General features: G+C 62.6%; 52 protein-coding genes and 1 pseudogene (1 of these 53 running past the window's edge). 25 read left to right on the forward strand and 28 right to left on the reverse strand.

What is annotated here, in order from left to right:
• From CH294_RS27765 to CH294_RS06385, 3 genes and pseudogenes are all read left to right on the forward strand, one after another.
• Positions 1-151, forward strand: a pseudogene (locus CH294_RS27765) (dTDP-glucose 4,6-dehydratase); the annotation flags it as partial.
• 110 nt (positions 152-261) lie between these two features.
• Positions 262-1,512 (forward strand): hypothetical protein, encoded by a 1,251-nt coding sequence (locus CH294_RS06380; RefSeq protein WP_094737386.1) that lies wholly within the window; start codon positions 262-264, stop codon positions 1,510-1,512.
• Between the two features lie 290 nt (positions 1,513-1,802).
• Complete coding sequence (locus CH294_RS06385; protein ID WP_170944613.1) at positions 1,803-2,846, forward strand: glycosyltransferase; 1,044 nt, start codon at positions 1,803-1,805, stop codon at positions 2,844-2,846.
• Between the two features lies 1 nt (position 2,847).
• Here CH294_RS06385 and CH294_RS06390 read toward each other — a convergent pair whose 3' ends face one another.
• From CH294_RS06390 to CH294_RS06460, 14 genes are all read right to left on the reverse strand, one after another.
• Complete coding sequence (locus tag CH294_RS06390; protein WP_170944614.1) at positions 2,848-3,555, reverse strand: glycosyltransferase; 708 nt, start codon at positions 3,553-3,555, stop codon at positions 2,848-2,850.
• A 251-nt stretch (positions 3,556-3,806) separates the two neighbouring features.
• Complete coding sequence (locus CH294_RS06395; protein WP_094737389.1) at positions 3,807-5,654, reverse strand: glycosyltransferase family 2 protein; 1,848 nt, start codon at positions 5,652-5,654, stop codon at positions 3,807-3,809.
• A 1,149-nt stretch (positions 5,655-6,803) separates the two neighbouring features.
• A complete protein-coding gene (locus CH294_RS06405; protein WP_094737391.1) occupies positions 6,804-7,949 on the reverse strand; it encodes a glycosyltransferase in 1,146 nt (381 codons plus the stop codon).
• A gap of 57 nt (positions 7,950-8,006) precedes the next feature.
• The gene (locus CH294_RS06410; RefSeq protein ID WP_249305138.1) at positions 8,007-9,464 is read right to left on the reverse strand and encodes a sugar transferase; all 1,458 of its coding nucleotides are present in this window, start codon (positions 9,462-9,464) and stop codon (positions 8,007-8,009) included.
• 555 nt (positions 9,465-10,019) lie between these two features.
• Positions 10,020-11,339 (reverse strand): UDP-glucose/GDP-mannose dehydrogenase family protein, encoded by a 1,320-nt coding sequence (locus tag CH294_RS06415; RefSeq protein WP_094737392.1) that lies wholly within the window; start codon positions 11,337-11,339, stop codon positions 10,020-10,022.
• A 200-nt stretch (positions 11,340-11,539) separates the two neighbouring features.
• Positions 11,540-11,839 carry a hypothetical protein gene (locus CH294_RS06420; RefSeq protein ID WP_141216464.1) on the reverse strand — a complete coding sequence of 100 codons (300 nt, stop codon included), beginning with the start codon at positions 11,837-11,839 and terminating at the stop codon, positions 11,540-11,542.
• A 63-nt stretch (positions 11,840-11,902) separates the two neighbouring features.
• Positions 11,903-13,348 (reverse strand): sugar transferase, encoded by a 1,446-nt coding sequence (locus tag CH294_RS06425; protein WP_052078019.1) that lies wholly within the window; start codon positions 13,346-13,348, stop codon positions 11,903-11,905.
• 311 nt (positions 13,349-13,659) lie between these two features.
• A complete protein-coding gene (locus tag CH294_RS06430) occupies positions 13,660-14,511 on the reverse strand; it encodes a sialate O-acetylesterase (protein WP_094737394.1) in 852 nt (283 codons plus the stop codon).
• A gap of 10 nt (positions 14,512-14,521) precedes the next feature.
• Positions 14,522-15,742 carry a lipase family protein gene (locus CH294_RS06435; RefSeq protein ID WP_094737395.1) on the reverse strand — a complete coding sequence of 407 codons (1,221 nt, stop codon included), beginning with the start codon at positions 15,740-15,742 and terminating at the stop codon, positions 14,522-14,524.
• A gap of 4 nt (positions 15,743-15,746) precedes the next feature.
• Positions 15,747-17,018, reverse strand: a complete 1,272-nt coding sequence (locus CH294_RS06440) for an acyltransferase (protein ID WP_032405373.1) — start codon at positions 17,016-17,018, stop codon at positions 15,747-15,749.
• Positions 17,019-17,034: 16 nt separating this feature from the next.
• A complete protein-coding gene (locus CH294_RS06445) occupies positions 17,035-18,282 on the reverse strand; it encodes a lipase family protein (protein WP_249305108.1) in 1,248 nt (415 codons plus the stop codon).
• A complete protein-coding gene (locus CH294_RS06450; protein WP_094737396.1) occupies positions 18,279-18,956 on the reverse strand; it encodes a GNVR domain-containing protein in 678 nt (225 codons plus the stop codon). The genes CH294_RS06445 and CH294_RS06450 overlap by 4 nt, the downstream gene beginning before the upstream one ends.
• Entirely contained in the window at positions 18,953-20,197 is a 1,245-nt protein-coding gene (locus CH294_RS06455) for a lipase family protein (protein WP_037173079.1), read from the reverse strand. The genes CH294_RS06450 and CH294_RS06455 overlap by 4 nt, the downstream gene beginning before the upstream one ends.
• A gap of 5 nt (positions 20,198-20,202) precedes the next feature.
• Positions 20,203-21,663: a polysaccharide biosynthesis tyrosine autokinase gene (locus CH294_RS06460; RefSeq protein ID WP_094737397.1), complete on the reverse strand. Its 1,461-nt coding sequence runs from the start codon at positions 21,661-21,663 to the stop codon at positions 20,203-20,205.
• Between the two features lie 110 nt (positions 21,664-21,773).
• On the opposite strand from CH294_RS06460, the gene CH294_RS06465 reads away from it, so the two are divergent.
• From CH294_RS06465 to CH294_RS06510, 10 genes are all read left to right on the forward strand, one after another.
• On the forward strand, positions 21,774-23,195 hold the full coding sequence (locus CH294_RS06465; RefSeq protein WP_037147145.1) for a hypothetical protein: 1,422 nt from the start codon (positions 21,774-21,776) through the stop codon (positions 23,193-23,195).
• Between the two features lie 109 nt (positions 23,196-23,304).
• Positions 23,305-24,792 carry a cellulase family glycosylhydrolase gene (locus CH294_RS06470; RefSeq protein ID WP_094737542.1) on the forward strand — a complete coding sequence of 496 codons (1,488 nt, stop codon included), beginning with the start codon at positions 23,305-23,307 and terminating at the stop codon, positions 24,790-24,792.
• A gap of 426 nt (positions 24,793-25,218) precedes the next feature.
• Positions 25,219-26,355 carry a glycosyltransferase gene (locus CH294_RS06475; protein WP_032405369.1) on the forward strand — a complete coding sequence of 379 codons (1,137 nt, stop codon included), beginning with the start codon at positions 25,219-25,221 and terminating at the stop codon, positions 26,353-26,355.
• A complete protein-coding gene (locus CH294_RS06480) occupies positions 26,355-27,350 on the forward strand; it encodes a GDP-mannose 4,6-dehydratase (protein WP_032405368.1) in 996 nt (331 codons plus the stop codon). The genes CH294_RS06475 and CH294_RS06480 overlap by 1 nt, the downstream gene beginning before the upstream one ends.
• Positions 27,347-28,321, forward strand: coding sequence for a GDP-mannose 4,6-dehydratase (locus CH294_RS06485; RefSeq protein WP_037147150.1), 975 nt, complete (start codon positions 27,347-27,349; stop codon positions 28,319-28,321). Before CH294_RS06480 ends, CH294_RS06485 begins: the two co-directional genes overlap by 4 nt.
• Positions 28,318-28,935, forward strand: coding sequence for an acyltransferase (locus CH294_RS06490; RefSeq protein WP_094737398.1), 618 nt, complete (start codon positions 28,318-28,320; stop codon positions 28,933-28,935). Before CH294_RS06485 ends, CH294_RS06490 begins: the two co-directional genes overlap by 4 nt.
• Positions 28,935-30,002, forward strand: a complete 1,068-nt coding sequence (locus CH294_RS06495; RefSeq protein ID WP_249305109.1) for a glycosyltransferase — start codon at positions 28,935-28,937, stop codon at positions 30,000-30,002. The genes CH294_RS06490 and CH294_RS06495 overlap by 1 nt, the downstream gene beginning before the upstream one ends.
• A complete protein-coding gene (locus tag CH294_RS06500; protein WP_094737399.1) occupies positions 29,999-31,144 on the forward strand; it encodes a polysaccharide biosynthesis C-terminal domain-containing protein in 1,146 nt (381 codons plus the stop codon). The genes CH294_RS06495 and CH294_RS06500 overlap by 4 nt, the downstream gene beginning before the upstream one ends.
• Positions 31,141-32,256, forward strand: a complete 1,116-nt coding sequence (locus CH294_RS06505; RefSeq protein ID WP_094737400.1) for a glycosyltransferase — start codon at positions 31,141-31,143, stop codon at positions 32,254-32,256. Before CH294_RS06500 ends, CH294_RS06505 begins: the two co-directional genes overlap by 4 nt.
• Before the next feature lie 5 nt (positions 32,257-32,261).
• On the forward strand, positions 32,262-33,290 hold the full coding sequence (locus tag CH294_RS06510; RefSeq protein ID WP_094737544.1) for a hypothetical protein: 1,029 nt from the start codon (positions 32,262-32,264) through the stop codon (positions 33,288-33,290).
• Positions 33,291-33,603: 313 nt separating this feature from the next.
• Here the strand turns inward: CH294_RS06510 and CH294_RS27395 are convergent, their stop codons facing one another.
• The gene (locus CH294_RS27395) at positions 33,604-33,780 is read right to left on the reverse strand and encodes a hypothetical protein (protein ID WP_170944616.1); all 177 of its coding nucleotides are present in this window, start codon (positions 33,778-33,780) and stop codon (positions 33,604-33,606) included.
• Between the two features lie 67 nt (positions 33,781-33,847).
• Between CH294_RS27395 and CH294_RS06520 the strand changes: the two genes are divergently transcribed.
• Entirely contained in the window at positions 33,848-34,510 is a 663-nt protein-coding gene (locus CH294_RS06520; protein WP_141216465.1) for a TetR/AcrR family transcriptional regulator, read from the forward strand.
• Between the two features lie 122 nt (positions 34,511-34,632).
• Entirely contained in the window at positions 34,633-37,725 is a 3,093-nt protein-coding gene (locus tag CH294_RS06525) for an MMPL family transporter (protein ID WP_094737402.1), read from the forward strand.
• Positions 37,726-37,747: 22 nt separating this feature from the next.
• Here CH294_RS06525 and CH294_RS06530 read toward each other — a convergent pair whose 3' ends face one another.
• Positions 37,748-38,650, reverse strand: a complete 903-nt coding sequence (locus CH294_RS06530) for a zinc-binding dehydrogenase (protein WP_249305111.1) — start codon at positions 38,648-38,650, stop codon at positions 37,748-37,750.
• A 114-nt stretch (positions 38,651-38,764) separates the two neighbouring features.
• On the opposite strand from CH294_RS06530, the gene CH294_RS06535 reads away from it, so the two are divergent.
• The 3 genes from CH294_RS06535 to CH294_RS06545 all read left to right on the forward strand — a co-directional run bounded on the left by CH294_RS06535 (position 38,765) and on the right by CH294_RS06545 (position 41,319).
• Positions 38,765-39,385 (forward strand): TetR/AcrR family transcriptional regulator, encoded by a 621-nt coding sequence (locus CH294_RS06535; RefSeq protein ID WP_032405363.1) that lies wholly within the window; start codon positions 38,765-38,767, stop codon positions 39,383-39,385.
• 37 nt (positions 39,386-39,422) lie between these two features.
• The gene (locus CH294_RS06540) at positions 39,423-40,085 is read left to right on the forward strand and encodes a TetR/AcrR family transcriptional regulator (protein WP_094737404.1); all 663 of its coding nucleotides are present in this window, start codon (positions 39,423-39,425) and stop codon (positions 40,083-40,085) included.
• A 100-nt stretch (positions 40,086-40,185) separates the two neighbouring features.
• Positions 40,186-41,319: an NAD(P)/FAD-dependent oxidoreductase gene (locus CH294_RS06545; RefSeq protein WP_094737405.1), complete on the forward strand. Its 1,134-nt coding sequence runs from the start codon at positions 40,186-40,188 to the stop codon at positions 41,317-41,319.
• Here the strand turns inward: CH294_RS06545 and CH294_RS06550 are convergent, their stop codons facing one another.
• Positions 41,320-41,889, reverse strand: coding sequence for a CGNR zinc finger domain-containing protein (locus CH294_RS06550; RefSeq protein ID WP_094737406.1), 570 nt, complete (start codon positions 41,887-41,889; stop codon positions 41,320-41,322). It lies immediately after the preceding gene.
• A 66-nt stretch (positions 41,890-41,955) separates the two neighbouring features.
• On the opposite strand from CH294_RS06550, the gene CH294_RS06555 reads away from it, so the two are divergent.
• Positions 41,956-42,372: a hypothetical protein gene (locus tag CH294_RS06555; RefSeq protein ID WP_249305113.1), complete on the forward strand. Its 417-nt coding sequence runs from the start codon at positions 41,956-41,958 to the stop codon at positions 42,370-42,372.
• Positions 42,373-42,522: 150 nt separating this feature from the next.
• On the opposite strand, the gene CH294_RS06560 is transcribed toward CH294_RS06555, so the two are convergent.
• The 4 genes from CH294_RS06560 to CH294_RS06575 all read right to left on the reverse strand — a co-directional run bounded on the left by CH294_RS06560 (position 42,523) and on the right by CH294_RS06575 (position 46,093).
• Positions 42,523-42,867, reverse strand: coding sequence for a hypothetical protein (locus CH294_RS06560; RefSeq protein ID WP_094737407.1), 345 nt, complete (start codon positions 42,865-42,867; stop codon positions 42,523-42,525).
• A 125-nt stretch (positions 42,868-42,992) separates the two neighbouring features.
• A complete protein-coding gene (locus CH294_RS06565; RefSeq protein ID WP_094737408.1) occupies positions 42,993-43,946 on the reverse strand; it encodes an alpha/beta fold hydrolase in 954 nt (317 codons plus the stop codon).
• Between the two features lie 144 nt (positions 43,947-44,090).
• A complete protein-coding gene (locus CH294_RS06570; protein ID WP_094737409.1) occupies positions 44,091-44,303 on the reverse strand; it encodes a DUF3263 domain-containing protein in 213 nt (70 codons plus the stop codon).
• Positions 44,304-44,722: 419 nt separating this feature from the next.
• On the reverse strand, positions 44,723-46,093 hold the full coding sequence (locus CH294_RS06575; protein WP_141216466.1) for a hypothetical protein: 1,371 nt from the start codon (positions 46,091-46,093) through the stop codon (positions 44,723-44,725).
• Positions 46,094-46,506: 413 nt separating this feature from the next.
• Here CH294_RS06575 and CH294_RS06580 point away from each other — a divergent pair, with 413 nt between their 5' ends.
• Positions 46,507-48,672, forward strand: a complete 2,166-nt coding sequence (locus tag CH294_RS06580) for a hypothetical protein (protein ID WP_094737411.1) — start codon at positions 46,507-46,509, stop codon at positions 48,670-48,672.
• 85 nt (positions 48,673-48,757) lie between these two features.
• On the opposite strand, the gene CH294_RS06585 is transcribed toward CH294_RS06580, so the two are convergent.
• The 4 genes from CH294_RS06585 to CH294_RS06600 all read right to left on the reverse strand — a co-directional run bounded on the left by CH294_RS06585 (position 48,758) and on the right by CH294_RS06600 (position 51,707).
• Entirely contained in the window at positions 48,758-49,360 is a 603-nt protein-coding gene (locus CH294_RS06585; protein WP_094737412.1) for a LysE family translocator, read from the reverse strand.
• Complete coding sequence (locus CH294_RS06590) at positions 49,357-50,373, reverse strand: redoxin family protein (RefSeq protein ID WP_094737413.1); 1,017 nt, start codon at positions 50,371-50,373, stop codon at positions 49,357-49,359. Before CH294_RS06590 ends, CH294_RS06585 begins: the two co-directional genes overlap by 4 nt.
• Before the next feature lie 94 nt (positions 50,374-50,467).
• Positions 50,468-51,289, reverse strand: a complete 822-nt coding sequence (locus CH294_RS06595) for a helix-turn-helix transcriptional regulator (protein WP_094703062.1) — start codon at positions 51,287-51,289, stop codon at positions 50,468-50,470.
• A 43-nt stretch (positions 51,290-51,332) separates the two neighbouring features.
• Positions 51,333-51,707 (reverse strand): nuclear transport factor 2 family protein, encoded by a 375-nt coding sequence (locus CH294_RS06600; protein ID WP_212709770.1) that lies wholly within the window; start codon positions 51,705-51,707, stop codon positions 51,333-51,335.
• A gap of 137 nt (positions 51,708-51,844) precedes the next feature.
• Between CH294_RS06600 and CH294_RS06605 the strand changes: the two genes are divergently transcribed.
• Together CH294_RS06605 and CH294_RS06610 are read left to right on the forward strand one after the other, a co-directional pair.
• Positions 51,845-52,588: an SDR family oxidoreductase gene (locus CH294_RS06605; protein ID WP_094737415.1), complete on the forward strand. Its 744-nt coding sequence runs from the start codon at positions 51,845-51,847 to the stop codon at positions 52,586-52,588.
• 138 nt (positions 52,589-52,726) lie between these two features.
• Complete coding sequence (locus CH294_RS06610; protein ID WP_170944617.1) at positions 52,727-53,560, forward strand: hydrolase; 834 nt, start codon at positions 52,727-52,729, stop codon at positions 53,558-53,560.
• Between the two features lie 49 nt (positions 53,561-53,609).
• Here the strand turns inward: CH294_RS06610 and CH294_RS06615 are convergent, their stop codons facing one another.
• Positions 53,610-53,978 (reverse strand): hypothetical protein, encoded by a 369-nt coding sequence (locus CH294_RS06615; RefSeq protein WP_094737546.1) that lies wholly within the window; start codon positions 53,976-53,978, stop codon positions 53,610-53,612.
• Between the two features lie 79 nt (positions 53,979-54,057).
• On the opposite strand from CH294_RS06615, the gene CH294_RS06620 reads away from it, so the two are divergent.
• Both CH294_RS06620 and CH294_RS06625 read left to right on the forward strand, forming a co-directional pair.
• Positions 54,058-54,342, forward strand: a complete 285-nt coding sequence (locus tag CH294_RS06620; RefSeq protein WP_094737416.1) for a hypothetical protein — start codon at positions 54,058-54,060, stop codon at positions 54,340-54,342.
• 89 nt (positions 54,343-54,431) lie between these two features.
• Positions 54,432-55,217, forward strand: a complete 786-nt coding sequence (locus tag CH294_RS06625) for a hypothetical protein (protein WP_094737417.1) — start codon at positions 54,432-54,434, stop codon at positions 55,215-55,217.
• Positions 55,218-55,219: 2 nt separating this feature from the next.
• Here the strand turns inward: CH294_RS06625 and CH294_RS06630 are convergent, their stop codons facing one another.
• Positions 55,220-55,627, reverse strand: coding sequence for a hypothetical protein (locus tag CH294_RS06630; protein ID WP_094703066.1), 408 nt, complete (start codon positions 55,625-55,627; stop codon positions 55,220-55,222).
• A 124-nt stretch (positions 55,628-55,751) separates the two neighbouring features.
• On the opposite strand from CH294_RS06630, the gene CH294_RS06635 reads away from it, so the two are divergent.
• A complete protein-coding gene (locus tag CH294_RS06635) occupies positions 55,752-56,195 on the forward strand; it encodes a VOC family protein (RefSeq protein ID WP_094618985.1) in 444 nt (147 codons plus the stop codon).
• Here CH294_RS06635 and CH294_RS06640 read toward each other — a convergent pair.
• Positions 56,192-57,671, reverse strand: partial view of a 2-isopropylmalate synthase gene (locus CH294_RS06640; protein ID WP_094737418.1) — the 3' portion only. Its footprint extends 281 nt past the window's final position; 1,480 of the gene's 1,761 nt are visible here — the last part of the coding sequence; its start codon lies beyond the right edge, outside the window — the gene reads right to left on this strand; it ends in the stop codon at positions 56,192-56,194. The genes CH294_RS06635 and CH294_RS06640 overlap by 4 nt on opposite strands.

Genomic DNA, 57,671 nt, shown 5'->3' on the forward strand with positions numbered 1-57,671 from the left:
CGAATTGGGTTGGACACCAACCTATGTCGACTTCCGGGCCGGCTTGAAGGCAACCGTCGACTGGTACCGCGACAACGAGCAGTGGTGGCGACCGCAGAAAGACGCCACCGAAGCCGTCTACGCGACGAAGGAATCCGTGGTCGCGAAGTAGGTCGCGGGCGAAGGTCTGCCGGCCGCGTCTTCCAGAAGCAGAATCGAATGCGTGCGGCAGCATTGACTGCTCGTGTTGTCCATACGTCGAACGGCAGCCATAGTTGGAAGGTGACATCGATCGTAAAACCGAAAGCGCGGCAGCATCTCGCTCTGCTTCGTGGACCGATCCTGTCCCTCGCGTCCCAAGGAACCGGGGTTGTTCAACTAGCGCTTTTGATTTGGCAAAACGGTGCCAACACCTCGACTGACGCGTACTTCTATCTCTGGAACCTCGGGTTACTGCCAACTTCGACTCTCCTCGTCGGGGTGTTGTACCCGATGCTGCTCAGCGAGCGTCGGATTTCCAGGGGAGGGGTGAATATCCTTCGTTGGTCAACGCCGGTCTTAGGTCTTGCCTTCGTAGGAATAGGGGCCGTCTGGCTCGAGTGGAACGGCAAGCTTGGCAGTGCACTCCTGCCAATCGTTGTCTGCAGTGCCGCGAACGCGTTTGTGCAAGCGTTGGTCTGGTCTCGTGCAGTGCTTTCCGAGGCTGAGGGTGACCCTCGTTGGATGTCCGGCATTGCGCTTCCCGCCAACATCTTGGCGGTCGCGACACTGATCGCACCATGGAGTGACCCCGTTCATGCAGTCACTGCCATGCTCTGCGCGCTGATCGTAGGCAATGTTGGACTTCTGATGGTCATGCGCATGATGGAAGTCGGACAACACATCCTCGACACGGTCCCCAACCAGACGTCTGGGTCGAAGTCAGGTGCTGGGTGGTTCTTCGCCCGTTCAAGTGTCGGGCAGGTAGCCCTAGTTCTGATCCAGTCGACGGCGGTACTACTTCCAGCATCTAGCCTGACGATCTTGAGTGTCGCTACAAAAATTGTTGGTGCCGCGTCGGCCACCCTCGTGAACGCAGTAGTTCCGACCCTAGTCCATCAGTCCACTGACTCACCCAAAGCCGGACACAAATTCCTGACTGTCCTATGGATCGGATTAGCACCGATCGGAATTGTCGGCGGTGTCATTGCCGCTGTCTGGTTCCGGGAATTTTTGATACCGGTCGTCATCGTCGGCGTTTGGCTCGTCAGTGCCACCACTGCCGCGGTGGCTCAGCGAATGACATTTCGCTTCCTACCTCCGAGCGCTTCCCGCCTGACCATGGTGTCAGTCTCGGCTGTTGCCCTGGCCGTCATTGCTTCATCCCGCATGGCAACTTTCGACCTCAATGTCCTACTCGCCGCATATGCAGCGGTGGATGCCGCCGGTGCCGTACTTCTCTTGCTTGCTCTGAAGAACAATTGGATTGGGCTTTGGACTTTGTTGTGCACCGCCTTCTTGGCTGGTACATGGATCGGCAGCCTTACCTCTTAGAACGCCAAAATGGCTACGCCACCCCGGCGGTGCGCTGTCGTGCGTTTGAATACAATTCGGTCCCCGTGCCGCAAAATCAGAGCAAAACGGGGTAGTCTCCTGTTTTAGCGGAGACCAGCGGATCCTGGGACTGAAATTCAGGAGTTGACATGCTCGCAAACCGGTATGCCCATCAAACACGCCAAGATTGGGCGGACCGCCATTCTCGCAGAACGGACAAAGTTCCCAATTTCCCCGTTCTCAGGATCTACGAATCCATCCGCAGTACTCACCTATCGGATCTTCGAACGATGACCACCGGCCATCTCTTGTATCGCGAGCGAATGTACGACTTCGAGGAGCGACTCACCGAGCACGTCAGCCTCGAGCGGGCGAGCCGACTCCAGACAGTCAGGCGCATACTGGCCGCGAACGAGCAGTTCATCGAGATCAACGAGCCGTTCATGGTGAGGGCTTGGCCATCGCTTGTTCTCTACACGACTGCCGCAAGGGTTTCTCGCAGCGTACTTCGCAAGCGGTTTCAACTGACTACATACGCAATCGAAAAAAACTCACCGATACTGCCGATCCGCGATCTTTTTCCAATTCCTCCAAGTTGGGTGAAATTCTTCGTTCGATCGATCTGCGCGTACCTCATAAAACCAGTGGACCGAATCGCATTCGGCACCCCCGGTGCCGCAAGCAATTACCGACTGCTGGTACCGAAACTACTGTCGCACATGGATGTCACTGAGGCCCTGGAGTTACCTACGCCATGCACCTGCCACGGTCCCGCAAAGAAAGCGAACCTACTTTTTGTGGGTGAGTTTTCGGATCGTAAAGGAATCAGACAGGCGATGCGTCTCTGGGACGAAGTATGGGATCGCGCGGACATCACATTCACAATAATCGGTCAGGGACCGCTTCTTGACTTTGTAGTTGCCTGGAGCAAATCTCACTCCAACGTCCAAGTGGTCGTCGACCCTCCACGTGACGAAATACATACCCATCTGCGTCGGGCATCAACGCTCGTTCTACTCTCCCAATCGACTCCGCGGTGGCGCGAACAGATCGGTCTGCCGATAATGGAGGGGCTGGCACATGGCTGCGAGATAATTGCCACCGATCAAACTGGCTACGCCGAATGGCTCAGCGAAAACGGTCACACGGTTGTCCCTCAAGACGTCGACTACAAACGACTTGCCGAGGTGATGCTGGACAAGATTCGAACACCACGACCGGCAGCCCAGATCGTGGGTACGCTTCCACTCACCAGCTCGCGACACGACTTCGACCGATGGATGAACTCAGCTCGCACTCACAACGACCCCGAAGCGACGGCTGCTGGACGTTGACCTAACGACCTGTCAGATGGTCCACGGCCGTCAGCACCCGTCCGATGTACGCGTCCAGGCTGAAGTTTTCCGTCCAGTACGCCCTGACCTGCTCGCTATCCAGCGGCCCATCAGCGCACGCGATCAATTGATCGAGAATCGATGCCTCCGGATCCAAGTGTGTCACGAACTTTCCGTCGACGTACCCGTCCATTCCAGTGCATTCCGATGACACCACCGGCAGCCCGCACTCCAATGCGCCGACACACACCATGTGCCCCGAAGCTCTGGGCTTGTTCAAGATCGGCAAAAACACAACGTCACTCGTACTCATGATTCTGCCGAACTCTTCCGAACTCACGCGCCCGAAGTGTTCGATCTCGGCGCGTTCTCCCCGCCACGTTCGGGAACCTGAGCCATCAGCGACGATAAGTCGCACGCTCCGGGTGTCGGTCCGGACTTCATCGATGAGTGAGCTAATCAGATCCGGATCCCGATCCGAGGTACCACCGATGAAAATTGTCGGAACCGTCGTCGAGGTCGACGCTTCGGGGTACCCGAATGTGTTGCCGTACAGAACTGCGGTCGCTTTACCGCCCTCATTCACCCACTGTTCGGCTTCGATTTCTGCGGTCGTCACAATCGGGATGTCTTTCAGCGACCGCTGAAGAAGCTTCCAGCTGTTGGTGCCAGGCACCGCATAGAGGCCGGTCACCGCGAAAGCGGACACACCAACGGCTCTGAGGGCCACAGCGATCCACGGATTGGCACACAGAAAGCTCTCGCTACCGTGTCGAGGCCTCGCCTTGGCCGCGAGAACAAGCGAGTCCACAGCGATTCCGAAGACCCGTTTCCCGAAGCGCACTCCAGAGGGTGCCGCATGCTCGAAACGAACTACCGACGTCACGCGCCCGGAACGGGCCCATGCCTCGTCCACACGGTCGGTACGTCGGCCCAGGGCAAGCATTGTCAACTCGCTACTCATGACACCGACCCCAGCCAGTGGTTCCAGCCGGCCAGGCTGGCCATCCGTACTGCGTTCGACTCTGGCTGATCGCCGACTTCTTTGCGCTCGAGCGCATACTTCACGGCCTCGGACCATGTTGACGAATATGACGGACCGACAAGAAGCTTGCGGTCAACGCCGACCAACTCGTCGAGGCTGGTTCCGCCTACACCGACGACCGGTGTCCCACGCTCGAAGCACCTTATGGCTACACCGCTTTGGAAGAACTTCCGATAGGGAATCACGACTACGCTCGCTGAGTCCACGGCATCGTCGAAGTCCTGCTCTGACAAGAAATCGTCAGTGACAGTCCAGCCCTTCACTTCAGGCCAGCCTCGGCCCAGTATCTCCAGTTCGACGTCCTTGTCGCAGATCGAGACCGCAATCTCCTCGAGCGCCACCAAATCCCTGTCTGGCTTGTATTGCCCGAGCACCCGAACAACTCGCCGGCCGGACGAATCACCTTGGCGTTGTATCGGTGCGAGCACTGGATGTGGCAGCACAGTGCTTTCGACGTTCGAAGACTTGGTGACTCTTTCCGCCGCTTCACTGTGGATGATGAATCTATCGCCAGCGAGTACCCTAGCGAGCCGGATCGAGACTCCGTCGTATCCGACGGACCGCACGAGGGGACTTGGATCATGAAGTACCACAAAAGCTCTGGATCCTGCTAGAAGGCGAACCAGCACAGCGTCGAGATAGCCCAAGGCCGGCCACACCACTAGAGTGGTATGGCGTTTCTTGGTCAACCGCGACCGGATCAAGAGACGGAAATAGGCCGAGAGCCACCCCAACCGCGAGCCCCCATTATGGGAGGGCTCGAACGCCGACAACGTAATAGTGCTGTGACCCACTGCATGAATCACGTCTGTCAATTCGCGTTCGTAATGAGCAAGTGCTCCGCCGAGTGGATTGACGATGACGACCGGGCCGCCTTCTACGTCGCGCACTCCTCTGGCATCTTTCCAGCCCCTGATCATTGCGGAGACGCTGTTGAGGCCCTTCCTGTGCCGTACGTCGGACAATGCTCGATGCGCGATCGACCATGGTGTGGCAGCTATGCGACTTATCGGTGTCCCGTTCCATCTTTGAAACAGCTGCATGTTGCGCCCGAGGTAGTAGGGCGGAATTCCGCCGGACGACTGCCACACACGCGCTGACGGTATCCACAGGATCTTCCATCCGCGATTTCTGAGTGCGACGTGGTGATCGACTTCCTCCATGTACATGAAGAACCGCTCGTCCACCGCCCGGTCTCGCAATGCGGATCTCCTGGTGACCAGGAACGCGCCGTCGAGCCATTCCCTGCCCACCTCAGCATCTGCCTGAGGAGGAACTTCTGCGGCTCGGTGGAAGTAGTGCCGAGGCAGCCGGAGCCGAGGGGTGAGCAACCCACCCGCGGACCAGATGAATTCGTTTCCGTCCCCGGAAGTGAGCGTCGGGCCCACGATTGCAGCGTCAGGGTTTCGGTCCAGCGCCGCAACGAGCGTCGCGACCGCGCCCGTCTCGACGCGACACTCATGCGTGGACACTAGGAGATAGTCGTAAGGCACGCCGAGCGAATCTGCATACTCGACACCTTTGTTGACCGCGGCACCGTAGCCACGGTTCTCCTCGAACAAGAGATGCACTCCGTCCGGCAGCAACGCCGCAAGTTCGGCACGTCGGTCGGGTTCTTGTCCGTTGTCTACTACGACCACACGCCTGTTATCGATTCCGTCATCGATCAATAGCCCTACGGTCGACCCAACTGAGTCATAGCTCTTGTGGTGCACCACTACCGCCACCACACGATCGACGCGAGGTCTTGTCGGGCTGGTCATGGATTCTCATTCCTACTCTGATCCCCGGTCGAGTCATCGAAGCGTAAGTGCTGAGCTTGATTCATCCACTTGTCCGCCGACACACGTCCTGATACCTCCGGCAGTGATGCGATAACTTCGTCGGCGGGCAACGGCATTTTCAAGCGATCGACAATTTCGCCAGCCAGGCTCCTGGACAAATCGTGCACAGGTATCACCGAATGCCCCTGTGCTGAAAGCCAAGTCGCCAATGCTGTCTCATCACTGGTCACCACAGTCGCACCCACTGTCAGCGCCTCGAGAATGGGCAGACCGATCTGCTCCCTCCACCGACCGTCGCGGACCGACGGAGCTACGAGCAGAGCACTCCGACCGACAATGCTCGAGACCTGGGAATGTGGGAGACGGCCACAGAATTTACGATTCTTGGGGTTCGCTGCGCTCCACTGCTCGACTTGGCGGCTCATCGGCCCGTCTCCCACAATGGTGAGGACTGCTTCCGAACAACATTGTTCCACCGAAGGCCACGACTGCATCAACACGTCAATACCCTTGCGGGCCGCCAAGACACCCACGAAAGACACACGATTGCTCCGAGTCTCATCGGCGGGCACGGACGCAGCCGCGGAGGCCGGCCTTGCGGGCAGGTTGACCACAACTGCGTGATCGATGCCTTTCACGAGGGGAATCGACTGATATGTCTCGCGCGATCCCTCGCTTCCAAAACACACACGATCGACGCTGCTTCGGATGGCTACTCCGAGAAGCAATATCAGGGGCCACGCGAAGCCTCTTGCCACCCTTCGATTTCCGAACAACAGAGCGATCGGGTCATTGTTCTCGATTGCATAGACGACGGTCGATCCAGGGGTCCGCCTGACTAATCTGGACGCTTTCCATGCCAGAGCCGCCGAGATCGTCCGCGGAAGGAACCGCACCCACAGGGGCTCAGGAAGCTCCAACACTGTTGCACGCGATAGGATTACATGCTTGAGCAAGCCCAGCATGGACACTCGCCGGAAATCCCCGGGGATGCGTGTGCCGGGCAGATCCGGGTTCGTTTCGAGGTACAGCGTGTCCGCTGCCGTCAGGTTCTGACTTCTCTTGACATGATCTGCTCGGAGCTCCGGAATTATGCGAAGAACCGGGGGCGGCTTACCCATCTCGAGGCTAGCTGCCCGCGACACGATTCACGAGCTTGTCGCGTTGTGCCGTACCGGGTGCGGTGACTTCCTCCAGCAACGACTCGTAGCTGCTGCACACACCCTCCCACGTGTAGAGCTCTTGCGACCGCTGGCAAGACAGCGCTGCGGACGAGTCTTGCCACGCCCTATCGGTCATCGCGCGACCTACGGCAGCCGTGATACTGGGAGGGTCCGGCTGAACGAAAGTGGCAGCCTCTGAAAGTACCTCCCTGTTGTACACAGTGTCGCGGGCAACGACCGGTGCACCGCACGCCATTGCCTGGACCAACGCGGGATTCGTTCCGCCGACGCTGTGACCGTGAAAATAGGCTCCGGCATGCTGCCAGAGCGAAAACAGCTTGTTGTCGTCGCTGACATGACCGAGCCACCTCACGCGAGGGGACTCTTCAGCCAACTTTGCAGCCGCAAGATCCAACTCACCGCCGTAGCCCGTCGAACCGACGATCACCACGTTCCATTTCTTACTGAGCTCTTTGGCGGCTTCCAAGAATTCAGGCACTGTGTTCTCGGGTACGAATCGGGCCACGACCAGTACGTACTCCCTGGACTTCAAGCCGTCCACGACCGGAAGTTGATCGGGAGCGTCTCCGCCGTACGGAATGAATACACCTTCTCGACCGAAATCGTGCTGCCAACGCCGTCGAATCTCGTGTGAGTCGCAGACCAATTCGGAGGCATACTTCGCCGTCAAGCGTGCTCCGCCGCGAAACACGCGCTTGGCGTTGGTCCCCCACTTTGCTCGCTCCCACTCGATCCCATCGACGTTGACCACCGTGGGAATCCCGCGTGAGCGGAGCAGTGGGAGCCAATAACCGTTGGCCACGTTCATGATCAACGCGACATCGGGCTTGCGACGAGCCGCACTGAGTGACGAAGTGAAGCCGTAGCTCAGTGTGCTGAGCGACTTGGTTTCGAGTCCCCTGGTCATGAAGGATTCCACCCGGGGGTCCAGGAGCGGGTCGTCGGCCTTGACTGCGCCGGGACGCCCGTAGACCGTCACATCCCAGCCCGATTCGACCAAGTACGGAGCCAGACGCCTGATCAGCGTCTCGAAACCACCGTAGTAGCTTGGGTATCCCCGCGTACCGATGATCGCAACTGACTTACTCATTGAGTAACTAACCTTCCCGACATGTGAACTAAGCGACTAGACCCAAAATTGGGCAACTCAATACGCCCCGTCGCTTCCAGCCACAGCCTTCATGGTCTTGGCGATGATCAGTAGATCCCCCACCATCGACCAGTTCTCGACATACGAAAGGTCAAGCCGGACGGTCTCTTCCCACGACAGATCGGATCTGCCACTGACCTGCCACAGACCGGTGACTCCCGGCTTGACCAACAGACGCCGACGAACCTCACCGTTGTAGGTCTCGACCTCGCGGCGCAGCGGTGGCCTCGGCCCCACCACACTCATCTCGCGCTTGAGAACGTTGATGAACTGCGGAAGCTCGTCGAGACTGAAACGGCGCAGTACTTTGCCCACGGGTGTCACGCGCGGATCTTCACGCATCTTGAACAAGACCCCGCCTGCACCCTCGTTCTGATCGAGGAGGTGCGCAACCTGCTTGTCCGCATCGGCGGTCATGCTGCGGAACTTGATCATCGAGAACGGCGTGCCGTCGATGCCCATCCGCTCGGACTTGTAGAACACCGGTCCGCGACTGGTTGTCTTCACTGCGATGGCGACTGCGAGCAGTATCGGCGAGATCAGCACCAGCACCAGAGCTGCGAACGTGAGGTCGAAGGCTGTCTTGCTGAACCGGGTCGCGCCGTTGTACTGAGGCTTCTCGACGTGAATCAGCGGAAAGCCGGCCACGGGACGCATCACCAAGCGTGGCCCGGCAACATCGACCACACCCGGCGCGACCACCAAGTCGACGTCCTTCTTCTCGAGATCCCAGATCATCTTGCGAATGCCCTTGTTGCCGAGGTGCTCGGTTGCGGTGACGGCAACCGTGTCGGCACCGCACTCACCGATTGCATCGAGAACGTCGTGCTCATCCCCCAGCACCGGGATGTCTGTGCCTTCCACATGAACCAGCCCGTCCCGCGGAGCCTCGTAGCCGGGCATGCAGATACCCACCACCGCGTAACCCGAGGACGGAGATTTCTCGAAAGACTGAGCCATCGATACCGCGGCCGATCGGCTACCCACGATCAACACCGAGGTCTTGTACTCGCCCTTGCTGCGCATTCGAGTGACGACCTTGCGCCACACCCAGCGACTCAGCAGCAGTGCGAGCAGTCCGACGGGCAATGCGATGGCCAGATACAGGCGAGCGAAGTCGATGCGGAACAGCAGCGACACGATCGCGATCAGGCCGAACAGACGGAAGGTTGCCGAGACGATACGTCGGTACTCCTCCGCACCGTTGCCGATGACGCGAGGAGATCTGGTGCGGAAGATGGCGAGGAAGGCGATCCAGAGCGCAGCCAGTGCGATGGATACCCCGGTGTATGTCACGGTCGGGAGCAAACCCGTGGTCGCCACATCGCCGTCTCCGAAGCGCACGACCTGTGCCAGTGCGACCGACAGGACAACGGCAACGACGTCGGTGACGCGCAGCCGCCTGATGTACTGCTCTTCCCACACGTGACGCGACGTCAGGGTGCGTGTTGCCACTGCGCCCTGCCGACGCGGATATCCCCACAGAGAGCGTTGTGCAGCCCCGACAGATGCCAACGTGCTCCCCTCCTCTGCACTTCTGCGTCCACCAGTGGTGAACGCGTGAGTTCGGTTCGAACCAATCCGGAGAGCAACTGGTATCGAATTGAAATAGTCCCATGCCGCTATCCGAAGCACCATTCAAGCGGCGTAGATCACAAACAAATAACAGCAGGTATTCGGTTTACCACACCCTCGCTGACTAGGCGATACGTGTGACAGGAACCCACCGGGTGTAACCGCGCCAGGGCCGAAAAACGTTACACATGAACACAATCGACACGGCAATGTGAGGCTTCACAGGTTGTTGCGCCGTTTATCGTGAGATCGAAAGTCGTACTCCTGCCAATAGCACGCCGAACAAACCACTACACCGCCCCACCAGGGGTGAAACAAGGATTGTGCCGACATCGGCGTTCGCAACAGGTCGAATAGCCGAGAAGCTGCACCTAAAGGAATGCGCGCGATAATTCATTCCAACGAATGAATTATTGCTCGGACTGTCTCTAGTAATCAGGGACGGCCGAGCCCGCGGTAGTTCCACCCCGCCGCCCGCCACTGCTCCGGGTTCAGGCAGTTGCGGCCGTCGATCAGGGTCTTGCTGCGCACTGCGCCTTCCAAGTCGTTTGGAGTGAGCGCCTTGAACTCTTTCCATTCCGTCAGCACCAGCACCACGTCAGCGCCCTCGCAGGCTTCGAGCGCGGAGTTGCTGTAGGTCAGAGTGGGGAACAGTGCGCGCGAGTTCTCCATCGCCTTGGGGTCGTACACGTTGACCGCGGCACCCTGCAGCTGGATCTGCCCGGCCACGTTCAGAGCTGGTGAATCACGCACGTCGTCGGAGTCGGGCTTGAAGGCAGCACCGAGCACGGCGACCCGAGCACCGAGCAGAGAGCCGCATGCCTCTCGCGCCAGCTCGACCATGCGGGTACGGCGTCGCATGTTGATGTTGTCGACCTCGCGCAGAAACGTCAGAGCCTGGTCGGCACCGAGTTCGCCTGCCCTGGCCATGAACGCCCGGATGTCCTTGGGCAGGCAGCCACCGCCGAAGCCGATGCCGGCATTGAGGAACTTGCGGCCGATGCGCTCGTCGTGTCCGATGGCGTCGGCGAGCACGGTGACATCCGCACCAGCTGCCTCACACACCTCGGCAATGGCGTTGATGAAAGAGATCTTGGTGGCCAGGAATGCGTTGGCCGATGCCTTGACCAGCTCGGCGGTGGCCAGATCGGTGACCAGGAACGGGATCTTCTCGTCGAGCAGCTGTGCGTAGACCTCGCGGGCGAGTGCCTCGGCGCGGCCCGGGCGGGCACGGTCGACACCCAGCACCAGGCGATCGGGGTGAAGGGTGTCTTTCACGGCGTAACCCTCGCGGAGGAATTCCGGGTTCCAGGCGACCTCGACGTCGTCCCCAGCGGGTGCGAGTTCGCGGGCGATACAGCCGAGCCGCTCGGCTGTTCCCACAGGCACGGTCGACTTACCGAAGATGACCGCAGGCTTCGTCAGCAGTGGTGCCAGCGTCTCGATGACCGAGTCGACGAACTTCATGTCGGCCGCGAACTCCCCCTTCTTCTGAGGAGTACCGACACCGAGGAAGTGCACTTCCGCGAAATCTGCAGCCTCCTGGTACGACGCGGTGAAGCGCAGACGGCCGGCTGCGATGTTGCGCTGCAGTACCTCTTCGAGACCCGGCTCCCAGAACGGGACCTCACCGGCTTCGAGCTTGGCGAGCTTGGCTGGGTCCACATCGACACCGAGCACCTCGTGGCCGAGTTCGGCCATGCACGCGGCATGAGTGGCACCGAGGTAGCCGGTACCGAAGACCGTGATTCGCATTTGTTCCATTCCCCGTCGGTCGTTCTGAACAATGGCGTACTCGACAAAAGCCTGTGACGAAGCGTCACAGTAAGTGCCTGGAGGACACCGCCTTCAGGTCATGCACACACAGGGGAATAGTAAACACAGGCGATCAGGGTCGTCACCCAGGAGACTGCAGTCACAGAACCCCCCTGAACAACGGGCAACGCGAAGGTTACTCAGCGACGAACGGGAAACTGCGGGTTCTCGGGCTCCTCGACGGCCTCGGCGCAGCGGTGGATGAAATCGCTCAGCTCGGTGCGAACCTCGGGGGCAAGCAGATCCAACGGGGCCTCGGTGCCGTGATACTCGGCGAATGCCGATGTGTAGGCGTTCACGCTGTCCGAGATCACCGCGTGCAGCGAGGTCGACCGATTCAGATGCACCCGTGCGATCTGGTCCACTCGATCGGACAAGAAATCATGAAAAGAACTCTGCGCCATGGTAATACCGGATCCGTTCTCCGAAATAGTCGACATCACAACATCATACGAACAAAACCGACCGCCTGCACGGTGAGCGGGGCGAGAAAGAGACCGACGTCAGTACGCGCCTTCGCTCTTGAACACGGCCACCGCGGTCTTGGCGATGATGAGCAGATCCCCCGTCATCGACCAGTTCTCGACGTACGAGAGATCGAGGCGCACACTCTCCTCCCATGACAGATCGGATCGACCACTCACCTGCCACAACCCGGTGATACCAGGCTTGACGAGCAGCCGGCGTCGCACCTCGCCGTCGTAGGTTTCCACTTCACTGCGCAGTGGCGGCCGCGGACCGACCACACTCATCTCGCGCTTGAGCACGTTGACGAACTGCGGTAGCTCGTCGAGGCTGAACTTGCGCATCACCTTGCCGACGCGTGTGACCCGTGGATCGTCGCGCATCTTGAACAACACGCCACCCGCGCCCTCATTGAGAGCGGCCAACTCCTGCACACGCCTGTCTGCGTCCTGCACCATGCTGCGGAACTTGATCATCTGGAAAGGCTTGCCGTCGATGCCCATTCGCTCGGACTTGTAGAAAATCGAACCCTTGCTGGTGAGCTTGATGATCACCGCGAGCGCAATGAGGATCGGCGAGATCAGCAGCAGCACCGATGCGGCGAACACGAAGTCGAAGGCCGTCTTGCTGAACCGCTTCGCGCCGTTGTACTGAGGCTTCTCCACATGGATCAGCGGGAAGTTCGCCACCGGTCGCATCACCAGCCGCGGGCCGGCCACGTCCACCACGCCTGGCGAGACGACGAGGTCAACCTTCTTCTTTTCCAAGTCCCACACCATCTTTCGCAGGCCGCGATGGCCGATGTGCTCGGTAGCCGTCACCGCAACGGTGTCGGCTCCGGAGGTCTCGATGGCCTCGACAACACTGTGCTCGTCTCCCAGCACTGGGATCTCGACGCCGTCGATGGTGAAGGACGTGTCGTTGCCGGGCTCGTAGTTGGGGAGGCAGATTCCGACCACGCTGTAGCCCGCTTCGGGGGAACGCTCGAACGAAGCAGCCATCGACAGCGCCGAACTACGGCTGCCGACGATGAGCACCGACGTCTGATAACCGCCGCCGGCGCGCTTGCGAGCGACCGCCTTGCGCCAAATCCACCGACTCAGCAACAGGCCGATCATGCCGACGGGTAGCGCGATGGCGAGATACAGACGAGCAATGTCGAACCGGAACAGCAGGGAGAGTATGGCGATGGTGCCAAACAGGCGGAACGTGGCCGAGACGATGCGTCCGTACTCCTCGGAACCGTTTCCGATCACTCGCGGGGAACGGGTGCGGAAGATGGCGAGGAACGCCAACCACAACACCGCGAGTACAGACGAGACTCCGAAATAGCTCACGATGGCCCACGGCTGACCGAAGTCGATATCGCCGAAACGGATGATCTGAGCAACCGTCACCGCACCGAGAACAACAAGAGTGTCGGTCACTCGCAGACCCTCGGTGTAGTGCGCTTCCCACTCGCGACGTGACGTCACCTTCCGCATCCTCCTCGCGTCGCGCCGCGAAACTACCGGATTCTGCGTATTCAGATCGCTGACCGACACTGATTCCCCCTCGGTACGTGTGCCTTGTCGAACTTCCGTGATCGACACAGCACCGTGCCTCCCAGTCCTATTATCTGCCTTCATCGTGCTGAACGTGACTCGTGATAACGATATGTTGATCGACGCGAAGCCGCAGGTCGTTACATGTTTCGAGTGCATTAACCAGAGGCGTCCACTGTGTTTCTGCAGAGCAGAATTCCCTGATCCGCCCCACCCCCGGGGACCAGTGAGCAACAGATGCTCGCTCGATGTCAAGCATTGTCGGTTGGTTGCACGACTCGCGGTGCCATTCCCGAGAAGGCCGTCCACATTCGGTGGCCCAGTTCCCGTTGCCCCGTACCGCTGTAGTGAATCTTCTCGGTTTCGCTGTTGTAGAGACCCTTCGGGCCCGGCACGTACGCAACGTTTGTCCGTCGACGCGGAGTATCGGCATGGACCGCGTCGATGACGGCGTAGTTGGGCTCCCCCGCTTCGATTTCGTCCGGCACCATCTGACCCAGAACGAATGGTGCATCACCGAATTCTTCACGCAAGGCATCGATAAGACTGTCGAGCTTCTCGGCGTACACCGGCCCGGTCAGCAACGGCACATCGCTCTCGCCCTGATGCCACAGCACCGCGGCGAGCTCGTTGCCGGGCTTGGTGGCCAGACCGGTTCGGATGCGCTGCACAGCAGCCCAGAACAGATTGACGCGGGCCCCGGTATCGGCCGGATCCCACGAGATGCCGTGGATGCGCGCAAAGCCCGAGTCGCCGCGCGCGTAGGGAACGAGCAACACCGGCTTACCCGTCGTATCGGCGAGGTGTGCTGCGAACGTGGGAGCGAATCCGACTGCCTTGGAGGGGACCTCGTGAAACAGCGGATTGCTGCCCGCCACGATGGTGTTCTTCGACCGACCCGACGCCGCCCACTGATGCACCCGCGGATGCGGAGCGTCGAGGCCGGATCGATCCAACCCACGGCCCCCGCCATGAGCGTTCGATTGCCCCAACACTGCGACCACCAGGTATGGCTCGTCGAACTCCTCCACTGGAATGCCTCGTCCCAGACGCCTCTTGACGACGTCCTTCGCACGCACCTTCAGGTCTCGACCGAATCCCATGGAATCCCCCTCATCGACTGCAATCGTTCTGCGCCGGTACCCCGGCGAATCGATCACCTATCCACTGATTGACGGCGTCGCCGTTCACGTCCCCGTGCCCCCGCCCGGCCTGTCGATCGATGGTGATGACGTCTCCGTACGCACAAGCCTGCTCGAGTGCCGCATCGGTCCACGCCGCGTCAATGAAGGTGTCGGCGTCGCCGTAGGCCATCAGCATCGGTGCCGATGCCGGCCCCGTGGGCACGGCCATCGCCGTCAGCGCCGCACGCAGTGCCGCCGCAGCCTCCTCGGACTTGGGCGCAAAGTCTTTGTCGCCGAGCCGTTTCACAGCATCGTCGCGGGCACCGGCCCTGTCCGGAGAGCACCCGGTGAGCGCACCCCAGTCCTGCGCGGCGTTTCCACTGCGATAGTCGTCGAGATTCAGGGCAGGATCACGTCGCGACAACGACTCGAGTACCCATTGCAGCAGCGGACCCTGATCGACGGTGAGTGTCCCCGCGATGGCCTTGTCCACCAACCCGACCATGTTCGCACCCGGTGCCAGCGCCACCGAACCGACCAGATCCAACTCGGGGGCGTAGGAACCGGCGAGTTCGTTCGCGGCCCACGCAGCGCCACCGCCCTGCGAACCACCGAACGCAGCCCACCGAGTACCAGCGTCGGGAAAGACTGTGCGCAAAGCCCGCACGGCATCGATGACGTCGTAGCCGGCCGCGATGTTGTCCAGGTAAGCGTGACTGCCGGGGTGCCCCAGACCCTCGTAGTCGGTGATGGCCACGGCGAATCCCGCTGTGGTGTAGCCCTGTACGAGCGCCGAAGCGCCGAGCAACGAGCTGGATTCCGACGGCGCACAGTCCTGCTCGATGCCCGTTGTGCCATGGGCGTAGGAGATGATCGGCCAACCGCCCTCGGGTGCGTCACCGGACGGGGTGAACACCGTGCCCGATACTTCTCGTTCCCCCACTCCCGGTTGTACCGAGCGATACACCACCTTCGCTGCGTTCACTCCCGAAAGCCGCACCTGGATCGGCAGATTGGGCATCGTCTCGGCACTGACTATCGACCCGCTGCCTGTCCCCGGGTCCGCAATCACCATCGGTTCGGGATCCGAACCTCGCACCGCCGCCGCGACGCCGCGCTGAACCTCCGCACCGATCGGCACGACGGCGGTGCATCCTGCCAGGACGGGCAGCAACAGCAATGCTGTGAGCGCTCGATGTGTTCGACGCATGAAACTATTTGCTGGCCTTGAATCTACGGGCGTAGGTCAACGCCGGCTTCTCGATGAAACGGTAGGTCAACGTTCCGAACGCGATGCTGACCGCGCTGACCAGAACGAAATTGCGAAGCATCCCCAGCGGGCTGTCGCCGGCCATCCAACCGAAGCGACCCACCATGATCAGGATGGGAAAGTGCCACAGGTACACGCTGAGCGAGATCGTTCCCACATAGCTCAGCGGTGCCCAATCGGCACGTTCGGCGAGCGAGGACTTCTCCCCTCGGGCCAGTGGAACGATGATGAACAGGATGAGCAGGGCCGAGCCGAGGGCGACGGTGGAACTCTGCCAGCGAGAGTTGTCGTCGATCAGCTTCAGTGAAATCGCGGCTGTGGGGATCATCGCGATTCCCGTCCACCACCGCATCTTGGTTGCGATGGCACCCTTCATGATTCCGTTGTCTATAGCGACGAACACCACGGCTGCGAGCATCCCGTAGGTGAAATTGTCGGCCAACGACCAGAAGCTACGGCTGAGTACCGCGACCTCGTTGGGTCCCCAATCCAACAACTTCGGATCGGTGATGCCCGACGGCCCCACGAGCGAGGCGGTGTACAGCTTTCCGGTCACCCCGATGACGAACATGATCACCACCGGAATCATCGCCAGCAGCGGGGCCGAGATGGACGTTCGCTTACGCAGATAGAACGCGATGCCCGTCAGCAGCGGAAGTGCGAGATAGAACGCGAACTCCAACGACAGCGACCACGACGGGTTGATCCCGGTTTGGAGCATGCTCGGAATGTAGGAGTGCACCAGAGTCAGATTGGCCAGCAGCGTCAGCGGATCGGTGAGCACTCCAAGCCCGTTGTCGGTGAAATGCCGCTCGGCGACGGCCGCGTTCTCCACGAACACCGCGCGCATGACGAAGTTCGCGAACAGGAAGATGAACAGGTACGCGGGGAACACGCGCAGCAGGCGGTGCATCGCGTAGCTGACGTTGTTCGGCATCGGTTTGCCCGCGAACAACTTTCGCACCATCGGCAGGAAGATGAGGAAGCCCGACAGGGCGAAGAAGAAGATCAGACCCTGGCCGAGCAGCCCGAGCTTGTACGTGAGCACGGTCTGCGGCGAGTAGTGACCACCGACGTGCACGGCGAGCACACACAGACACGCGAAGCCGCGCGGCCCGTCGAGGCCGAGAATACGAGCGGGCCGCTTCGATTCGCTGCTCACCGGAGACACGGGCTCAGTTGCTGCGGCCGCGGTGCTGTCTGGAGTTGCTGTCATGGCTGCCTTCTGAAGGTCACGGAGCCGGAGCCGCTGGGGCTGAGGCTGGGCAGAAGCTGACGGCCTCGGTGCCGGCGAACCGGTCCGCCAGCCATCCGAACGCAGCAGCACCGTCGATGTCTGCGTGACCGGAATTCGGTTGGAGCACATACTGAATACTGTCGCCGTTGCCGCAGCCGGCGGCGATCGCCGCATCCGTCCACGGTTGTGAGATCAACGTGTCCTTGCCGCCGTAGATCACCAACATCGGAGCCGATGCAGGCGACTTGGGCAGGCTCATCTCCCTCAGATAGCCCTCGAGCGTGGCGGTTGCCTCCGGAGTTGCCGGGCGCAGATCGTCGTCGCTGATCTGAGCGGCCAAGGACGTACGGTCGGCAGCGAGGACGCCGCCACAGGCCGACAGCTCGTCCCACTTCTCGGCCACGATGCCCCTGCGGTAGTCGTCGAGATTCAGCTCGGGATGAGCCTGAGCCAAGCCCACCAGTACCCACTGCAGCAGCGGCTTCTGATCCTCGGTGAGCGTGCCGCTCGCCGCCGCCGCGGCCAACCCGGTGATGTCTGCTGCAGGAACAAGGCTGACCGATCCGACCATGTCGAGACCCGCGCCGTAACTCTTCGCCAATTCGTTTGCGGCCCAGGATGCTTGACCACCCTGAGAACCACCGAACGAAGCCCATCGAGTCGAGGTGTTCGGCACCAACTTGCGGGCGGCACGTACCGAATCGATCAGGTTGTTCCCGACGGTACGTGCATCGAGATACGGGTGATAGGTGCCGTCGAGACCGAGCCCCTGGTAGTCCGAGACCGCAACGACGTGTCCGGAACGCACCAGCGCAGCAACGATCTGGGAACTGCCGAGCAGCTCCGGGTCGGTCGACGGGCCACAATCCTCGAGCACCCCCGTGGTGCCGTGGCCGTAGGCGATGATCGGCCAACCACCCTCCGGCGCTGTGCCTTCCGGGGCGAAGACGGTGCCCGATACCCGTTGCTCGGATCCGTCCACTCCGGACGTCGAGGTGTACACCACTCGCGCTGCGATGGAAGAGATTCCGCTCAGCCGGCGATCGACGGTGAGCAACTCCTCCGCACTTTCCAGAGAGCCAGGGCCGTCGTTGCCGTAATCGGCGGTCAGCGTGGCCCCGACCGCCACGGATTGCGGATCCACCACCGCGTCGTCCGAAGAACACCCCGCCGATATCAAGACCAGCGCCAAGGCGCCGGCGGTTGCCGCTCTGCGCAGCATCGTTGTTCCTGTGTAGTTCATCGCTTCTCCCCCATGACTTGCCCCAGCAATTGTTCGACCTGGTCGCGATGGTCGATCGAATCTCGCGAAATCCCCCTCGCGAGCACAAGCACACTGGCGAGAACGATGCCCATGACGCCGCCCAGCATCGCGTTGCTCGTGCGTTTCGGGCTGGTTGCCGAGCTCGGAGTGGTGGCCGCGTCCACCAGAGTAAGTTGAGACACCGGCCCGTCGGCACCCAGATCGATCTCCGCGGCCAGCTTGACCAGTTGGACCGCAACGGAATTGGCGATATCACGGGCGCGGTCGGCGTCGGCGTTCACCACCGAGATCTCGATCAGCGCAGAGCCGGGACTTGGCGCCGCCGTGATGTCCTTCTTCAGCTCGGCAGGTTCGATCGGCAGATCCTCGGACGCGATGACGCGTCGGAGGACCTGCTCACCGGTGGCAAGCTGAACATACGACTCGACACGAACCAGAGATCCACGGTTGCCGTCCAACGAATTCTTGGGCGACGGTGGACCGGGGGCAGTTACGAACACTCGTGAGGCTGCCGTGTACGACGGCTCCACGAACGATGTCGCCAACCATGCGACGCCCGCCGCTAGTACGGCCGCAGCCACGATCAACGCCCAGCCGGACAACAGAATACGACCGTAGTCCTTGAGGGTCGGCACACCGGCGGGCGCGATCATCGCTTCTGCTCACACGTGTTGACGGGTCGTTGGCCGGCGAACATGCCCTTGACCCACGGCAACGACCGACTGCTGTCCAGGTTGCCGTGACCTTCGCCCTGATGCAGCTCGTATTCGACGACGTCCCCGGAGTCGCACGCGCGCTGCAACGCCTTCTCGGTCCACGGTTCGAGTATCAGATCGTCTTCGCTGCCGTACATGACCAGCAATGGTGTGGTCGAACGTTGTTGCGGCAGAGCCATGGCCGAGAGATAGCCGCGCAGACGATCCGTGGCCTCCTGGCTCACCGGCTTCAGGTCCGAGGGCTCGAGCTGTGTCTGCAACTCGGGAACGTCCAACGATCCCGGCGGGACGCACTCGAGCAGATCGTTCCATCGCTCCCGCGCGAAGCCGGACCGGTAGTCGTCGAGATTCATCTCGGGATGCGAGATCGCCAGCGTATCCAACGCGTACATCAGCAAGGGATACTGCGCTCGGGTGAGCGTCTCGTTCGCTGCCGCGTCGGCCAGACCGGCCATATCCGACACCGGCACCATCGCGGCCGTACCGACCAGCTCCAGTCCGCCGCCGTATTCGGCGTTGCGGTCGCTTGCCGCCCACGCCGCCATCCCGCCGAGCGAGACTCCGTATGCCGACCACCGAGAGCTCAGCGTGGGCATGAAGTTCCTGGCCGCGCGCACGGCATCGATCATGTTGTAGCCGAACGTCTTCGAGTCGAGGTAGGGATGATAGGACCCCTCGAGCCCCAGGCCCTGATAGTCGGTCATCGCCACCGCGAATCCGTTCAGAGCGAGTGCGGCCACGATAGGAGCGTTACCGAGCAGGTTCGCGTACAGCGAGGGGCCGCAGGCGTTCAGCACTCCCGTGGTTCCGTGTCCGAACGACACGATCGGCCAGCCACCCTCGGGCGCGGTGCCGGCGGGAACGATGACGGTTCCCGAGACCTCCGTCGGTTGACCGGTGACGCCCGAGGTCGACCGATACACCACCCGGGTAGCGGAAGCACCGAGCTCGGTGATGTCGACGGCGATGTCGTCTATCGGTTCGGCCGAGATCAGCGAACCCGGAGCCGTACCACCGAAATTCGACGGAGGAGGCGGCTCCGACGCCGTCGCGGACGCCGTGACCGGAGCCGTCGGCGCGCCGGGAGGGATGACCACGGGTGCCTCCTGCGAACAGGAGACCAGCACCGCCGCGACGGTCAGCACCACGCCGACCTTGGCCGCGAACCTACCTGCCATCGAAGCTATCCTCTGCTCGCCGAGGAGCTCGCAGTGTCGCTCGTCGCCGGCGTGGGCCGGGGTGCTGCGGACTGGACCGGTGCCGACGGAGCCGGCGTGGAAGGTTCTGCAGCAGAGGGCTTTACCGAGGATTCACCGGACGACGAGGAGTTTCCACCGAGAAGGCGTCGGCCGGAGGGCTCGAATGTGGTCACGACGCCCAGTACGGTGCCGCTGACACCGTCGAGCACCTTGATCGCACGTCGCAGCTTCTCCCGTGTCGTTCGGCCGGTGCGCGCGAGAACCAGTGTGCCGTCTGCCAATGCAGTGAGAATCGCACCGTCGGTGACCTCGAGCAGAGGCGGGGTGTCGACGATGACGTAGCGGTAGTCGCCGCGCAGTTCCTCGAGCACCTCATGGGCACGGTCCGATCCGAGCAGCTCGCTCGGATTGGGCGGCACCGGGCCCGAGGGCAGTACCGACACACCGTCGAACACATCGTGCACAACGGCGTCCTCGATGCCGTGCTCACCGGAGAGCACCGTCGACAGTCCGCTGTGTTGCTCGATGCCCAGGCGAGTTCCCAGGGCTGCGCTGCGAAGATCGCCGCCGACGAGCAGGACCCGGTGCCCTGCTTCGGCGAGAATTGCCGCCAGATCGATGGCAGTGCTGGTGCGGCCTTCGGCTGCGGACGGGCTGGTGACGGTGATGATGCGCGGCGGCGAGCCACCGCCGAGGAAGCGAATGTTGGTGCGCAGCGCACGCAGTGGCTCGCCCATCTTGATCATCGACGCCACTGCTGCCTTCGGCCGTGTTGCATCGACCGGGAGTCCGCCGAGAACGGTGCGGCCCGAGATCTCCTCCGCGCGCGACCGATCCCGAACAGAACGGTCCAGCAGTCCGCGAAGCAACGCGAGTGCAAGACCGACGACGAGGCCGATGGCAGCACCGAGTCCGAGGACGGTGGTCAGCCCCATGCCGATCGGTGCGGCCGGAACATCGCCCTGATCGACGATGGTGGCACCGGCGGCCGGGCTACCGCCGCGCTGGGAGGTTTCGAGTTCCTGCACCAACTGGGTCAGCTGACCGGCGACCGCGTTGGTCAGGACCTGGGCGACCGCAGGGTCGGCGTCGGTGGCGCAGAGATCGAGCAACACCGTCTTGTCGATCGGAGTGGCGGTGACGCGTGAACGCAGCTCGTCCGGAGACATGTCCAACTGCAACTGATCGATCGCACGCTGGGCAACCTGTGTGCTGGTTGCCAATCCGGCATAGGAGGTGACGCGTTCCTGCGAGAACAGGTTGTTCTGGTAGGCCTCGCCGACCGAGCTGCCACCTTCGGTGGTGACGAACAGTCGGGCGCACGCCTGGTACTGCGGCGTCGTGAAGAGCGTGTAGGCCCAACCTCCGACGATGCCGACGACCATCGCGAGCGCGACGATCCACCATCCCGCGCGAAGAATGCGCCCGTACTCTCGAATCTCCACGAGTGCTCCAATCGAATGACGTCGGTCAAGGGGAAAGAATAAAGCGCAGCGAACGATTCGGCACGGCGTACATGTTGCGAGCGGGTGAAAGCGTGACAACATCAGTGCTTATGAGCATCACGCAACGAGTCGGTGCGGCGGCCATCGTGGTCGTACCCGTTTTCGTTACATTCGCAATGATTCTCGGCGGAACTCCAGCAAAACTGGGCGCGTTCGCCCTCGTCGTGCTGACTGTGGGAGCGTACATCGGCCTACGTCATCCGCTGTATCTGACTCGCGCTCTTGCTTTTTCACTCGGCGCATTGCCGTTCGGATATGTTCCCGGTGTTCACGCCCCGTTAATTTTCGCTTTGGGAATCGCGGTCATCCTCGCCACTGTGATCCACCGCACAGCGGTGAGCCGCATCACATGGCCGGAAATGCCGATGATCGCACTGCTCGTTCTCTCCGCATTGTCGTTGTTCGCAACCAGTGGCGCACTCGTCGACTACGTGGAATTCGGCCAATGGGTCGTTTCCACATTGGTCGTCGTCTGCCTGTTGCGCATGCAGCGGGACGAGCTGGCTCTATTCGGCAGAATCTATGTCTACGCCGCCTCGGCCGCAGCCGCTTTCGCCGTGCTGATCTTCGTCGCAGATCCGGCCGGGAAACTCATTCGCTACCTGTCGATCTTCGGCTACGGCAGCGAAGAAGAAAGCACTCGTTTCGTCTACAGCCCCACCGGAGCCACCACTGTTCGCCTGGCCGGGACGTACATCGACCCCAACGCGGCCGGCATCGGATTCGTCCTGGCCCTGATGCTGTGCGTGCTGCTTCTGCGCGGCTACCTGCGCACAATGCTTGCCGCACTGCTGTTCCTGTCGATCGTCATGACGCTCTCTCGCGCAGCACTGTTCTCCGTGGTGTTCGGCGTACTGCTGATGTTGGCGTTCCAGCAACTGCGCACTCGTGAGCGGCTCGCCATCGTCGGCTCCTTCGCGGCAGCATTCGTCGGCGCTCTCGCCGTACCGAGTGTGCGCAATCGCGTCTTCTCGTCGTTCGGTAGCGGGGACGCCGGCTCGAGTGCACGCGGCGACGCTCTGGTGGAGTTCCCCGGCCACATGCAGGGCCACTGGATGTTCGGACTGGGCTGGGGCCGTGCCGAATTCAAAGACCCCACGGTCGCTTTCGAAGTGAACTACGTTGCCAACACCCCGCTGCTGACCATCTACCGCGGAGGGTTGGTGGCCGGCATTGCCTTCGTCGCGATACTCGTCGTCATCGCCGTGGTCGGATACAAACTGCTGCGCGCCCGGCAGTGGGAGTACGGGTTCTACGGCGGCGGAATGATCGGCTTTGCCGTCGTCGCGCTGCAACTCGACTTCCCCGTTGTCACGATCCCAGCGACCACGATGGCGTTTTCGGTGATGTACGCATTTCTCGTCTACGCATGGGAAAAGTCGTCGGAAACCGATCCACTTGCCGACAACGCCCACGCTCTCGAAACGAAAAGCTTGGTTTCACCGAGAGAAGCTCGACCAGCAGTTTCATAACGATCGAGACGGTATTTGGGAATTGCACAAAACCCAGTTTGCAGTGCAATGATTCTCCGCACCGGCCCGTCGAACGTTGGCACAGGCCCCCTGGTGGAGAGAATTGAAGATGGTTCACTTTCGCGGTGGCTTTCGCACATTGATTTCAGCGACAACAGCGATGATCGTCGCTGCCGGTCTTGCATTCGGAGCGCAAGCGCCAGTCCAAGCAGCCCCGACACCCCCCGGTGTCGGCATCTCGGACGGCGGCGGCCTGCTGTGGTCCACGGACGCCGAATTGGACACCACCGTCCAATTCGTCACCGCCATGGGTGTGAAGTCGATGCGCATCGCCATCCCGTGGTCGACCGTCGAACCCGTCCAGGGGCAGCTCAACTGGGCACCCGTCGACCGCATTGTGAACAAGCTGCGAGCAGCCAATATCTCGATGCTGGGCATCATCGCCTACACCCCATCGTGGGCCACCTCGCCGGCGAACCAACCCATCAACACCCGTCCTGCCTCGCCGGCCGCATTCGGTGATTTCGCCGGCAAAGTCGCCGCCAGGTACAAGGGCAAAGTGGCCGACTACGAGATCTGGAACGAACCCAACGGGGCGATGTTCTACGCACCGCAACCCGACGCGTCGGGATACACCGCCCTGCTCAAGGCCGCATATCCCAAGATCAAAGCAGCCGATTCGGCCGCGACAGTCGTCGGCGGCGTGCTGGGTGCAGCCGAGCAGGCATATGGAGTGGTCAACCCCGTCGACTTCACCAATCAGATGTACACGGCAGGCGCGAAGAACTACTTCGACGCGCTCTCCTACCACCCGTATCAGTACTCGCTGAAGTTCTCCGAGGGCCCGTACGTCGACCACTCCCCGGCCCGGCAGGTCATGGACATGCGCGCGACGATGGTGGCGAACGGCGACAGCGCCAAGAAGATCTGGGGAACCGAGTACGGCGTGCCGACCTCGGTGGCCTCGGAAGATCAGCAGAGCGCGATGATCACCGACTTCGTCACCAAGTGGCGAGAGCTGCCGTACACCGGCCCGATCTTCCTGTATCAGCTGCGTGACCAGCAGACCGGCAGCAACGATCCGGAGATGACGTTCGGGCTGTTGCACACCGATTGGTCGGCCAAACCCGCACTGTGGGCACTGATGAGTCTGCTGCAGAACAACATTCCGCGGACCCCGGAATACAACCGCTTCGCTGCCGCTCCCAACAACTTCGGAGCCGTCCTCGGCCCGGTGTTCCCCGTTCGCGACACGTGGGCCCAGTATCGGCAGGACGCCGTGGTGTACGAGATGCCCAACGGATTCGTCGGCGTACCTCGCGCTGTGGCCGAGGCCGTCCGGTACACCGGATTTCTACCCACCACCCCGTTCAACGGCACCTACCAGGACTTCGACAGCCCCTACGGCCTCCGTGTGTTCTCCACCGCCGTCGGCGGTACCCACAACATCGGTGGTGGCATCTTCAGCGCCTGGGATCCAACCCTGGGACCGGCCACGAGCGACGAGATCCCTCAGTACGGCGGCGGCGTGCGCGTGACGTTCCAGTACGGCGCCATCACGTGGGCTCCCTTCGTGGGGACGACCGTCACCCGTTGAATTCGGCACCATCTGATCGGGTATTCACATACCGGTAGGCCTTTTTATTCGCATTCTGAGCGGACTTTCTCGGCGTCTTCATTGCGGTCAAGTTAACTCTGGGCGAAGGCAGGGTTTCGGCGGCTCGCTGGATTAATTTGCGTTGTGAAGAACCTCACTCAGAGCTATCTATTTGTCGTGGAAACGGATATTCATATACAGCGAACGAATGACTCTTCGTGGCAGGATTACGTCCATTGTTCGTATGTCTCGTCGGGGGACGCCGATTTGTCCACGGTTCCGTCGTGCAGTGCCGCACGCTCGAACCCGGTCGGTGCTCGAGATGTTCTCGCTCCATTCGAGTACGGTTCGACACGATGGGTAACTGATGGATACGAATATTGTTGTGTCGCATGTTAGTTCGCGTAAGCACTACCAGGTCGAACCATGACCGACGGCACTGGGCTCCGCGTTGCGATTGCCCATGACTACCTGACCCAACGCGGCGGTGCCGAGAAGGTTGTGCTGGCGATGGCTCGCGCGTTCCCGGACGCGCCCATCTACACCACCCTCTTCGAGCCGTCGACGACGTTCCCCGAATTTTCCGACCTCGACGTGCGGCCTTCCAGATTGAACCGAATCGGGTTCCTTCGCAAGAACCACCGCGCCGCCCTGCCACTGCTCCCGTTCGCGTCCTCGTCGATCGAGATCGACGCCGACGTGGTGCTCACCAGCACCAGCGGTTGGGCCCACGGCTTCCACACCTCCGGTCGCAAGCTCGTCTACTGCTACTCCCCGGCACGCTGGCTGTACGAATCACAGATGTACCTGGGTGAGGCGCGGAGTCCGCTCAAACGTGCTGCGCTCAAGACGCTTTCAGCGCCGCTGCGCACCTGGGACCAACGAGCGGCCCTCTCGGCCGACCGATATCTCGCCATCTCCACCGTGGTGAAGCAACGCATCACCGACGCATACGGCATCGAGTCGACGGTGCTACCCGCGCCGTTCACCGTCGAGACGGCGACGCCGGAGTCGATCCCCGAGGCGGACGCGTTTCTGAGCGGCTCGGGCTACTACCTGTGCATCTCACGACTGCTGCCGTACAAGAACGTCGACAAGGTCATGGCCGCGTTCGCCGGCACCGACCGCAAGCTGATCGTCGTCGGCCGCGGCCCCGAGGCAGACCGGCTGCGAAAGCTCAAGTCCGACAACGTACTGATGCTCAGCGATCTGACCTCGGGACAGATGACCTGGCTCTACCAGGGGTGTAACGGTTTGATCGCCGCCAGCTATGAAGACTACGGATTGACCCCCATCGAAGCGGGCTTCCACGGCAAACCCAGCGCGGTGCTGCACTGGGGCGGGTTCCTCGACACCGTCGAGGAAGGCGTATCCGGTGTGTACTTCGATCAACCCCAACCGGATTCGATCCGCGACGCGGTGACAATCCTCGAACGAACCACGTGGGAACCCTTGAAGATCAAAGCGCACGTCGAGCAATTCAACGAAGAACGCTTCGCCGCCGAACTGCACGCGGCAGTGACCGAGATGTACACAGAAAATATGGAGAGGGCGGCATCGTGATGACCAAGCGCGCACTGATCACCGGCATCACCGGCCAGGACGGCCTCTACCTCGCCGAACTGCTGTTGAGCAAGGGATACAAGGTCTTCGGTTTGATCCGCGGACAGAACAACCCGAAGGCCGCCATGGTCGAACGGGAGCTACCTCAGGTCCAGATCCTGCACGGTGATCTTCTGGATCTCTCTGCCTTGATGCGCGCATTTGCCGTCGCCGACCCCGACGAGGTCTACAACCTCGGAGCCGTCTCGTTCGTGGCGTATTCGTGGGAGAACGCGCGCCTCACCACCGATGTCACCGGCGGTGGCGTGCTGAACATGCTCGAGTCCACCCGGCTCTACGAGCAGGTATCGGGCAAGCAGGTTCGCTTCTACCAGGCGTCCAGTTCGGAGATGTTCGGCAAGGTCCAGCAGGTACCGCAGCGCGAGGAAACGCTCCTGTGGCCCCGATCCCCGTACGGCGTGGCCAAGGTCTACGGGCACTACATGACCATCAACTACCGCGAGTCCTACGGCATGCACGCCAGCTCCGGCATTCTGTTCAACCACGAATCACCCCGTCGCGGGCCGGAATTCGTCACTCGCAAGGTCTCCCAGGCCGTCGCCCGCATCGCCCTCGGATTGCAGTCCGAGATCTCGCTGGGAAACCTCGACGCCAAACGCGACTGGGGATTTGCCGGCGACTACGTCGAGGCCATGTATCTGATGCTGCAGCAGGACGAGGCCGACGACTACGTGATCTCCACCGGCGAGACGCATTCCATCCGAGAACTTCTGGACCACGCGTTCGCCGCAGTAGACATCACGGACTGGGAGCGCTACGTCAAGATCGACCCACAGTTCTTCCGTCCCGCTGAGGTCGATCTACTCGTCGGTGACTCCGCCAAAGCACACGCAGCACTGGGCTGGAAGCCGAAGGTTGCCTTCCCCGAACTGGTTACGATGATGGTGCACAACGACCTCGCCGAGCAGTCGCCCGACACGGCCGCAATCGCGTGAACGCCGGGCACCGCCCGACCGCGCTGATCACCGGAGTGGCAGGCCAGGACGGCAGCTACCTCGCCGAGCTTCTGCTCGAACGCGGTTGGGCCCTCCACGGTGTAGCCAAGCCAGGTGGTAACGACGGCACAGTCAACCCGCACGTCGCGCAACACCACGTCGATATCAGCAAGCCCGGGGTTGCCCAGGTTCTGATTCGCGACATCGAACCCGACTACGTGTTCCACCTCGCCGGCATCTCGTCGGTGTGGCGCTCGTGGAACGACCCGGTTCTCACGACCCGGGTGAACGGAGTATCGGCGGCTGCCCTGCTCGATGCCTGCTTCACACAGCAGGAGGCGTTGGGCAAGCGCATCATGGTGATCAATGCGTCCAGTGCAGAGATCTTCGCCGGATCCGGAGTATCCCTGCAGAACGAGGGGACCCCAATTGCCCCGACTTCTCCGTACGGCGCGTCGAAGGCTCTGAGCCACAACATGGTTCAGGTCTACCGATCCCGCGGTCTCGAAGCAACCAATGCCATCCTGTTCAACCACGAATCGCCGCGGCGACCGGAAACCTTCGTGACCCGCAAGATCACCAAGGCGGCCGCCGCCATCTCTCGTGGCACTCGTGACACGCTCGAGCTCGGCAACCTCACCTCGGAGCGAGATTGGGGCTGGGCACCGGACTACGTCGACGCGATGGCAGCGATGGCCGACTACGGCAAGGGTGACGATTTTGTTGTCGCCACCGGCGAGGCGCACAGCGTGGCGGACTTCGTCACCGCCGCGTTCGAGGCAGTGGGGATCGACAACTGGCGCGATTACGTCCGCAGTGACTCCGAGATGCTCAGACCTGCCGACTCGGCAAGAATGGTGGGCGACGCCACCAAAGCCCGGGACCTGTTGGGCTGGGCACCGACCAAGGACTTCGATCAGATCGTCAAGGCGATGGTCGAGTTCGACATGACCGAGGAGATGGCAGCATGACAGCGGTGGAACGGCCTGTGGGCGACGCGGAACCCGAGATCTACGACGTGTCGAACTACAAGATGCAGGACATCACGTTCAAGCGGAAGCTGCGCAATCGCATCGGCACGCTCGGCTTCAACATGTTCGTGACCTTCATTCCGTCACACTGGATTCGGCAGAACTTCCTGCGCGCGTTCGGAGCGACGATCGGCAAGGACGTCTCGATCTTCCGCGGCACCACCATCCTCGATCCCGAGGGCCTCAGCATCGGCGACGCGTGCTCCATCGGATTCCGCTGCATGCTCGACGCCCGCGGCGGCATCACGATCGGCAGCAACGTCGTCATCGCCAGTGATACCCACATCATCGCCGGCTACCACGATCACAACTCGCCGGAGTTCACCCCGATCCTCGAGCCCTGCGTAATCAACGATTACGTGTGGATTGCCAGTCGCAGCACGCTTCTCAGCGGTGTGACCCTGGGCCGCGGTGCCGTCGTCGGCGGTTGCTCCATGGTGCGTGGAGACGTGGGCGAACTCGAAGTGGTTGCCGGAGTGCCTGCCAAGGTGCGCGCGATGCGCGATCCCAAGGCTCTCGCCTACCGCCCGAAGTATCGGCCGCTGTTCTACTGATGATTCTGCGCGACTGCCGACTCGTCTACCTCGCCCCTCGATCCGGAGTGGGCGGGGTAGGCGACTATGCCGACGATTTCGCCGACGCCGTGCGTCACCACTTCGGCGAAGTGATCGAGTATCGCCACGACGGGCCCGGGTCGCACTCCGTACGAGACATTCTGCGGCACCGCAAGGCAATACAGGAGCTCGTCGACGCCGATCCGGAGCGCGTCATCGTGCACTGCGAACTCAGCGGCGGCTCGGTGATGCCGTTCTGGGCTACCGCCCGTCTCACCGGCAACCCGCTGGTGACCGCGACCGTGCACGACCCACCCGGCATCGTCTGGTGGCCCGCCCGTACCAAATTCCTGGCCGGCAAGAAGGTGCTCAACCACGGCCTGCACTACCCACTTCGGGCAGCGTGGAGAAGGCTGGAGCGCGCCGTCGTCGGACGTCGAACGCTGTTCGCACTCACCCGCTCCGGTGCCGACTCCCTGGAACGCAGCTACCCCGCCGTGACGGCAGAAGCTGTGATGCACTTCGTCCCCGAACGTCCCGACATCACCCCGGCCGAAGATCGCCCCCTCGCCGTCGGCCTGTTCGGATTCGTCTACCGCGGTAAAGGATTCGATCAACTCCAGCAGCTGCGCGATCGTCTGCCGAGCGAGATTGCCATTCGCATCGCCGGACGTGGAACCGAACTGCTCGACCCCGTGGACGGCGTCGAGATTCTCGGAGAGGTGAACGGACCCGACGAGGACGCCTTCTTCGAATCCATCCGTGCACTCGTGGTGCCCTACGGCAAACGATCCATCTACGGCGACGCGTTCCCGGCCTCCGGCTCGGTGAGCCGTGCCATCGCCTACCAAACCCCGGTTGTCTGCCTCGAGGAAGGCGCGCTCTCCGAAACCGATGGCGGTGCACTGGTTGTCGCCGGCGGAACCGTCGAGATCGCCGACGCCACCGCTCGCCTCGTCACCGATCGAGAAGCGCTGACCCGACTCCGCCACGAAGTGGAGACACTGCGCAGCGCCAACGCTCCCCACCTGGTGGCCGAGAACTTCGTGGCTGTGTGGGCGAAATGAACGGCAATCTGATCAAGGCCGGGGTCGCCGCCCTGTGGACCTACGGCGGGCGCGGAATCGGTCTGCTGTGGACCGTCGCGCTGATCGCCAAGCTGGGGATCAGCGACTACGGCCAGTACGCCATGGCGTTCGCACTGGCCGCGATCCTCGCCGCACCCCTGGATCATCCGTTCACCGTGCGCTCCATCCGCGTGAGCGAACGAGAGTTCCTGGGCGAGCGCACCACTCGTGTGCTGGCCGGTGCCGTACTGATCGTCGGCGGACTGTGCCTGGTGCAGGTGAGCTACATCGCCTGGTTCGCTCTCGTCATCGGGGGCGGTGAGTTGGTCTTCAATGCCTACAAGAGCAGGGCATTGCGCGACGGCCGTCCTGATCTCACTCAGCGCCTGGACACCACGCGCCAAGCGACCTCCATCGCGCTCGCAACGGCGTACCTGTTCGCCGTTCCCGACCCGTCGCTGACGGAGGCCAGCCTGCTCTACGCTGCGCCGTATTTCGTCATCGCGCTGCTGGCCGCGCTGCAGACCCGGGTCGCCCCACCGCGCATCCCCGGATCGTGGCGCGAGATGTCGATGCTGTTCTCGGAGAACCTTGCCAACGCGGTCTACATCCAGGGCGACGTGCTGCTGCTCGGCTTCCTCACCGACTCCACGATCGCCGGTTACTACTCCGTCGCTGCGGTGACGGCCTGGGCCGTGGCCTTCATCGGCCAGGCCTTCGGCAACACCTTCCACGAGAAGCTGCGCGCAGCAGACGGATTGGTCAGTGCCGGTCCGGCTTTGAAGCACACGGCGATTCTCGGCGGTGCCGCTGGATCTCTGCTGTTGACGGCCGGAATCGTCCTGTTCTTCACTCCGGCATCCCCACAGATTGCCGGCGCTCTGGTGGTGATGTCCCTGTTCGTGGTGATGCGGGTGATGAACCACGTGTTCACCACCGTGCTGTACCTCCAGCATCGCGACCGCACGCGGGTGCTGGCTGCCGCAACACTCGCGCCGCTGAAGATGGTGCTCGTGCTGTGCCTGTTCCCCTTCGGTGCCGTCGGCGCAGCCGTGGCGTCGGTGATCACCGATGCCGTGCTCCTCGTCTGGTTCATGCGCGCCCTGTACCGAGATCCGGTGAAAGAAGAAGTGACGCAATGAGACGCGCAACCTTCCTGCTGTCCAAGGACCCCGTCACCGAACACGGTGGCGACATCGCATTGTCTCGCTTGATGATGCAGCTGGCCCGCGAGGCCTTCGAGGTGCGCTCGATCTGCCTGTCCAAGGAGACCGATGTAGTTCCCGACGTCGTTCGCGTTCCCAAGCCGAAGGTCGATGTCGGTTTGCTGGCGAAGTCCTTACGGCCGACCCGCTCGGTGGTACACGGGCGCTACGACGTCGACGCCTTCCGTGATGCCATCGACGCATCCACCTCGGATGTGTATGTGGCCGAACACAGTTACATGGCCGAGTCGTTCCTCCGCTCGGCCAAACTGGGGTCACCGTTCGCAATCAACACCGTCAACACCGAATCGCAGGTGTGGAAGGTGACGCGAGGGTTGATCGGCCGCATCGAGGCACCGCGCATCCTGCGCGACGAGATTCGCGTTGCCCGCGCAGCAGATGCCGTCGGGACGTACGACGCCGACGAGGCACAGATGTACCGAGACAAAGGTGTACGTGACGCCCGCTGGATCGACCTCACCCTCGAACCCGCGCCGCAGCTCAATCTTGCCGAGACCGCACAACGTCTGGTGTTCATGGGCACTCGCGACTGGCCGCCGAACCAGGAGGCCTTCAAGATCGCTCTGGAGTACTGGCCGGCCATCTCCGCGGGCATCGACGGTGCCGAACTGTGCATCATCGGCGCGAAGGCCCCGGGCGCCAAGGATCCCGTCTATCCTGCCGGAGTTCGCGACCTCGGCTTTGTCGACGACCTGCAGGAATTCCTCGGCACCTGCCGCGCTCTGATCGCACCCGTCGCCACCGGCGGCGGCGTACGGGTCAAGATCCTCGACGCCGCGAGCAAAGGCCTACCGGTCGTCGGAACCTCCGCGGCCGTCGGATCCCTCGACTCGATCTTCGAGCTGCCCACCTTCGACGAGAAAGAGCAGTTCGTCGCCGAATGCCGCCGCTACCTGCTCGATCGCACCGCAGCCGTCAAGGCGGGCGAGCGCATCTACGAGCTGAACACCGCACGTTGGCACGATCGCATCCCTCACTCCACCGTGGAGTCACTGATCAGTGCTCCGCTGACACGCACCCTAGGATGATCGCCATGACCCTCCGCTCACGTCTGCTCACCGTTGCGGCAGCCGCCGCGATTGCCGTCGGTCTCTCGTCACCCGTGGCGCATGCAGCACCACCTGCGGGGCTCGGATTCACCGGCGGAGCGCCGTTCCTGACGCTCGACGACGCCACGCTGAACAACGAGCTCGGGGCCGGGCGTGAGATCGGTGCCTCGTGGGTGCGGGTGGTCGTGAACTGGGCGGCCATCGAGACAGCCCCGGGAGTGTTCGATTGGGGCAACACCGACCGAGTGATCAATGCCGCGACAGCGCAGGGCTACTCGGTACTGGCCGTACTCGGCGGAACCCCCGGTTGGGCGCAGGGTGGCGTCGCCTCCCCGCTGCCTGGCGCAGTTCCTTTGGATCCCAACACCTTCGGTGCATTCGCTGGTGCGGCAGCAGCGCACCTCGGTGATCGCGTCGACAGCTACGAGGTGTGGAACGAGCCCAACATCCCCACCTTCTTCGCGCCCGTCGACGCCGCCCGCTACACCGGCCTGCTGCGCGCCGCCTACCCCGCGATCCACAACGCCGACGCCGGAGCCACCGTGCTCAGCGCCGGGTTGGCCACCACCGTGAACTTCGGAGCCTGGACCGTTGCGCCGGTGACCTTCCTCCAGCAGATGTACGCCGCCGGAGCAGGTGGGTTCATGGATGCCGTTGCGCTGCATCCCTATACGTTCCCCTTCACCGTCGAGAACGACCCCAACGGCCAATGGGCCCAGGTGGATCAGGCCTACGGCACCATGGCGGCCAACGGCGACGGCGGCAAGAAGATCTGGATCACCGAACTGGGCGCACCCACCGGCAACGGCCCGATGGCCGTCACCGAGGATGCACAGGCCGCGATCATCGGCTCTAGCCTGAACAAAGCGTCGTCACTGCCCTACGTGGGGCCGGTGTTCGTGCACTCACTGCGTGACTCGGGAACCGACCCCGCCGATTCGGAACAGAACTACGGACTGCTGCGCTCGGACTTCAGCCACAAGCCGGCATACGACGTGGTGCGGGGTTCGTGAATCGCTGAAGGGTTCGGGTTCGGGACCTCACACCCTTTTTCCCGACCGCGCGCCCGAGTTTAACTCATAGAATGGTCGCGCACCTTGCAGCAGGGGTGTGAGGTTACTCAGCCGCAGGGGCGGTCCGGTGAGCGCACCTCACGGTTCACGATCGCCCTTCATACGCGGCATCCCGCTCATTCCACTCGATACTGAACCCTCAGGTCCGGTGTCGTCACGTGCATCGTCAGGACGGTTGACACCGTTGGCCAATCGGATTTGCGGTTAGCTATATCAATCTGCCCCATCGATTTCGGAGCCCACCAGGACCGAACTACTCACCATCGGCGACGGGCACCTCGTTGTTCTGGCCCACTGCATCGGAGACAGTCGACACGCGTTCCAGTTTCTTGCCCCGACCCTGGTCGAGGCCGGATATCGGGTAGCGAACCCAGACATTCGTGGTTGCGGCGAGTCCAGCCTTGGTTGGCCAGCTGTGATCATCGGGCATTCGGTACGTCGCGCTGCGGTAATCTTCGTGTCCTGGGCCGCAGAGAATCGACAGGGCAGGAACATACGTGAGGCAGACGCAGTGCGTGTTTCGGTCGCTGCTGAGGGCAGATACGCCTGTTCAGCGCTCACTGAACGACCCTGTTGCCGCGCGAATCGTCGACGAGGCAATCGAGGCCGTCACGATTCTCGGTTGGCGTCGTATGACGATGAGCGATGTGGCCAAACGTGGTCGCATCGGCCGAGCGACGCTGTACCGCTACTTCGCCTCCAAAGACGAACTGCGTGACGCCATCTTTCTGCGTGAAGTGAACCGATACATGGAAGAAGCCAGCGCGGCCAGGACCAGCGCGGCGTCCGTCGAAGACGCGCTGACCTCCTCTCTTGCGATCACGCTGGAATTCGTCCGCGACAACCGAATGCTGGAGAGACTGCGCGAAACCGATCGCGAAATGCTTCTCGAGACATTGTTCGACGACGATCTGATCGCGACGACACGTGAGTTCTCAGCTCAGCTGTGGAAGACCCAGCTTCACGGCGAGGCTCCAGTGGACGAATCCGTGATGACACATCTTCGGACCGTCAGTGAGATCACCGTTCGGCTGTCGTTGTCTTTGATCGCCAACCCACGAACCACAGCCGACTTCGCTACCCCCGATGCGTCTCGTGCCTACGTTCGGCGGTACATCTTGCCCCTTCTCGGCCCACCCTCTGACCCTCACCAGGGGTAGTTCTCGTACGTGCCACCCCTTCTTCACGTCGCCATTCATCTTGTGCCAGTCCGAAGTGGCTGATAGCCTCGGCCATCACTGAGACAGTTTGAATCCAACTGTCTCGTTATGGGAGGCGTCAAATGGCCCGTCGGTCAGTGGGTAAAAGTCCTTTTCGTGCGGTCACCGCAATCGCCGCGAGGCATTCCTGGTGGGTCGTCGGCATCTGGCTGATCGCGGTTGCCGCACTCAATGTTGTTGCGCCGCAGCTGGAACAGACAGCGACCGAAAAGTCCGCGGCAATTGTCCCGTCGGACATGCCATCCACGCAAGCACTGGTCGATATGTCCAACGACTTCGGAACGCCGGCGTCGACCGCTGTGGGTGCCGTCGTCCTTGCCAGCGATGGTGGGTTCGGTGAGCAAGAGCAGAAGTACTACTCCGAACTCATTGCCCGCCTGTTGGCCGACCGCGACCACGTGGCTTTCGTTCTCGACATGTACGGCAACCCAGCTACCCGGGACTTCGCGCTGAGCCCCGACGGCAACGCCGTCACCGTCACGGTCGGTGAGCAGGGCGAAATCGGCACCTCCAACGCGCACCGATCCACCCAGGCCATCCGTTCGACAATCGAAGACGTTGCGATGCCCGAGGGATTGGACGTGCACTTCTCGGGTCCCGCACCGACGTTGGTCGACGAGTTCACTGCCGTGGACACGTCGATGGTCCTGATCACCGTGGTGTCTGTCCTGCTCATCACGTTGATGCTCGTCATTGCGTTCCGATCAGTGGTCGCTGCGCTGATCCCGTTGCTGACCATCGGTATCGCGCTGGCAGCGTCACGCGCGGTTGTGTCCGCCTTGGGATGGAATGCGGTGCTCCCGGTCTCCACCCTGACGGTCACCTTGATGACAGCGCTCGTCCTCGCATCCGGTACGGACTACGCCATCTTCCAGACGGCGGCCTTCCACGACGCGCGGCGACGCGGTGACAGTCCGCTGCGGTCGGTCGTCGCTGCGGGCTCGAACGTAGGAGCTGTTCTGACAGCATCGGCATTGACCGTCGCCGCCGCGGCGACGTCGATGATCTTTGCCAAGAACGGCATGTTCACCACCTCCGGCCCTGCGATCGCCATCGGGTTGATGGTCACCCTCGCAGTGTCGCTCACGTTCACCCCTGCGCTGCTGTCCATCTTCGGACGCCGTGGATGGATCGAGCCCCGGGTCTCTCGCGAGCGGCAATGGCGCCAGCGCGGCACCCGAATCCTCCGCCGCGCAGGAGCGCTCACCGCAGTGTCCGTTCTTGCGCTCGTAGCGGTGGCCGCGCCAGCGCTCGGCATGGTCCCCAACGGTGACGACAGCGCGATGATCATGGGCGACGCCGACTCCACAGCTGGATACGACGCGGTCCACGAACACTTTCCGGCCAACGAGATCGTGCCGGAATACTTGGTCATTCGCGCTGATCACGATCTGAGAAACACTACCGATCTCGCAGCGTTGGACCGCGCCGCCGCCGCAGTGGCTGACCTGACGAACGTTGCGTACGTGCGGTCGTTGACGCGACCGAACGGTGAACCGCTCCCCGAGTCGGCGATCGGTTACCAAACCGGTCTGATCGGAAGCAACCTGGGAGCAGCACAGGGTCAGATCGCCAATGCCCAACCCGACCTCGAGCGGTTGGCGTCCGGCATCACCGAACTACGAGACGGCGCGCTCGACGCACAGAAGCAGCTTCCCCAACTACTCGACGGGACCAACCAGGTTGTTGCGCTGTCGAATTCGGTGATCGACCTACTGCCGACTGCCACGGCCCTGACCACCGCCACCACTGCCGACGGCCGGACCCTCGATCAAGTACTCGGCCAAGTACAGTCGCTGACCGGCACACTCGGAACGCTGGTCTCTGCCGTACAGGCGAACCAACAAGCAGTGAACGATTTCCAGACTGCGTTGGCACCGTTCGCAACTCCGGACCCGTCTCCGCAGTGCGCTGTTGATCCGGGCTGTTCGGCCGGGCGCGCACTGTTCGGTCAGCTCGACGCCGCAACCTCGGGCGCACTGACCGCAGCCCTGTCCGCAGCCGACGCTGTCTCCGCGCTCCCACCCGACACTGTCGACACCATCGAGGGAGTACTCCCGACCCTTCGTCGTGGACTCGGCGAGATCGATTCACTCGTCGCATCTCTCGACGGCCGCACACCGCAATCGATCCGATCCGATCTCGAGCGACTCCAAGACGGGATGTCCTCACTGGCAACAGGAATAGACCAGATTGCCGGCGGGCTCTCCCAGGCCAAAGACGGGACCGACACCACCGTAGCGCTGACCGGGCAACTCTCCGACGGTCTCGGCGAGGCTGCGAACTATCTGGCGTCCATGAGTCACGACACCACTACCGGCCCCGGCTCCGGCTTCTACCTCCCCCCGAGCGCATTGCAGGACCAACGGTTCGTCACCGGAGCGAAGCTGCTGATGTCGCCGGACGGCAACGTCGCGCGTATGTTGGTGATGCAGAAGGGCAACCCATACAGTTCCGACAACATCGCCGCTGTTGGTGGAATTGCCCAGGCTGCACGAAACTCGTTGCAGGGCAGCACTCTTGCGGACTCCGAAGTCAGCTCCACCGGCCTCACCTCGATCACGGCCGACATCATCGATCAAGCAGAACGCGACTTCCTGCTGATCGCGATCGTCGCAGCCGTTGCCGTCTTCGCCATCCTCGCCGGTTTGCTCCGCAGCCTCGTCGCACCCGCTCTGCTCGTGACAACCGTGTTGCTGTCCTTCGCTTCGGCCGCCGGTATCAGCGTCCTCCTGTGGCAGCACCTGATCGGTATCGGCCTGCACTGGTCGGTGCTTCCGGTCTCGTTCATGTGTCTGGTCGCCGTCGGGGCCGACTACAGCATGCTGTTCGCGTCCCGAGTCCGCGAGGCCAGCGCCGGCGGCACCACCAGTGGGATTCTGCGAACGTTCGGAACAACCGGCAGTGTGATCACTACTGCAGGAGTCGTTTTCGCAGTCACGATGTTTGCCCTGATGTCAGGATCAGTGGTCCTGCTGTTGCAGACCGGCTTCACCATCGGTGTCGGACTGCTGATCGACATCGCCGTAGTGCGCACCATCATCGTCCCCGCAGCGCTGCACCTACTCGGTGATCGAATCTGGTGGCCCTCGGTGCCCCGAACCAGCTTGCACAGACCCGCACAAATCCGGCCCGACACGGCATTTGACGCCTGATGCCGCAGTCGACCTGACTTCGTTACGGAACGAGCACTATTCGGCCGAACACCTGCCCATCGTCCATTCGTCGATGAGCCTCGGCTGCGCGATCGAGTGGTAGCACCTCGTCGACGACGGCGTGGAGACGGCCGGGTGTGAAGAGACCTGCTCGCACTCGGTCTCGTTCGGCGGTGGGGATGGTGTCGAGGCTCAGCATGCCGACCGTCAACGATCGCCGGAAATTGCGCATCAATGTCGGGCCGATCTCGGCCGGTGGACCTCCGACGACACCGACGACAACAATTCGACCATTGTCGGCAAGCCGTTCCACGAAGTCCGGAAAATGCTGCCCGGCAACGATATCGACGATCACATCGAACGTGTCCGGCCCGCCGCCGTGCCCATCGCGATCCAACACGTGCGTAGCTCCGAACGATCGGAGCTTCGCACCGCGCTCGGCCGAGGACGTCGTGACCGACACCGACGATGCTCCCATGCTCGCGGCCAACTCCACTGCAGCGATGCCGATGCTCCCGCCTGCCCCGCGCACCAGCACCGACTCTCCCGCCGCCAGCCTGGCGCGATCGAGCGCGAAATGCGCTACTGGACCGGCAGATCCGAGCGTGACGGCATCGATACTGGATACGCGCTCGGGCAGTGCCACCACGTCGGCCAGATCGGCGACCGCCTGTTCGGCGTAGCCACCGCCCATGCCGGTGAACGCCCACACCCGTCGCCCCATCCAGCTCGTGTCCACGCCGTCGCCGATATCGGTGATCACACCTGCTATCTCGCTGCCCGGAACGTGTCCGGCACTCAGCCCGAGGGTGCCGAGGGTGCCACGGCGAACGATGGCGTCGACGCCGCCCACTCCGATTGCCTCCGTGCGAATCTGGACCTGCCCAGCCGACGGAACGGGCGTCGGCACGTCCACGACCTGCATGCCATCGGAACTTCCGAACGTCTGTATCGCTATTGCCTTCACATCTGCCTCCGGTCGATTCGAGTTCCGCCGACGTTAGTGGACACCCCCGTCCGTTTACGTAAAGTGAGAGCCATGGTCCAAGAATTGACTCGTCTACGCTCCGATGCCGAGAACAACCGGGACCGCATACTCGAGGTTGCACGCGAGGTGTTCGCCTCGGACGGGCTCGCGGTGTCCATGCGCGAGGTTGCGCGCCGGGCGGACGTCGGCCCCGCCACGCTGTATCGCCGCTTCCCGACCAAGAAGGACTTGATCCTCGAAGCGTTCCTCGCCGAGTTCCGCCTGTGCCGCAACATCGTTGCGAGCGGGTGTGCCGATCCTGACGCGTGGCGCGGGTTGTGCAGCGTGATCGAACAACTCAGTGAACTCAACGCCAGGAATCAGGGATTCACCGAGGCGTTCATGACCGAGTACCCCGGCACCGTCGATCTCTCGACGCATCGCACCGACGCTCTACGCGGGTTCACCGGACTCGCGGCCCGCGCCCAGCGGCAGGGGAAACTGCGATCCGACTTCGTCGTCGACGATCTCGTTCTTTTCCTCAGCGCCAACCGGGGACTCTCGACTCTCTCGACCGAGGACCGCGTCCACGCCGCCCGACGATTCGCGGCCCTGATGATCGACGGACTGCACGCGTCGCCGACCAATCAGACGTTGCCGACCTCGCCCCGACTCGGGCTGAGTCGCATCTAGGCATGGAACGCCGTTCCAGTTGTGGCAGGATCTGCCCATGACGAACACGAAGCCGACATCAGCTCGACGTTCCGATGCTCTGTCGAAAGAGCGCATCGTGCAGGCAGCGATCGAAATGCTCGATGAGGGTGGCACCGATGCTCTGACGTTTCGGACCCTTGCCGCACACCTGTCCACAGGTCCCGGAGCGCTGTATCACCATGTCGGCAACCGGGACGATCTGCTCGCGGCAGCGGCCGAGGCTGTCATGTCATCGGCGTTCGAGCCTCTGCCCGAGAACGAGGCGGCAGAACCGGGTGTTCGCGGCCTGACAATGAGAATGTTCGACGTGATCACCACGAGGCCATGGGTGGCAACACAACTCGCCGCCGCGCCGTGGCAGCCGGCCGTCATGCATCTCTTCGACCGCATCGGAACCGAACTCGACACACACGGAGTTCCCGAAAGTGCGCAATTCGACGCCGCATCCGTCCTTCTGTACCACGTTCTCGGGGTTGCGAGTCAACGCGATGCCGGGATGCAACTGCCCGCAACGGTGACGGACCGCGCGGCATTTCTCGACTCCACGCGCACAGCGGTGACGGACTCCGGCGACTATCCGTTCCTGACCCGCATCGCGTCGCAGTTCGCGGGCCACGACGACCGAGAGCAGTTCCAGGCCGGAGTCGACATCATCCTGGCCGGCATAGACCGAGGTTGAACCGAACGACACTCACCACGCCCGCTCCTGCACTTGACAGTATTGGAACGCTGTTCCATCCTGTGTTGGAACAGTGTTCCAACGACGGGCGGAGACAGCCATGAATACATCCATCTCGATCGTCGGTGCAGGGCTCGGCGGCCTGGTGCTGGCACGGGTACTGCACGTGCACGGAATCGCCGCCACGGTGTACGAGGCCGACTCCGCGGCCGAAGCTCGCACCCAAGGCGGACAGCTCGACATCCACGAGAACGACGGGCAAGCCGCCCTCGCCGCAGCCGGGCTGACCGAGCAGTTCCGCGCCATCATTCACGAGGGAGGCGAAGCGACTCGCGTCCTACGCCCGAACGGTGAGGCCCTGCTCGACGAACCCGACGACGGCACCGGAGGTCGACCGGAGGTACTGCGCGGAGACCTGCGACGCATTCTGCTCGACTCACTGCCGGCCGACACCGTTCAGTGGGGCCATAAGCTCACCTCCGTCCGCCCACTGGGCAATGGCCAACACGAAATCGAGTTCGAGAACGGAGCCACCACGGTCAGCGATCTGCTCGTCGGTGCCGACGGCGCGTGGTCACGAGTCCGATCCCTGCTCTCCGCCGCCGAGCCCGAGTACGTGGGCACCGTCTTCGTCGAGACCTACCTCCACGACGTCGACGTACGCCACCCCGCCACCGCCCGCGCAGTCGGCGGTGGTGCAATGTTCGCCCTCACACCGGGTAAGGGGATCACCGTGCATCGCGAGGCAGGCAACATCCTGCACACGTACGTTCAGCTCAACCGCAGCGCCGACTGGATCGACTCGATCGATTTCTCCGACGCAGCCTCCGCCAAAGCAACGGTCGCAGCCGAGTTCGACGGGTGGGCACCGGAATTGACGGAATTGATCACCGGCGGGGAAACCGCACTGGTTCCCCGCAGGATCTTCACGCTGCCCAACGACCACCACTGGGATCACACTTCGGGGGTGACACTCGTGGGCGACGCCGCACACCTGATGCCGCCATCGGGAGACGGCGCGAATCTGGCAATGTTCGACGGTGCCGAACTCGCTCGCGCGATCTCCGATCACCGCGGCGACATCGACGCAGCCCTGTCGGTGTTCGAGAAGGCCATGTTCACACGAAGTGAAGCGGTGGCCGTGCAGGCACACGAAACACTCCACCTGTGCCTCGGGGAACGATCCCCGTTCGGGCTGATCGACCTGGTCACCGGCGTCAACAACGCGGTGTAATCACTTGTCGCCGAGCATGTTTCTACGCTGCCTGTGGTTGGCGACGTTGATGCGGTTGCCGCACAGACCCGGCATGCAATAGCGCCGTCTCCCGCCGCGACTGACGTCGACGAACACGCCGTTGCACGTCGGTGACGCGCACGCACGGAATCGCTCGAACCCGAGCATCCGCAGCGCGCTCAGCAGGGCGTAGCCCGTGAACACCGTCAGCTCCTGAACCGCCGTCCCGACGCCGTCGGTTGTTGCCTGCCAGCGCCATCCGCTGCCGTCTACTTCGACCAGTTGGACGCGATGCGGAACCGTCGACAGCAGCTCATGCGTGAGGTCGACAATCTCGCCCGGCGAGGAGGCGTCGAGGATCGCTCGGAGGCGCTCGCGGAGAGCCCGGACCTGCTCCAGATCGCGTTCGCCGAGCACTGCCGTGTCGACGCCGTTCTCGACGAGGAACGAGTGCAGGGCATCAGGGTCGCTCAACTGGTCGCCGGCGATCACCCACACCGTCGGTGACGTGTTCACCAGTTCGGTCGCGAACGCGGCACCCTGGGTGTAATCGTCAAAAAGAACTTGCACCCCTTACCTCCTGTCGCTACCGTAACCGAATAAGCTCACTTTACTCCCTTACGGACGGATCTCGGTATGACGACGCGACAGCACTGCAGCTCCACCGCCGACGGCTATGGGCATCCCCTCACCGACGCACTCGCCGACGCACGCGATCACCTGCGCCGAGCTACGACGGCCGCGTCTCGAACACCTCTGGTGGGTGCCGACCTGTACTGGGCACTCGGAGTACTCGGCCAATGCACGTCAGCCGCCAACGACGTCATCGAAAAGATCGGCATCGACGCTGCCGATCAGCTGTCCGGTGGTTCCGCTGCGGACAAATCCGGTGCGACCACGACGACACGCGATACCGCACTGGTCTCCGCGATCCTCGCCCTCGCTACCGCGTCGACCCGCTGCCAGCCGGTGACAGCTGCGGTCACCGATGCGCAGATTGCCGTCACCGACCTCGGTTCAATTCCTCGACGTCATGAGGGTAGTGGCCGATGAATCTCGGCAGAACCGAAGGATGAGATCGGCAGGTAGAGCAGGGACCGAGGCGCGAGCGCAACGCGTGGACGAGGCCCGGGTTGTACTCTGGAGCAACGCTTTTGCCGCTGCGAATGTGCCTCGCTCACTCCACGACGAGATGACGCAGGTTCATGGATCGTCACGCTTCGTCGCCTCCCGGGTTACCGACCCCGCGCACGTTTCACTGTCGTTCACGCTGGAACCCGGTGACCGACCGGCATCGACCTCGAGGAGAGAACGGTTGAGGGTGCGAATAGCCAGCGTGACGAAGGCAAGCGTTCCAGCGATTACCAGGATGTCGTCGACGGTGACGGCGAACACTACGGCGGCTGCCGCCGAAGCTCCCGCCAGCGCGACGGCGACGGAGTGCACGCGTTGCCGCTCAGGGCGACGGGCATACAAGTCTCCTGTGACGTACGCGCCGGTCATCAATAACGCACTTGCTGTTCCGGACAACACCGATGCCTCGATCATGGCCGCCGGTCTTCTACAGGGGCAGCACACCGCAGGACCAGAACGGGTGCTGAAGCATTGTCTCCCGAAAGATCCATCCGGGTAGAGTCTTTCGGCTCACTGTCTACGCTGGAAGGCACGAACATCTAGTTCACGTCAGGGAAGAAGGGGGCGACCGGGAAGCACGGAACGGGTGTGGCGTGGAGGGGGTCGAGTGCGTTGAGAACGTGAAGCCAGACGCGGCGGCTGTACAACGTGGAGAGGTGTTCCGAGCGATCAATATCGCAATCTTGTTGCAAAAGAACGTTGTTCACGTTGGGGCCGTCGAGATATTGCTGGGTGAACGGGGTGACGATCTCGTCGTATTTCGTGATGAGGGTGGTGTATTCGGGTCCGGGTCGGGTGTCGCCGTGGGCGTAGGTCTCCTGCACGACGTCCGATCCGATGGCTTGCTGGGTGAATGCCGGTGCCAGGGCTTCGAGGGTGTCGTAAATGGCTCGCCCGACGGGCGGAATCAGGCTGCGCCCGTACACGACTTCGCTTGCTGTGGTGCCGTGATTACTCGGTGAGATGCCGACGAATTTGTCCACCTTGCCTGCACCGTCGAGAACGTTGATGTAGTAGGCAGGCAGGATCCCGCCACCTTGTGAATGGCCGACCAGGTCCACGTGGCTCGCGCCGGTGTCGGCGAGCACCCGATCCACGGTCGTTGCCAAGGTGCGTCCGGACCTGCGGATGTCGTCGGTTGCTTGAACCGGTGACGTAGAGGCCCAGGCAGGGTTTCCGTAGTTGAACGTGAACACGCAGTAGCCGTTGTTTGCGAGAAACGGAGCACCGGTCTGCCAGGCCAGTGCTTGCGTGGTGGCGGTCGGGTTGATCAGGACCACAGGGTTGGGGTGCGCAGGACTGGGTCGGCACTGCGGATTGTTGGCACCGGGCGGCGCAATGGTGGGAAACAGTGCTGCTGGAACGGCATTGAGGTCGAACGGGACAGGTAGCGGGCCGTCTACGGGTTCCGCGTCGGCGATGCCCGCGGGCGCGATGAGCGCGGCGACCGCAGCTCCGATGACCACGACTGCTCGAGTGCACGTCTTCGGCATGGCAGAGCTCGCTTTCAGATGGCGACTGGTTCGAAAATGTAGGTAAGTCAACTTGTGGCTTCGGAACGTGGCGCGGTCACAGCGGTGGTGCACCGCCCCCGCACAGGGCAGGCCGGTCGGCGGCGAACTGTCGGTACAGAATGTTCAACGGGTGGCTGCGTAGCGCAGGAGCCGCCAGCGGAGGTCGGGATCGAGGTCGGGCACTGTCTGCCGCGTCAGGGTGCGGTGCAGTCGGGCTTTGAAACTGTCGACGTCGAGCCCGAAGCACAACAGGATTTCGGAGGCGTCCGCGCCGCCGTAGGGCTCCCACTTACGGGCGAACTCCAGCACGTTCTGGTCTTCGGTTTGTCGCGGCATCGTCGAACCGGCCTTCGTTCAGGAAGTGCACTGCCTCGGTCCGAGGGAACCGGCCGAATCAGCGGTACTCATGGTCAGATGCGGTCCCGTCGTGATGAGGGCTCGTCATGTCGGGTGTCCCGTTCGCGTCTCGGCGAACAACTAGAGCGAACCCCTGGCGGGCTCTGTCACGCAAGCACAGGAATTCCGTTTACGCTGGTGAACAGAGCTTTCCAACCGGTTTACACACGGAATGTTGATCCAACGTGTCGCACATCACAAGAGGCAGGCGCGGGTAGGTTCATGCGTAAACCTGCGAGTGAGTTCACGCGTAAACCCACCGGTGGCTGTTCAGCCGGCGACGCAGCCTTCCCGGCGAACAAACAGGGTCGCCGTGACCCTGACGGCCGATCGCGCACTTGCGCGACGGGGCGGAGACGCTAATGGGAATGAATGGCCGTCAGCGTCGCTATTGCCGAGGCTGTGACGGCAGTGAGCGCAATCATGACCACTTCGATGTCGGTGGCCGAGGTTCTGCTCAGCACCAGAGCAGCCGCTACCAGAGCCACCACAGCCGCTACCGCAGTCACGACCGCGACGGTATCGCGCGGGTCGAGCCACTCCCGGCGAACGGGAACACGATCGACCACAGTGGACGGCAACGGTCGTGCAATTACCGCGTACACCGACAAGATGATGGCGAAGGCGACATACCCGAGGGCGGCTGCGGACGGAACGGTGGTCGTACCGGGGTCGGCTCGCAGAACGAGCGCGCCGATATCCGACAGTGCTGCTGCAGCGAACGCAGTCGCCAACACCGCCGATCCGAGTATCCGGTGACCGTGAATCATCGGCGACAACGCAGCGATCGCCAACGCGATATCGGCCGCGGGATGAAGTGCGTACAGCAACACCATGGCGTCGCTGCGCAGGTGCAGAATCGACAACAGCAGGATCGAAAGCGCGTAGGGACCGGCAACCAGCACGACCCCGGTGACTGCGTTGTGCCATCGTCTGCGCCATCGGGCCAGGCCGTATCGCTCGGCTCGAATCCACAGAGCCGCCCCGGCACACAGATAGGACGCGACGAAGAACAGATCGAACAGCGGCCCCGTCGGGATCGAACGGTGCATCGGATACCGCTCGACCAGCCAGCTCACACTACCGAGCATCCATGCCAGCGACCCCGCCGTCAGCAACGAAAAGAACACGACATTGAGGCGGTCGCCCGCCCGCGTGAACTCGAGGGCGCGCCGACCGAACAACGCTGCGGCGACCGCGACGAACACCGGTTGCACAAGCTCGGTCAGCATCGACATGCGCCCGCCGTCACCGTTCACGGCTTGCACCACCACCAAACCGACGCCGCCGCAGAACAGCAAACCTGCCCACACCACTAGCCTCATGCGCAGTACCAGAGGTATGGACGAGCCGGTAGTTCCGCTCGTGTCGGGGACGGTCGACGGCAGCTCGGGCCGAGACGCAGCGCGGTCCTCGCCCTGCGCGGAGCTGTCAGCATCAGAGGCATCTACCGCGTCCGGTGGCGCTGCCTCTGCACCCGGATTGGCGGCGCACCACAGTTGCTGTGCCACAGTACGATCGGCGTTCACCGATGCGCAGACCTGCTCGATCACCGCCCACGACAGACCCGCCGACTGGATGGTGAACGCTTTGGCCACCGTGGTGTGGCTGTAGTCGGTCGCTGCGGCGATCGCCCGCAGACTCGGCGAGCCGATAGCCTCGCGCGCCGAGTTCAAGTGGCCGGTCAGATCGGGCGCTTCCCGATCCTCCAGTCCATCAACATCTTCCATCGTGCCTCGCAAAGAACCAGTTCCGAACACTCGACGACCGTCGAGGCCACTGCGACCCACAACGCGCCGGTGATCGTTCCGGCAGGGAAGGTCGAGACAATTACAGCACACTCATTACACTTGGCATTCCATGCGCTGAGAAACTGCAGCGCCTCCGCACGGCGTCCAACACCGGTTCCGGACCACTGGAATGCCACCACGCTGCAGGGATGACCGCCGGTTTCGCTTGGGACTCCAAAAGTGTTGACAATGAATAGCTTTGGCTCGAACTCCGGCTGTTGATAGCGCAGCTACGCCACCCCGTCTCCACCGGCCGACGCATTCAGCCGCCGCAGTCGACCCACCACGCGGCACTCCCCCAAGCTCCGCCAACAGAGGGCGTGATGATTCGTACCTTCTAGTACGTTCTCCTCATGGCTCCGAAGTGGGAACAGGTCCGCGCGAGTAACTACGGCACGATGGGTCGCACCATCCGCGGTGTCGTGCATCGAAGCGATGGATCGCGTCAGCTGGTTCGGCACGAACCGGACACGACGTCGTGGCGTCTGGAAGACGAGTCCGGCGACCCCACGTTCATCGAGAACGCGGACAACAGGTGGTCGCGTGGCGCGGACGGTGTCATGGTCCATGCAGTGAAGAACGCGAACACGTTCTACATGGACATGGGATCACCGGCTCCACTGCTGCGCGCCTACGACATGTTCCCGCCGAGAAGCAATCACGGGTTCGGCGACTCGCGTTTCACCGATCCGACAGCGCCGCAACAGGTCACAGTGCGCGATCGCGACGGGTGGGAAGTAGAAGCCACCGATCCACACTCCACCGAACGGATCACGTATGTGATCGACGCCGAACTGGGAGTCGCCCTGCGGTGGCAATACGGCGACCAGTGGATGGAACTCGAGAACCCTGTCCTGGACGAGGAATTCGACGCGGACCTGTTCCGATGGTCGGGCCCATCACACCAGGCGGACGACGACATGGCCAGAATGCAGCGCGACCAGCAGGAACGAGAACAAGCCCTGGCGAGTATCGCCCGAGCGGTGCCCACCTGGTTGCCGACGACCATCACCACCACACCCCAGTCGGGAGATCCTCGTACAGGCGAACTCATTCTGGCAGTCGAGGGTCATACTGCGTACTTCACGCTGCGCCGCTGGGTCACCGCGATCGGCGAACCCGAGGTGACCTGGCCGAACGATCAGACTCCGGCTCTCCACCGCCAGAGTGTCGGTGAGTGGACCTACGAGATCCGCTCCTATCAGGAGATGCGCCCGGAGGACTGCGAGCGCATCATCGACTCGATTGTGCCCGTCGACCCACCGAACCGCAGCGCCGCAGGCATCGCCGCGGAAATCGCTGCGGAAGAACGAGATCGGCGCGAAGCGGAAATCACCGACATGCTCGGAACGGGCCGTGCACTGGCCGATCACCTCACGGGGGAATCACTGCTGATCCGCACCGACTTCTCCGACGACTCGGCCTGGCGTGAGATCGCGCTCGCCGCCATGGCACCTGTCGACCAGGGCAACGACATGGAGTTCGAGGCCGTATTGACGTGCATCGACAATCGCGATCACGACGGCTGGTCCGTCACCCAACTCCTGCAGGCGTTGGGTGACTCACCGCCGTACTACGTCTTCGTGGTCGACACCGAAACGGTGCACAACCCCGAGCACCCGATCGCCGTCGTCGACACGGGAGTTGACGACCCGGAGCGTCACGGCAAAACGTTTCGAACCGTCCCGTCGGAGATGTGGAGCATCGAGAACAATCTGTCGATCGCCAACATGGATTTCGACGACTTCGCAGGCAGCGCCGACGAAGACGGCGTCTTCCGCGGCTTCCCGGAACCTGCACGACCGGTCGAACAGGTGACGACACAGGATGTGGCCGGGTGGATCGCCGACGATCTGCACACCGACACGCTTCGTCGGTTCCACCGAGAGATCGACGGGTGGAAGTACCCGTACCCGATCGCGCTGTTCGAGGCGGAGATGGCCGAAGTGCACACCCAGTTGCTGGCTGCCGACTACGACAGCCGTACCGACACCGAACTCGTCGGTCACGACGAGTTCGGTGAGGTCGCCGCCCGCGGAGGGCCGGCACTGCACGGCGGTGTGCCCGTGAGCGGCGCATACTGGTCATTTCTGCTCGACATGGAGTCCCGCCGCCCACTGGCTGCCTACCGGCTCGAGTTCCTCCCGCCGACCGATCAACCGGTCCAGGACAGTGACGCATCGTCTTCCGCGGTAGTGGAGGTTCCGTTTATCTCGAACGAGATGGTGTCACTGTCATCGCTCACCGACGACGATGATCTCGTCGACCGCGACGCCGTTCGGCGAGCCGTCGCCGCAGAGGCTGTGCGCCTGCACGGCCCGGACATGGTCGGCAGCGTGGAACCCGCCCTGATGCGAATCCCGCGGCTCGAAGGATTCAGCATCGGATGCTCGGTCCAGATCGGCGGCAAGCCCATGTTCTACGTGGCTGTCGTGACCGCTGTCGACAACGAGTTCATCATCAGGGAAGTACCACCGGAAGGGCTGCGGGTGGTTGCCACACGTCACGATCAGAAATAATCGAACTACGCCATTCATTCAGTGACACAGAAGATTTCAATACTCTGTGACCTCGATGGGATTGTCGATGGATTACCCGTCGCACCTACCGAAGTGCAATGAAGACAGCGCACAGAAGAAACACCGCGGCAGTGATGCGGTCGACTATGCGGCTACCGCCGCGGTCGAGAAAGCGCCGAAGGCGCAGTGCAGCAACACCATAGAGCGTGATGATTGCTGCCATGACAACGACGAGAGCAAGGCTGAGAACCAGGTAGTCCTTCACGTGTACGTGCGTGAGGTCCACGACGCCGGGCAGAAGTGCCACGTAGAAGCCGATTGCTACAGGGTTGGACATGGTGAGCACGATTCCGAGGGCGAAACTGCGTGCCCGGCGGGAGGCCCCCGGGTGCGTCGCTGCCCCGGCCGTCCTCCACTTTTTCACGGCGAGACAGCAGAGGTAGATCGCACCGGCCCAGGTGATGACGCGTAGCACCGGCTCGTAGGCCGTAGTAGCGGCGGCGAGGCCGGCCATTGCCACACCGAGGAGAGCCAGCTTTCCAACGATGATGCCGACGGCCAGACCGGACACGCCCCGGAGCCCGGCGTCGAGAGACCGAGCCATGACCGCGACGACCTCTGGACCCGGGGTGGCAGCAGATGCCGCGAACGCCGCGGCGAACAGAGCGACATCGACGACGCCGATCACCGCTTGTCACTGCTCACCGAGGTGGGTGTGCGCCGTGGTGTCGACGTCATCGGCAGAGGGTGATCGCCGAGCCATTCGAGCACCGTGTGGGCATGGCGGTCCGGCGGGAACACGGGGTAGAACACGTGCTCGATGATCCCCCCGGTAATGACGAGAGCAAGCCGGCGGTAGACCGTGAGATCTTCGGTGCCGAACGTCGGTAGGCCGATCGCGGCGTGCAAGATCAGCTGAGTGTCTGTGAGCAGCGGGTAGGGCAATCGCAGTGCCTGAGCCAACTGCGTCTGATATTCGACCGGTTGGCTCGACAGACCGAAGACCGCGTCGATACCGGCCTGCACCAGCTCTGCGTAATGGTCGCGCATGTCGCAGTTGTGCGGGCTGCAACCGCGCGCACCGGGGATGGCGTCCCAGCCGTCGGGCATGTCCTGTCCTGGTGCGCCGGTCATCGGGAACACGTAGACCAGGACACGCCCGGTACCGACCGCGGCGAGATCGACGAGGGTGCCGTCGGTGGACGGCAACCGAGTGATGGGCATAGCCATCCCGGGCAGGTGATCGGTCGCTCCATCGTCGCGCGGGGCGGTGAGGTCGGCTGGCAGCGGCGCGAGATCGGGGTTGTGCGCGTCGACGGAGGCCCACTCGTCTGCCATCCGCGTACTGGCCTCTGCGAGGTTTGCGACCAGCGCAGCGCGTTGGCGGTCGAGGTGGCCGATCGCCTGGTCGAGTCGTTCGATCGCCCGGCGATACCCGGACAGTGAAGCGGGGCAGGCGTCTGCGTGCGGGCCGCCGGCGTTGAGGCAGTCGACGAACGGTGCCATCTCTGCCAGTGGAATTCCGAGTGCGTTGAGTCGGTGGATCTGCGCGACGACCTGGACCTGGTGGCGGTCGTACATGCGGTAGCCGTTCGCGGCGCGTGTTGGGACGACGAGTTCCAATGCCTCGTAACCACGCAACGCCTTCGATGAGGCACCCGTCTCGGCGGTCACTTCTCCCGCTCGTAGCAGCTCTTCCATCCCCGTACCGTAAACCCGGCCCCCAGGGGACAGGTCAAATGCGATCCCAGGGATCGGCAGACTCACCTCAGCCGCTCGTGCACCTCACGTGAGGTCAGCGGTGACGGGTGGCGTCGAGACTGCCGAGGAGGGAGAGCGCATCCGCGCTCGGTGACCCGACCGGCGCGGTGGCGACGATCAGTTGTTGTCCAGGAGCGTCTCGAACCTCGAACGTTTGGTACGTCAGATCCAGTCGGCCGACCTCGGGGTGTTCGATTCTTTTCTTCGTGATGCCCAGACCGGCGACCTCGTGGGCGTCCCACAGTGTCGAGAATTCCGGACTTCGGCGTCGAAGAAATTCGACCAGCGGTGCGACCTCGGGGTGCGTGGGGGTGAAACCCGCCGAGAATCGTAGGCCGCTGATCGTCGCTCGTGCGATCACAATCCAGTCGAGGTAGTAGAGCCGTGCTGCTGGGTCGAGGAAGAGATATTCGACAGGCCGGTCGTACTGATCGGCACCGATGAGCGCGGTGGCAATCCTGTTCGACGACAACACCCGGAAGCCCGAATTGACAACGTATGCAGCAGCATTGGAAACATTGTCCATCATCTGTTGCAGGTCGGTACTCACCGCCTCGTCGACGACGAATGCCGCCGAGGACGTCAACCTGGCGAGGCGGTAGGCATGGGCGCGACCGTCTGCGCCGAGCATCAGCGCCGCGCAGATCGTGTTCATCACCTGGGCCGACGGGGTCCGTTCGCGGCCTTGTTCGAGGCGGGCGTAGTAGTCGACGCTGACCCCCGCCAGCACGGCGACTTCTTCGCGTCGAAGCCCCGCAACCCGCCGTGCGCCGACGTCGGGGAGCCCGACCTCGGCCGGGGTGACCCGGGCACGCTGCGCACGAAGGTAATCGCCCAAGCGGTTGTCCTCTGTCATCACTCGACGCTACTGCCTACGCGACCGCGCCGTCGGGCCGGAGTCATTGGACGCGTTCGGTGTTGATCATGTCGAATCGGCTGCACAGGCCGCCGTCGAAGGTCACCGTCCATGTGTTGTCGAAATCGCCGAGTTCGGCGTAGTGGCCGACGCCGGTGATGGTCGCGCAATTGCCGGCAATCGAGGAAGTGGCCCACTCGAAGGTCCAACCACCGCTCTGCCACTGCCACCGACTGCGCCATCCGGTGACGATGGCGTCGCGCCCGATCCAAGCTGTCTCGTAGGGCTTTTCGTGATACTCGGCCGTCTCGGTGAACAGTGCCGCAATGTCGTTCGGATCGTTGGTCGTCCATGCGTGCAGGTAGGCCTGCACCCATTCGTCTATCTGCGCCTGGGGCATGGTCGTTGCAGTTGTCATGCGCTCAGTGTGGGTCGAATGCACGGGATCAGGAAGGGTGCAGTACTCCCTGCTCGGCACACCCTTCCTGCCATGGCAGGTGCCACGTTGACTTCGTGGTGACGGCGGACGAACGCCGACCCGATCGAAGGAGCGCCATGAATATCGTCTTGATCACCGGAGGTAGCCGCGGAATCGGAGCGGCAACCGCACTCGAATGCGCACGCCGAGGGCTCGGTGTGGTTCTGACCTACAACAACAATCCGGCCGCCGCGGAGGCCGTCGTCGCCCGCATCACCGAAACCGGGGGAACTGCGGTGGCAATGAAACTCGACGTCACCGACAGCGCAACATTCTCCGCCTTCCACGACTCCCTGCACACCGCATTGCAGACCACCTGGGACCGCACGACGTTCGACTACCTGGTCAACAACGCCGGCTACGGTCTCTACCATCCGATCGGAACCGTGACCGAGCAGCAATTCGACGACCTGTTCAAGGTTCATCTCCGCGGCCCGTTCTTCCTCACCCAGACACTCCTGCCTCTCATTGCCGACGGCGGTCACATCGTCAATCTGGTCAGTGCCACGTCGAGGGTGGCCACCGCCGGGGTCGCGCCGTACGCCAGTTTCAAAGGCGGCCTGGAAGTATTGACGCGGTATCTCGCCAAGGAGCTCGGGCCCCGGCGTATCCGGGCCAATTCCGTTGCACCGGGACCGATCCGAACAGAACTCGGCGGCGGCTTGAACGACGAGTTCGAGACCTTACTGGCGTCGCAGACCGCTCTGGGGCGCGTCGGCGAACCCGAGGACGTGGCCGTAGCAATTGCCGGCCTGCTCTCGGACGACAGTCGGTGGATCAACGCGCAATCGATCGAACTCGCGGGCGGCTACATGATCTGACCCTCGGGCCCCCGCCGAAGCCGCAACCCCACGGTTCTTCGACGACCATTCGGACAAGCAACGGTAAGAGAGTACACCCGAATTATGTTCAACAGCACAGTAATTGACGCAGACGCTGCGGGGTCTAGCCTCGACCGCATGGCGAAGACATGGATCTGCAGCGGCTGCGGACTCGAACACCCCGCATCACCGGATGCGCCACCCTTGGACGGCTGCGTCCTGAATCTCGGGCCGGTGTCCGATGAGGAACTCGGCGATCTGGGTCCGCACACCCGCCGATGGCTGACATTCGACGACCTAGCGGAGCAACCACACACCCTCGACTATCGCGATCATGGGCAGGGTGTGCACAGCTTTCGGCGCGCGCCCCGCCTCGGCATCGGGCAGTGGTCGTTCCTGGTGACGACTCCGCAGGGCAACCTGTTGTGGGATCCGCCTGCGTATATCGATGACGAAATCGAGACCCTGGTGTCGGGGCTCGGCGGCGTGGCCGTCATCGCCACCAGTCATCCACATATGTTTGCGGCTCAGGTGAGTTGGAGTCACGCGTTCGGGCGGGCACAGGTGTTGGTCAACGAGCAGGGCAAACAGTGGCTGCCTCGCACCGACGATGTCATCGAAACCTGGGACGGTGAGGTACAACCCCTACCCGGTGTCCGCATCATTCGGCTCGGTGGCCACATGCCCTCGAGCGCAGTCGCTCTCACCACCGGAGGTAGTCTGCTGGTCGGAGATACCGTGGCCGGTAGTCTCGACCCCGAGTGGCTCTCCTTCCAACGCAACTATCCGCGGCACGTGCCACTGTCTGCCGGCACCGTGCAGCGGCTCGTCGACGACCTCGAAGCCCTCGACTTCGATCGGCTCTACACACTCGGCGGCGACGCCATCGAACGTGACGCCCACACCGTGTTCAGGAATTCGGCACGACGCCACATCCGATGGGTCAGTGGCGAATTCGACCACCTGACCTGACGGGAATAGCCCCATCCCGACGGGGCGGGAACGAACAGATCTCGAGAATTCAGACGGCAGTAGCCGAGATCGTTGTCTGCAGCCCAGCATCGATGCTGTCCATGGTCGACGCGAAGGCTTGCGTCATGTCGATATCGAGTCGGTCGGAGAGGACGAAGATCCACCACAGGCACTCGGCGAGTTTGTGTTTCAGTTGGTCGTCGACGTCACCGTCGATATCCCAGGTGCCGTCGTGTGCGAGTATCAGCCGACCGATGGTGCCGACGTCGTTGGTGAATCCGAGCATCAGTTCGTGCATCGACCACACCTTGCCGTTGAAGCGCTGTTCGAGAATTTCGTAGAGTGCCCGGACTTCGAGGGCGCGGTCTTGCGCGGAGTCGAGATTTACCGGACTTGTCGAGTCTGCAGTAGATGCCATGCCGGCGACGCTATAGCCGATCATCTCTCCGGAAGAAGGGTGTAACGCACCCTCCTCGACCTTCGGTCATGATGTACCGGTGCCGACTACCGATCCCTTCCACGCCCTCGTTCTGATGAACGCAGTGTTCGCGTCGGCCGCATGGTGTCTCGCCAAGCCTTCGTGGCCCGGAGCGATCTCGCTGGTTGTTGCCTCCATTCTGTGGCTGTTCTTCAACGGGCCCATCGAAGGTGCAGTGTTGTACGTGGTCGACGCAGACAGGGGGTTGACCGAATCCGATTTCCTCACTGTTGCCGGGGTGATCCTGGCTGGGGTGACTGTTGCAAGGGTCCGGCGCATCCAGCGGCCGGACGTCGACTCCTGAGCGTCTGGTGCGGCTCGTCCGCGATGTAGTACTTCAGATGGATGCGCTCTCGAGTACCCGGTGATTGACTCTCTCCCGTGAGTCGTCCGATGAGTGTGTCCGTCACCCGAAACCACTGGCCGATCGTTGCATTGGCATGCGGCGGGGCGGCGTTGGTGGCCGCGTTCGTGCTCGGCCCAGCCGCGTTGCTGCGCGGACGCTATCCGCAGTTTCAGGATCAATCAGTCATGAGTGAGCTGCTCGGCCGCGGCCTGGTCGAATACTGGGGCAGCGGCGTCCGCACATACCCTCCCGGCTTGGCGGAGATGGTGGACTACTGGTTCGAGTGGCACGCGATCAAGATCGTCATCTCGGTGCTGCTGACCGTGGTTCTGGGTCTGCTCGCGGCGACTCTGTGGCGGCGATCTCTGACAGCCGGCGTCGGTTACGCGGTTGCTGCGGCCACTACGACTGTGCTGTCACTGTTTTCGGTGTTCGTGGCCGTGCTCAACATCCAGTCGACGGTCGCACCCGTGGTAGCACTGCTTCCGATGCTCTCCGCTGACAATGCGGACGGGCAGACAGCGCAGTCTCTGATCGAGAACGGGGTGCAGAGCGGAGACTCCCGGCCGCCTCTGCTCGAGCTGCTCACACAGGTCGAGCACTACAACTGGGCGGTGATCGTCGCTACCGCCGTGGTGATCGCAATAGTCGCTACCGGAACCGTGATCGCCTTCCGACGCTACAGATCGGCGGACGGTGCTCACCGTCGAATGTTCGTCGTCGTCGGATCACTGGGTGCAGTGATGACGATAGCGATGGCGCTGCTGTTCGTCGCGGCCGTCGTTGCTGTCGTCGATCCAGGCGAAGCCCTGCTCGGCGCTGTCGGCCTCTGACTCTATTGCCGGCTGCGTTCGCGAGCACGCGCACGAAATTGGCCGAGCGCGAGGACGATCAACGCGACTCCTAACAGGGTGAGGGGAACTTGAGCGCGGGGAGCATCGATGTCGAGTACGACGATCTGCCACACCACCCAGCCGATGGTCACCAACCCTTCGCACGCGACAAACACCGCAGCTTCGGAGGCGTCGACGAGCACGGCGGCCACACAGATCAACGGTCCGAGTCCGAGAAAGAACAACACGAACAACCCGGATATGCGGTAATCCCAGGTATGCCACGACGGGAGCATCCCGACATTCAAGCCCAATGACCGCCCGGTGGGATCCGAGGTCAACGACACTCCGTTGAACGTCCCGGCTGCACCCAACAGGATCAGCAGCGCCACCGTCGAGAGCTTGTTCACGGTGACGTCATGTGTTGGTCGTCCTTCGGTCGTGGCCGCCGCACCCCGGCGTAGATGTGATCCTGCCAGAACGAGGCCGCTCGGTCTTGTTCTATCCGAGAAAGCACTATGCGACACTCACCGTATGAGCATCAAGCTCGAAAACGTCGGCATCGCCGTCCGCGACATCGAAGCCACGATCGACTTCTTCACCGAGCTCGGCCTCACGGTCCTCGGCCGCGACACGGTCAAAGGTGAGTGGGCAGACACCGCCGTCGGTCTCGACGGCAACCACGCCAAGATCGCAGTGTTGCAAACCCCGGACGGCCTCGGGCGTATCGAGCTGTTCGAGTACATCCACCCCGACGCCATCGAGACGACGCCGACGCTGCCCAACGAAATCGGCATGCATCGCATCGCCTTCTCGGTCGACGACATCGACGCCGCTCTGGCGATCGCAGCCCGCCACGGTTACTTTCCCCTGCGAGGCGTGGCCGATTACGAGGGCGTCTACAAGCTCACCTACCTCCGCGGGCCGAGCGACATTCTTCTGATGTTCGCCCAATCGCTTTCGACTCCCGACAGCTAGGTCACCGCATTGGCGGCTCGAACAACCGCGTCGAGGGTGGCAGACAGGACGGAGCGATCGATCCCTGCCGCCCACTCGGAGCCTGCGGCAGTGCGATATTCGAGCATCGTGACGGCATCACTGTCGTTGCCGGCTCGCACACTGGTCTGGGTCAGGCCGAGAATCTCCACATGACGGCCGTGGGCGGCCAATGCTTCGACGAGTGCCTCGACCGGGCCCACTCCCCCGTGTGACATGCTGAAGGACGTGCCATCGATCTTCAGTGTGACGCAGGTGTCGGCGGAACCGTTGTTTTCGTGAGAGTCGAAGCCGATCAGCGTCACATCCGCGTCGTCGATATCGATGTACTCCGCCCTGAAGATGTCCCAGAGCTGCTCGGCCGACAGTTCGGTACCGATCGAATCGGTGCGGGCCTGCACGTGCCGGGCGAGGTCGATCTGAAGGCGACGCGGGAGTTCGATGCCGTAGCCGGTTTCCAGAAGATAGGCGATTCCTCCCTTGCCCGATTGCGAATTCACTCGAATGACAGCGTCGTACGAGCGACCGATGTCGTTGGGGTCGATCGGCAGATACGGCACCCGCCATTCGATCTCGCCCTCGGAGCGACCTTCGCTCAGCGCCCGCGTGCGGTGCTCGGAGAAACCCTTCTTGATGGCGTCCTGGTGCGTACCACTGAAGGCGGTGTGCACCAGATCGCCCACATACGGATGCCGAGGATGGATCTCGAGCTGGTTGCAGTATTCGACGGTGCGGCGAATCTGGTCGATGTCGGAGAAGTCGATCATGGGATCGATACCCTGTGCATGCAAATTGAGTGCGAGAGTGGCGATATCGACGTTTCCGGTGCGTTCACCGTTGCCGAACACACAACCCTCCACCCGTTGCGCACCGGCCAGGACTGCCAGCTCCGCACAGGCAATTCCCGTGCCGCGGTCGTTGTGCGGATGCACCGAGAGGATCACGCTGTCGCGGCGCGCAAGGTTGTCGTTCATGTACTCGATCTGGTCTGCATAGACATTCGGTGTCGCCACTTCCACGGTGGCAGGCAGATTCAGGATGACCGGCCGCTGCTGCGTCGCGTCCCACAGAGTCGTGACGGCATCGCAGACGTCGAGTACATAGTCGGGTTCGGTGAGATTGAAGACCTCGGGTGAGAATTCGAACCGCACGTTGGGCAGGTCGCCGGCAAGTTCGAGGACGTCGGCCGCACCCGAAAGTATCAGTGAGCGAAGCTCGTTGGCCTCACGGCCGAGTACTACCTCACGCCACGTCGGAGCGGTGGCGGTGTACATGTGGATCACGACGTCGTTGGTGATGCCGCGAATCGATTCCACTGTTCGCTCGATCAGGTCACGTCGAGCCGGGGTGAAGACCACCACGGTCACGTCGTCGGGTGCGAGATCGGTGTGGGCAAGCAGTCGCACGAAATCGAAATCGGTCTGCGACGCCGACGGATAGCCGACTTCGATTTCCTTG

This window comes from Rhodococcus sp. 14-2483-1-1 (assembly GCF_002259335.1).
Lineage (GTDB): Bacteria > Actinomycetota > Actinomycetes > Mycobacteriales > Mycobacteriaceae > Rhodococcoides.

What these genes read in the sequence shown, in the direction of transcription:
- CH294_RS06385 (WP_170944613.1), top strand. Translation starts at nt 1,803, where the DNA reads ATGACCACCGGCCATCTCTTGTATCGCGAGCGAATGTACGACTTCGAG.
- CH294_RS06395 (WP_094737389.1), bottom strand. Translation starts at nt 5,654, where the DNA reads ATGACCAGCCCGACAAGACCTCGCGTCGATCGTGTGGTGGCGGTAGTG.
- CH294_RS06405 (WP_094737391.1), bottom strand. Translation starts at nt 7,949, where the DNA reads ATGAGTAAGTCAGTTGCGATCATCGGTACGCGGGGATACCCAAGCTAC.
- CH294_RS06415 (WP_094737392.1), bottom strand. Translation starts at nt 11,339, where the DNA reads ATGCGAATCACGGTCTTCGGTACCGGCTACCTCGGTGCCACTCATGCC.
- CH294_RS06420 (WP_141216464.1), bottom strand. Translation starts at nt 11,839, where the DNA reads ATGTCGACTATTTCGGAGAACGGATCCGGTATTACCATGGCGCAGAGT.
- CH294_RS06425 (WP_052078019.1), bottom strand. Translation starts at nt 13,348, where the DNA reads ATGCGGAAGGTGACGTCACGTCGCGAGTGGGAAGCGCACTACACCGAG.
- CH294_RS06430 (WP_094737394.1), bottom strand. Translation starts at nt 14,511, where the DNA reads ATGGGATTCGGTCGAGACCTGAAGGTGCGTGCGAAGGACGTCGTCAAG.
- CH294_RS06435 (WP_094737395.1), bottom strand. Translation starts at nt 15,742, where the DNA reads ATGCGTCGAACACATCGAGCGCTCACAGCATTGCTGTTGCTGCCCGTC.
- CH294_RS06440 (WP_032405373.1), bottom strand. Translation starts at nt 17,018, where the DNA reads ATGACAGCAACTCCAGACAGCACCGCGGCCGCAGCAACTGAGCCCGTG.
- CH294_RS06445 (WP_249305108.1), bottom strand. Translation starts at nt 18,282, where the DNA reads ATGAACTACACAGGAACAACGATGCTGCGCAGAGCGGCAACCGCCGGC.
- CH294_RS06450 (WP_094737396.1), bottom strand. Translation starts at nt 18,956, where the DNA reads ATGATCGCGCCCGCCGGTGTGCCGACCCTCAAGGACTACGGTCGTATT.
- CH294_RS06455 (WP_037173079.1), bottom strand. Translation starts at nt 20,197, where the DNA reads ATGGCAGGTAGGTTCGCGGCCAAGGTCGGCGTGGTGCTGACCGTCGCG.
- CH294_RS06465 (WP_037147145.1), top strand. Translation starts at nt 21,774, where the DNA reads ATGAGCATCACGCAACGAGTCGGTGCGGCGGCCATCGTGGTCGTACCC.
- CH294_RS06470 (WP_094737542.1), top strand. Translation starts at nt 23,305, where the DNA reads ATGGTTCACTTTCGCGGTGGCTTTCGCACATTGATTTCAGCGACAACA.
- CH294_RS06475 (WP_032405369.1), top strand. Translation starts at nt 25,219, where the DNA reads ATGACCGACGGCACTGGGCTCCGCGTTGCGATTGCCCATGACTACCTG.
- CH294_RS06480 (WP_032405368.1), top strand. Translation starts at nt 26,355, where the DNA reads ATGACCAAGCGCGCACTGATCACCGGCATCACCGGCCAGGACGGCCTC.
- CH294_RS06490 (WP_094737398.1), top strand. Translation starts at nt 28,318, where the DNA reads ATGACAGCGGTGGAACGGCCTGTGGGCGACGCGGAACCCGAGATCTAC.
- CH294_RS06495 (WP_249305109.1), top strand. Translation starts at nt 28,935, where the DNA reads ATGATTCTGCGCGACTGCCGACTCGTCTACCTCGCCCCTCGATCCGGA.
- CH294_RS06500 (WP_094737399.1), top strand. Translation starts at nt 29,999, where the DNA reads ATGAACGGCAATCTGATCAAGGCCGGGGTCGCCGCCCTGTGGACCTAC.
- CH294_RS06505 (WP_094737400.1), top strand. Translation starts at nt 31,141, where the DNA reads ATGAGACGCGCAACCTTCCTGCTGTCCAAGGACCCCGTCACCGAACAC.
- CH294_RS06510 (WP_094737544.1), top strand. Translation starts at nt 32,262, where the DNA reads ATGACCCTCCGCTCACGTCTGCTCACCGTTGCGGCAGCCGCCGCGATT.
- CH294_RS27395 (WP_170944616.1), bottom strand. Translation starts at nt 33,780, where the DNA reads ATGCCCGATGATCACAGCTGGCCAACCAAGGCTGGACTCGCCGCAACC.
- CH294_RS06525 (WP_094737402.1), top strand. Translation starts at nt 34,633, where the DNA reads ATGGCCCGTCGGTCAGTGGGTAAAAGTCCTTTTCGTGCGGTCACCGCA.
- CH294_RS06530 (WP_249305111.1), bottom strand. Translation starts at nt 38,650, where the DNA reads ATGCAGGTCGTGGACGTGCCGACGCCCGTTCCGTCGGCTGGGCAGGTC.
- CH294_RS06535 (WP_032405363.1), top strand. Translation starts at nt 38,765, where the DNA reads ATGGTCCAAGAATTGACTCGTCTACGCTCCGATGCCGAGAACAACCGG.
- CH294_RS06540 (WP_094737404.1), top strand. Translation starts at nt 39,423, where the DNA reads ATGACGAACACGAAGCCGACATCAGCTCGACGTTCCGATGCTCTGTCG.
- CH294_RS06545 (WP_094737405.1), top strand. Translation starts at nt 40,186, where the DNA reads ATGAATACATCCATCTCGATCGTCGGTGCAGGGCTCGGCGGCCTGGTG.
- CH294_RS06555 (WP_249305113.1), top strand. Translation starts at nt 41,956, where the DNA reads ATGACGACGCGACAGCACTGCAGCTCCACCGCCGACGGCTATGGGCAT.
- CH294_RS06560 (WP_094737407.1), bottom strand. Translation starts at nt 42,867, where the DNA reads ATGATCGAGGCATCGGTGTTGTCCGGAACAGCAAGTGCGTTATTGATG.
- CH294_RS06565 (WP_094737408.1), bottom strand. Translation starts at nt 43,946, where the DNA reads ATGCCGAAGACGTGCACTCGAGCAGTCGTGGTCATCGGAGCTGCGGTC.
- CH294_RS06570 (WP_094737409.1), bottom strand. Translation starts at nt 44,303, where the DNA reads ATGCCGCGACAAACCGAAGACCAGAACGTGCTGGAGTTCGCCCGTAAG.
- CH294_RS06575 (WP_141216466.1), bottom strand. Translation starts at nt 46,093, where the DNA reads ATGGAAGATGTTGATGGACTGGAGGATCGGGAAGCGCCCGATCTGACC.
- CH294_RS06580 (WP_094737411.1), top strand. Translation starts at nt 46,507, where the DNA reads ATGGCTCCGAAGTGGGAACAGGTCCGCGCGAGTAACTACGGCACGATG.
- CH294_RS06590 (WP_094737413.1), bottom strand. Translation starts at nt 50,373, where the DNA reads ATGGAAGAGCTGCTACGAGCGGGAGAAGTGACCGCCGAGACGGGTGCC.
- CH294_RS06595 (WP_094703062.1), bottom strand. Translation starts at nt 51,289, where the DNA reads ATGACAGAGGACAACCGCTTGGGCGATTACCTTCGTGCGCAGCGTGCC.
- CH294_RS06600 (WP_212709770.1), bottom strand. Translation starts at nt 51,707, where the DNA reads ATGACAACTGCAACGACCATGCCCCAGGCGCAGATAGACGAATGGGTG.
- CH294_RS06605 (WP_094737415.1), top strand. Translation starts at nt 51,845, where the DNA reads ATGAATATCGTCTTGATCACCGGAGGTAGCCGCGGAATCGGAGCGGCA.
- CH294_RS06610 (WP_170944617.1), top strand. Translation starts at nt 52,727, where the DNA reads ATGGCGAAGACATGGATCTGCAGCGGCTGCGGACTCGAACACCCCGCA.
- CH294_RS06615 (WP_094737546.1), bottom strand. Translation starts at nt 53,978, where the DNA reads ATGGCATCTACTGCAGACTCGACAAGTCCGGTAAATCTCGACTCCGCG.
- CH294_RS06625 (WP_094737417.1), top strand. Translation starts at nt 54,432, where the DNA reads ATGAGTGTGTCCGTCACCCGAAACCACTGGCCGATCGTTGCATTGGCA.
- CH294_RS06635 (WP_094618985.1), top strand. Translation starts at nt 55,752, where the DNA reads ATGAGCATCAAGCTCGAAAACGTCGGCATCGCCGTCCGCGACATCGAA.